Source organism: Bradyrhizobium sp. CCBAU 11361 (assembly GCF_028128935.1).
In the GTDB taxonomy this organism is placed as follows: Bacteria; Pseudomonadota; Alphaproteobacteria; order Rhizobiales; family Xanthobacteraceae; genus Bradyrhizobium; species Bradyrhizobium niftali.
Genome location: NZ_LBJZ01000189.1, coordinates 1 through 54819, shown reverse-complemented (window position 1 = coordinate 54819; position 54819 = coordinate 1). Strand labels below are relative to the sequence as shown.

Genomic DNA, 54819 nt, shown 5'->3' with positions numbered 1-54819 from the left:
ACCTCGTGGACATCTACACCATCATCTTCCTGGCGCTGGCGGTCTTCATCTTTTTGCGGCTGCGCAGCGTGCTGGGGCAGCGCACGGGCAACGAGCGGCCGCCGTTCGACCATACTGCCGCCCGCAACGCGCTGGGGGGTGCCCAGGACAAGAACGTCGTGACCATGCCGGGCAAGGTGATCGACCAGGCCCCGCTGGCGCCGACGGTCGAGCCGACCCCGCCCTCCGACCGCTGGAAGGGCCTGACCGAGCCGGGCACCGCGCTCGCGCAGGGCCTCGACGCCATCGTCGACAAGGATTCCACCTTCGATCCGCGCCATTTCATCTCGGGTGCCCGCGGCGCCTATGAGATGATCGTGCTGGCCTTTGCCAATGGCGACCGCCGCGCGCTGCGCGACCTGCTGTCGTCGGAGGTCTATGAAAGCTTCGACGCCGCGATCAAGGAGCGCGAGAAGAACGAGCAGAAGACCGAGACGCGCTTCGTCTCGATCGACAAGGCCGAGCTCGTCGGTGCCGAGCTGCGCGACCGCACCGCCCAGCTCACCATCCGCTTCGTCTCGCAGATGATCTCGGCCACCCGCGACAAGGCCGGCAACATCGTCGACGGCAGCGCCGACACGGTCGCCGACATCACCGACATCTGGACTTTCGCCCGCGACACCACCTCTCGCGATCCGAACTGGAAGCTGGTTGGCACCGGAAGCGCGAATTAAGGTCTTCTTGAAGACCAGCGCGACGGCGCTTTGCGCGGGTGTCGTCGTGCTGTCGTCGTTTTCGCTCGGCGCCGAGGCGGCGCGGCGCCACTACCGCAGCCACCATCATCACCTTCCGGAATTGCCCGCCACCCCGCCGCGGGCCTTGCCCTATCCGCAGCTCCCCCTGCCGTTCGAGATTCCCGGCGCGCAATACCTGCCGCTGGCCTGGGCCGACGTGAAGGGCTGGAGCGAGGACGATCATCTCGCGGCCTACAAGACGTTCCGCGCGAGCTGCCGGTCGATCAACGCGCAGACCGGCGCTCCCGAGCCCAAGAGTGAATACAAGGCGTTGGGGGCGTCGCTGAGCGAACCGTGCCGGGCTGCCAAATCGCTCGAGCTCAGCGACGACGCCAAGGCCAAAACCTTCTTCGAGGAGAACTTTGCGCCGCTGCGCATCTCCCGCCTCGGCGAGCCCGATGGTTTCGTCACCGGCTATTACGAGCCGGTGCTGGAGGGATCGCGGACGCAGACCGACGTCTACAATGTCCCGGTCTATCGCCGGCCCTCGAACCTGTTCGTGCGCGGCTACAAGCAGGATTCGGTCAGCCTGCCCAACAAGGGCCCGGTCTATCGCAAGATCGGCCGCCGCAAGCTGGTGCCCTATTACGACCGCGGCGAGATCGAGGACGGCAAGATCGCCGGCCGCGGGCTCGAGATCGCCTGGCTGAAGGACCCGACCGACCTGTTGTTCGCGCAGATCCAGGGCTCGGCGCGGATCAAGTTCGATGACGGCACCACGCTCCGGGTCAACTATGACGCCTATAACGGCTATCCCTACACGGCCGTGGGGCGCATCCTGATCGAGCGCGGCATCATTCCGAGGGAAGAGATGTCGATGCAGAAGATCAGGGAGTGGATGGCGCAGAACCCCGATGGCGCCAAGGAGCTGCGCCGCCAGAACCGCGCCTACATCTTCTTCCGCGAGGTCAATCTCTCGGACAAGGACGAGGCGGTGGGTGCGCAGGGTATTCCGCTGACGGCCGGCCGCTCGATCGCGGTCGACAAGTCGCTGCATGTCTATGGCACGCCGTTCTTCATCGAAGGCGAGCTGCCGATCGACTCCGAGCGCTCCAAGACGCCGTTCCATCGGTTGATGATCGCGCAGGACACCGGCTCGGCCATCATCGGCCCAGCGCGCGCCGATCTCTATTTCGGTGCCGGCGCGGATGCCGGCCGCGTCTCCGGGCGGCTGCGCCATCCCATGCATTTCGTGATGCTGGTGCCGAAAGGCCTTGATCCTACGGCGCGCGCCGCGCGGCTGCCGGTGCCGGACCCGCGGCCCTCGCAGAAGATCGCAAAGCTGTTTCCGCAAACCGAACCTGCTAAGGATCAGGCCAAGCCGGCGGCTCCGGCCGCAGCCGAGGCGCCAGGCAAAGGTGAGACGGTCGCTGTCGCCAGCCCTGTCCCGTTACCGGTGCCGCGTCCCGTGATAGAGCCCGTTCAAGAGCCGCGGCGGCCGGTGAAGAATCGTTCCCATCGGCAGCAATGAAGCGATCGTCCCGTCCGCCTGTGCTGGAGCCTCGCCCCTCGCCGCGCCGCCGCGCGCTGAGCGAGGATGAGCGCGCGCTGTGGGATACGGTCGCAAAACAGGTCAAGCCGCTGAGGAAACAACGTGCGCCGAAGGCGCAGGCTGTGCCGCGGGCCGAGCTATCACCCGCCGCGCCGGCTACGCGGCCAGCGCCATCGCCGCGTCCGATTGCTGCGGCACCGGCGCCGCGTGCCGTGAAGCCGTCCGTTCCGCCTCTGGCGCCGCTCGGCAAACGTGAGCGCACAAAGCTGTCGCGCGGCCGCAGCGAGATCGAGGCGCGGCTCGATCTGCACGGCATGACCCAGACACGCGCCCATCGCGCCCTCACCGGCTTCCTGCACCGCGCCCATCACGACGGCCTGACCTTCGTGCTCGTGATCACCGGCAAGGGCCGGAGCGGCGGCGAAAGCGGCGTGCTGCGCCGCCAGGTGCCGGAATGGCTGAGCCTGCCGGAATTCCGTGCCTTCGTGGTCGGCTTCGAGACGGCGCATATCGGCCATGGCGGCGAGGGCGCGCTTTACGTGCGGATCAGGCGGGCGAGGTACTAGAACGGCCGCACGATTCCGACGCGCGGGATCAGCGTGATGACCAGGCCGAAGATGTTTGTGTTCTGCTCCTCCGCCGGAATCAGCGGAGTCTCGCGCGCGGGCGGCAGCATCTTCACCGCATGCAGGATCAGGAACATGCAGACCGCCCAGTTCGAGATCCAGCGCGAATAGTCGAACACCATCGCGAACATCACGAGATAAGCGAGGCTGACGCCGATCAGCGCGGCGACGACGAGGCGCCGGTGCGTCTCGCTTGCGAGCGCGCCGATCAGGCTCGCAAGATAGCGCCATAGCGGCGTGTGCAGCCAGATCAAGAGCGCAAACACCGGCAAGCCGAGGATGTTGTGCGGCAGGCGGCCCCAGGTGTCCGAAATCTCCTTCGCCAGCGGCTGGTACCAGATGTAGCTGAATTGCAAGAGGTCGGTGCGGGAGGGATCGGCCATCCGGGTCTTCAGATACGCAACGAAATCCGCTTCCGGGATCGGCATCGTTCCCAGGAATTGTGCGGCGAAGAACAGCGCGGAGACGAGGAGGAAGGCGATGGTGCCGAAGGTGACGTTGCTGCGATTGCAGCCGCGAGCGAGATAGTGCCTGATCACGACGATGGCGATGATCGTCGGCACATACATCAGCAGATGGATGTGGTGGATCAGCACGAGCACGATCGAGAACAGCGCGGCCGTCGCCACGAACAGCAGCGAGCCGGCCGGCATCAGCAGCAGGATGATTGCCAGCGCACAGCCATAGATGTCGAAATGGCCGAGCGTGTGCATGAAGTTCTTCAGGAAGAACGGCGAGCCCGCGAGGAAGACGAACAGCGGCAGCGTCCTGGCGGTGAAGCCGAAGGTTTTTTGAAACAGCCTTACGAATAGCGCCAGCGTCACCAGCCACGTCACCCCGCCGAGCGCGAACACCAGCCAGACCGGCACCTTCGCCGTGAACAGCGCGACGACCGCCCCGATCAGCGCGCGCTTGATGAAGCCGAAATGATAGTCGACGAGCAGGTGAATGTAGGGGACGTAAGGCGGCAGCTGGATCTTGTGAACGAACACGCCGACGATGATTGCGGCGTTGATCGCGAGCAGCAGGCGCCAGGGGTTTTGCAGGACGCTAGCGGGCACGCGGCACCCGACGCGAACAAAACTCCGCTGTCGTCCCGGACAAGCGAGCTCCTGGCAACGCGTAGCGTTGTCCAGCGCGAGCGCAGATCCGGGACCAATAACCACCGCAGGTCGTTTGAGCCGAGATCAGGGCCGCCATCTTGCTTCAACAATATCCGCTGTTGGTAATGGGTCCTGGCTTTCGCCAGGACGACGGCGGATAGATAGCTGACCCCGGCCGAATTACAAAATGAACCGGCTGAGGTCGGCGTTCTTGGCGAGGTCGCCGACGTGCTTCTGCACGAAATCGGCATCGATCCGGATGGTCTCGCCGTCGCGGTCGGGGGCGGTGAAGGAGATCTCGTCCAGCACCCGCTCCATCACGGTCTGGAGCCGCCGCGCGCCGATGTTCTCGACGGTGGAGTTGACGGCGACCGCGACGTCGGCCAGCGCGTCGATGGCGCTGTCGGTGATGTCGAGCGTGACCCCCTCGGTCTGCAAAAGCGCGACATATTGCTTGATCAGCGAGGCCTCGGGCTCGGTCAGGATGCGGCGCATGTCGTCGCGGGTCAGCGCCTGCAATTCGACGCGGATCGGCAGGCGGCCCTGCAATTCAGGCAACAGGTCCGACGGCTTGGCGACGTGGAAGGCACCCGAGGCGATGAACAGGATGTGGTCCGTCTTCACCGCGCCGTGCTTGGTCGAGACCGTGGTGCCCTCGATCAGCGGCAGCAGGTCGCGCTGCACGCCCTCGCGCGAGACGTCGCCGCCGACGCGGCCGTCGCGGGCGCAGATCTTGTCGATCTCGTCCAGGAACACGATGCCGTTGTTCTCGACAGCGCTGATCGCTTCCAGCGTGAGCTGCTCGGTGTCCAGCAGCTTGTCGGATTCCTCGTTGACGAGGATCTCGTGCGAGCTTTCCACCGTCAGCCGGCGCGTCTTGCTGCGGCCGCCCAGCTTGCCGAAGATGTCGCCGATCGAGATCGCGCCCATCTGCGCGCCCGGCATGCCCGGAATCTCGAACATCGGCATGCCGCCGCCGGACGACTGCGTTTCGATCTCGATTTCCTTGTCGTTCAGTTCGCCCGCACGCAGCTTCTTGCGGAAGGATTCCCGCGTCGCCGCGCTGGAATTGGCGCCGACCAGCGCGTCGAGCACACGCTCCTCGGCGGCGAGCTGGGCGCGCGCCTGCACGTCCTTGCGTTTGCGCTCGCGCACCTGGGCGATCGCGACCTCGACGAGATCGCGCACGATCTGCTCGACGTCGCGGCCGACATAGCCGACCTCGGTGAATTTCGTCGCTTCGACCTTCAGGAACGGCGCATTGGCGAGTTTTGCCAATCGCCGCGCGATTTCCGTCTTGCCGACGCCGGTCGGCCCGATCATCAGGATGTTCTTCGGCAGCACCTCCTCGCGCAAGGAGCCTTCGAGCTGCTGCCGGCGCCAGCGATTGCGCAGCGCGATCGAGACGGCGCGCTTGGCATCGGCCTGGCCGACGATGAAGCGGTCGAGTTCGGAAACGATTTCGCGGGGAGAGAAGTCTGTCATGGGACCTTAGCTAGGGTCAGATGCGGGCCGGGACAAGTCGCTTTTTCGGCGGTCAGATGATCGGCGGCCCCGATTGCCATTGCTTCACGGCCTCGATCGGATGGATCAGCATCAAGATATTGAGCGTCAGATTGTCGCGAATGTGGAGCGCCAGCATGATCTCGAAGGCGAGCCCGAGCAGGACGGTCACCGTGACAGGCAGCACGCGCGCGGCAAGGAACCCCAGCGCCATGAACAGCGTGTCCGACACCGAATTGACGATGCTGTCGCCAAAATAGTCGAGCGAGATCGTCCCGGCGCGGTAGCGCTCGATGATGAATGGCGAGTTCTCGACGATCTCCCAGGCACCTTCGATCAGCATGGCGACGATCAGCCGTGCCGGCCACGACAGAGGCAGCAACGGCAGGCGCGCGAACAGCAGAAAGGTCAATGCGTAGAACAGGAAGCCGTGCAGGACGTGCGAGAAGCTGTACCAGTCGGCGATGTGCTGGGAATTCTCCGAGCTGTTCACCACGCCGTGCCACAGCTTGACGTAGCCGCAGGTGCAGATCGGCACCCGCCCCATCGCAAACAGGATCGAGGCCTGCAGCGCCAGCAGCAGCAGCGCGATGCCGACCCAGGCGAATGCTGGCACCGCGGCTTTGCTTTCGCGCGCGCTGGCCAGCGTCATGGCTCGCGCACCATCAACAGCGCCGGCCCGTCCGGCGTCTCGACCATGCGGTCGCGGACGAAGCCCGCCTTCTCGTAGGCGCGCAGGGCGCGCAGATTGAGCGGATCTGGATCGGTGACGACGCGTGGCAGGCCTTGCCGCAGCTCTGCGTCGACGAATTGGCGGATGAAGGCCGAGCCGTGGCCACGCGCGATCATGTCGCGTTCGCCGATGAACTGATCGATCCCACGCGTGCCCTCCGGTTGTTGCCCGAAGCCCGTATTCCAGGCCGTCAGGCGGTAGCACTGAAGATAGCCGAACGGCTTGTCGCCGGCCAACACGATGAACTGGTCCATCGCCGGCTCATCGAGGTCGCCGCTGACCAGCGCAAGCTGCTCGTCCGGATCGCCCCACCATTCCCGCACATGCGCCTCGCCCAGCCACCGCCGGATCAGCGGCAGGTCAGCCGCGGTCATCGGGCGGAAGGCGTAGGCGGGCGTCATGGCCTAGCCGGTCGCCAGGCTTTCGATGGTCACATTGCGGTTGGTGTAGACGCAGATGTCGGCGGCGATGTCGAGGGAGCGGCGGACGATGGTCTCGGCGTCCTTGTCGGTGTCGAGCAGGGCCCGCGCGGCCGCCAGTGCATAGTTACCGCCGGAGCCGATCGCCATCACGCCGGCCTCGGGCTCGAGCACGTCGCCGGTGCCTGTCAGCACCAGGGAGACGTCCTTGTCGGCCACGATCATCATGGCCTCCAGCCGCCGCAGGTAACGGTCAGTGCGCCAGTCCTTGGCGAGCTCGACCGCGGCCCGGGTCAACTGCCCCGGATATTGCTCGAGTTTGGCTTCCAACCGCTCAAAGAGCGTGAAGGCGTCGGCGGTCGCGCCGGCAAAGCCGCCGATGACGTCGCCCCTGCCGAGCTTGCGAACCTTCTTGGCATTGGATTTGATCACGGTCTGGCCGATCGAGACCTGGCCGTCGCCGCCGACCACCACCTTGCCGCCCTTGCGGACCGTCAAGATCGTGGTGCCGTGCCAGCCCGGCGAGCTGTTCTGGGAATCCTGCATGAAGTACCTCATTGTCCGGCCTGATTTAGGCGGTCGGGAGCGAGGGCACAACGGGCCGCTCCGGGCCCAATTTCGCTCACCATAGGCAGAAGTAGAGGCCCGGCCAGCCGTTCCCGCAGTAGCGAAGGCGTCATGGGGCTGTTAAAAGACCCCCGTTTTCGGCCCCCGAGCATGATCCGGAAAAGTGGGCACCGGTTTTCCGACAAAGATCATGCTCAAATGAAGCGAAAGCTAGTTTTGATGCGCACCGCGACGATCAAGCGCAAGACCAAGGAAACCGACATCGAGGTCACCGTGAACCTCGATGGCACCGGCGTGTCCAATATCGCGACCGGCATCGGCTTTTTCGACCATATGCTCGATCTCCTCGCCCGCCATTCCCGCATCGACCTCACGGTCAAGGCGGTCGGCGACCTGCACATTGATCATCACCATACCACCGAAGACACCGGCATCGCGCTCGGCCAGGCGGTCAAGCAGGCGCTGGGCACCATGGCGGGCATCACCCGCTATGCCGGCGTGCATATGCCCATGGACGAGACGCTGTCGCGCGTCGTGATCGACATCTCGGGCCGCCCGGTCCTGGTGTTCAAGGTCGACTTCCCCCGCGACAAGATCGGCGAGTTCGACACCGAGCTGGTGCGCGAGTGGTTCCAGGCCTTCGCCATGAATGCCGGCGTGACTCTCCACGTCGAGACCCTATATGGCGATAACAGCCATCATATCGCCGAGTCCTGCTTCAAGGGTCTGGCGCGGTCGCTGCGGGCGGCGGTTGCGATCGATCCGAAGGCGGCGGGCGAAATCCCGTCCACCAAGGGCTCGCTCGGCGGCTGACATCTCCGTCTCGGTGGCAAACGCTGCCGGCGGCATCACTGAATTCTTGAGAACGGGGCATCACCATGCCTGTCTACACAGTTCATGCTCCCTTCCCTGCCGGAGCCGATCTGCGCGCGACCGACAAGTTCGTCTTCGTGCGCGACGGCTTCCATTACTGGGCGATGGTTTTCGGCCCGTTCTGGCTGTTGTGGAACCGGCTGTGGCTGGTGCTGATCGGCTGGCTGGTCTTCGTCGCCGCGTTCAATGCCGGACTGTCCAGCCTCGGCATCGGACGCGGCGCGATCTTCTTCTCCGATATCATCGTTGCGCTGCTGATGGGTTTTGAGGCCTCCAGCCTGCGCCGCTGGACGCTGTCGCGCGGCAAATGGCGGCTGCTCGATATCGTCGTCGGCGACGACGAGGACACCGCCGAGCGCCGCTTCTTCGAGCGCTGGAGCCAGAAGCAGCACGGCATCGTCAACGATCAATGGGCCGTCGATCGCGGCGGCCCGCCGCCGACCCGCAACACGCCGGGCCAGCAATTTTCGAACCCGCCGCCGCTTCCGGCCGGCGGCATCATTGGATTGTTTCCAGAACCGGGAGGGTCAAGATGAGCATCGCGATCATCGATTACGGTTCCGGCAATCTGCATTCCGCCGCGAAAGCCTTCGAGCGCGCCGCGCGCAGCCTGGAGAATCCGCAAAAGGTCTTCGTCACCAGCGATCCGGATCAGGCTTACAGCGCCGATCGCCTGGTGCTGCCGGGCGTCGGCGCGTTCGCCGATTGCCGGCGCGGCCTGGACGCCGTCAACGGCATGGTCGAGGCGATCACCGAAGCGGTGCGCGTCAAGGCGCGGCCGATGTTCGGCATCTGCGTCGGCATGCAGCTGTTCGCCACCCGCGGCAAGGAGCATGTCATCACGCAGGGCCTGAACTGGATCGGCGGCGACGTCGAGAAGATCACGCCGCGCGACGAGAGCCTGAAGATCCCGCACATGGGCTGGAATACGCTCGACGTGCTGCGCGAGCATCCGGTGCTGAACAAGCTGCCGCTCGGCCCCAAGGGCCAGCACGCTTATTTCGTGCACTCCTACCACCTCAACGCCGCCAATGAGGCGGACGTGCTCGCGCGCGCCGATTACGGCGGGCCTGTCACCGCGATCGTCGCCAAGGACACCGCCATCGGCACGCAATTCCACCCCGAGAAGAGCCAGCGTTTTGGGCTCGCCCTGATCTCGAACTTTTTGCGATGGAAGCCGTGATTCTCTTTCCCGCTGTTGACCTCAAGAACGGCCAATGCGTGCGCCTCGAGCAAGGCGACATGGCGCGCGCGACCGTGTTCAACCTCAATCCCGCGGCGCAGGCGCAGAGCTTTGCCGAGCAGGGCTTTGAGTATCTCCACGTCGTCGACCTCGACGGTGCCTTTGCCGGCAAGCCGGTGAATGCGCAGGCCGTCGAGGCGATGCTGAAGACGATCAAGATCCCGGTGCAGCTCGGCGGCGGCATTCGCGACCTTGCGACCATCGAAGCCTGGCTCGAAAAGGGCATCACCCGCGTCATCATCGGCACCGCCGCGGTGCGCGACCCTGAACTGGTGAAAGCTGCAGCCAGGAAATTCCCCGGCCGCGTCGCGGTCGGGTTGGACGCCCGCGACGGCAAGGTCGCGGTCGAAGGCTGGGCCGAGACCTCGCAGGTGACGGTGCTGGAGATCGCACAGCGCTTCGAGGATGCCGGCGTCGCCGCCATCATCTTCACCGACATCGCGCGCGACGGCCTGCTCAAGGGCCTGAACCTGGACGCGACCATCGCGCTGGCCGACGCCATCTCGATCCCCGTGATCGCCTCCGGCGGTCTTGCCTCGATCGAGGACGTCAAGGCGATGCTGACGCCGCGCGCATCGAGGCTCGCCGGCGCGATCGCTGGCCGCGCCCTTTACGATGGCCGGCTCGATCCTGCGGCCGCCCTCACCCTGATCCGTAACGCGCGCGCCTAGGAGCCGAACATGTTCAAGGTGCGCGTGATCCCCTGCCTCGACGTCAAGGACGGCCGCGTCGTCAAGGGCGTCAATTTCGTCGATCTGCGCGATGCCGGCGATCCCGTCGAAGCCGCGATCGCCTATGACGCCGCCGGCGCCGACGAGCTCACGTTCCTCGACATCACCGCGACCCATGAGAACCGCGGCATCATGCTCGACGTGGTCCGGCGCACGGCGGAGGCCTGCTTCATGCCTGTGACCGTCGGCGGCGGCGTGCGCGAGGTTGACGATATCAAGACGTTGCTGCGCGCCGGCGCGGACAAGGTCTCGATCAACAGCGCCGCGGTGTCGCGGCGCGAGTTCGTCAAGGAAGCGGCCGAAAAGTTCGGCGAGCAGTGCGTGGTGGTCGCGATCGACGCCAAGCGGGTCAAGCGCCCGGGCGGCGACCGCTGGGAGATCTTCACCCATGGCGGTCGCAACGCGACCGGCATCGACGCGATCGAATATGCCCAGGAAGTGGTCTCGCTCGGCGCCGGTGAAATCCTGCTGACCTCGATGGACCGCGACGGCACGAGGCAGGGGTTCGACATCCCGCTGACCCGGGCGATCGCCGACAGCATTCCCGTTCCCGTGATCGCCTCGGGCGGCGTCGGCAATCTCGACCACCTCGTCGACGGTATCCGCGACGGGCACGCCACGGCGGTGCTGGCGGCCTCGATCTTCCATTTCGGGGAATTCACCATCCGCGAGGCCAAGGAGCACATGGCCCGGCGCGGCCTGCCCATGCGCCTGGATGCCTGACGACTCCCGCTCCTAGAAATGCTACACAGGCTGGCGGGAATGGCCGCCGTGGCAAGTGTGCTGCCAAGTGTGTTTTTCGAGTAACTCCGATGCCGCGTTTCACGATCCACGATCTGGCCGAGACCATCGACGCCCGCGCGGCGGCCGGCGGCGAGGGCTCCTATACCCGCAAGCTCCTGGACAAGGGCGCCGAGCATTGCGCCAAGAAGTTCGGTGAGGAAGCAGTCGAAACCGTAATCGCAGCAGTCGAAAACGATCGCGCGCATCTGATCGCCGAGGGCGCCGATCTGCTCTATCATTTCCTTGTGCTTTTGAAGGCACGCGGCATAAAGCTGGAAGAGGTCGAGGCTGCGCTCGGCAAGCGAACCTCGATGTCAGGGTTGGAAGAAAAAGCTTCGCGTAAAGAGTGAGTAAGTCGCAACGGAAAGGCGGCGTCATGGATATCCGCGCACCCGAGCAGCAGTATAATCCGTACCGCGTCTATACGCGCGAGCAATGGGCGCGGTTGCGCGACGACACGCCGATGACGCTGGAGCCGGGCGAGTTCGACCGGCTGCGCTCGCTGCACGATCGCCTCGACTTGCAGGAGGTCGAGGACATCTACCTGCCGCTGTCGCGCCTGCTGTCGATCTATGTCGATGCGATGCAGCGCCTGTATTACGCGGAGCGCCAGTTCCTCAACATCCGCGACCGCAAGATGCCCTACATCATCGGCGTCGCCGGTTCGGTCGCGGTCGGAAAATCCACCACGGCCCGCGTGCTCCAGGCGCTGCTGGCGCGCTGGTCGCCGCGCCCGAAGGTGGACCTGATCACGACCGACGGTTTTCTGTACCCGAACGCCGTGCTCGACCGGCAGGGCATCATGCAGAAGAAGGGTTTCCCGGAGAGCTACGACCTGCCGCTGCTGCTCGGCTTCCTCTCCGACATCAAGGCCGGCCGCCGCCACGTCCGCGCGCCGGTCTATTCGCATCTGACCTACGACATCGTGCCGAACCAGTGGGTGGAGATCGACCAGCCCGACATCCTGATCGTCGAGGGTGTCAACGTGCTGCAAACCGGCAAGCTGCCGCGCGACGGCAAGGCGGTGCCGGTCGTCTCCGACTTCTTCGATTTCTCGGTCTATATCGATGCCGACGAAGCGGCGCTGCGGCGCTGGTACATCAAGCGCTTCCTGGCGCTGCGCGACACCGCGTTCACCAATCCCAAATCCTACTTCAACCGCTACGCGCTGTTGTCGGACGAGGAAGCCACCGCCACCGCGATCGCGATCTGGGAGCGCACCAACCTCGCCAATCTCGAGGACAACATCCTGCCGACCCGTCCCCGCGCGACGCTGATCCTGAAGAAGGGCCCCGACCACGTGGTCGAGAGCGTGGCGCTGCGGCGGTTGTAGTTGCGCCCGCGCAAGGCGGGCTTTGCTCTAACGTCACTTGCCGGCCTTGGCGATCCAATCCGCAGACTTGATGCGCCCCGCAAAGGTGGCAGGGCCGGAGTCGCTGGCCCGGTAAACGAAAGCTTCGCCTTCCTGGACGTCGCCGGCGTCCTTGCCAAAGGCATCGGCGATGTTCGTCTTGTGGGTGATCAGGAAGACGTTGGTGCCCGCCTTCGGAGGCGCATCGACGAGCTGACGCACGGCCTGTCCGGCCTTTGCATTTGTACCGGTCGGGTTTGCCATTCCCGACGCGCTGGCGTTGCTGCTGTCCGTCAACGCATCGACCGGCTTGACCTCGCGGCCGGAGATCAGCTTGCCGGCCTCGATCGCGCGGTTCAGCCGACTGGTGTAGACATCGCCGATCGGGATCGCGAGCTCCTTGATCGCCGTCCCGATCTGGCGCGCCGTATCCCTGCCCTTTTCACTGAGCTGACGTTGGGCGCTCATGTCGTCGAACTTGAAGGGATAGACGTCCTTTTGGCTGTCATCGGTGGCGGTGTGCCGAAAGACCAGGACGTAGCCGCCTTGCTTGAGCGATGAGATCAGCTCCGACGTATCGCCTGCGGCGGATCCGGAGAGTCCAGCGAAAAGGACAGCGACTGCGAGGCGGCAAAGCAAGTTCATGCTCGAAATCCTCTATCGCAAATGCCCCCCGAGGATGGTGACGCGCAACGCGGTCGATTTCAATTATCGATTGTGGCCGAGATGAGGTTCCCGTGAAATTCTGGATCAGACCGCCAGATGCCGTGACGCGGCGAGGCCGGCCAGCGCTTCGTCCAGCTTCTCGCGGTCGAGCGGCTTGATCAAAAACCCGTTCATGCCGGCTTCGAAGCAGGCGTAGCGATCCTCCACCAGCGTGTTGGCGGTGAGTGCGAGGATCGGGGTGTGACGACCACCGGTGGCAGCCTCGTGGGCGCGGATGCGTTTTGTCGCTTCGATGCCGTCGAGCTGCGGCATCTGGATGTCCATCAGCACGAGATCATAGGGCGTGCCGGCCGAGCTGGCAGCGAGCCAGGATTCCAGCGCGGCCTCGCCATGGACGGCGATGACGACGCGGTGGCCGAGCTTGGTCAGCAGCGAACGCATCAACAGCGCGTTGATCTCGTTGTCCTCGGCGACGAGGACCGACAGTCCCTTTGCCGATGCCGTGCTCGTGGATTCGACCGGGGGCTCCGGCGCAAGCTCGGGCGATGCGATCTCCGGGGTGAGCGCGAGGCGTGCGGCGAGCGAGGCCGCGCGCAGCGGCTTCACCAGAAAGCCGGTGAAGGCCGCCGACAGCTTTTCATGGCGCGAGCTCGACGTCAGCAGCACCAGCCGTTGCGGCGCATGGGCGCGGGCCACTTCGCTCAGCCGATCGGCAATCGCAGGGCCGATCGCGCGATCGACCAGCACTGCCTGCCAGGAGCGCTCCGGCAGCAGCGCTTCCGCGACAGCGGCGTCGGTCACGAGGCATGTCTGGCCGCCCCAGCGCTCCAGTCGCCGTGCGATCAGCGAAGCCTCGATGCCCTCGGCAATCAGCAGGATCGACTTGCCCGTGAGGTCGGGACTCGGGAACGGGGTCTGCCCCGCGCCTCCTTGCGATGGCGCGAGCGGCACCGCGACCTCGAAGGTCGAGCCCCTGCCCGGTTCGCTCGCGAGTGTGATCCGGCCGCCCATGCGCTTGACGATGCGTTCGCTGATGGCAAGGCCGAGCCCGGTGCCGCCATAGGTGCGGGCGACGCGCTCGTCGGCCTGCTCGAACTCGCGGAAGATGCGTTGCTGCGCTTCGGCTGCGATGCCGATGCCGGTGTCGCGGACGAGGAAGCTGATCTCGTTCGGCCAGATGCCGGGCTCGACGATCAGGGCCACGCCGCCGCTCGCGGTGAACTTGATGGCGTTGCCGGCAAGATTGAGCAGCACCTGGCGCAGCCGCGCGGCGTCGCCGACCACCTCGAGCGGCAGGCGCTCGTCTACATAGGCGGCGATCTCGAGCGTCTTCGCCTGCGCGCGCGGCGCGAGCAGCTCGGTGATCTCCTCGATCAGGGTCGAGAGCGCGAAGGGGCGTTGCTCGAGGTCGAGCTTGCCGGCCTCGATCTTGGAATAATCGAGCATCTCCTCGATCAGCGCCATCAGCGCTTCGCCCGAGGTTTTCACGGCTTTCGCGTAGGTCGCCTGCTCCGGCGTCAGCGTGGTGTCGAGCAAGAGGCCGCCCATGCCGATGATGCCGTTGAGCGGAGTGCGGATCTCGTGCGAGGCCATCGCGAGGAAGCGCGACTTGGCGCGGTTGGCGGCATCGGCCTGGTCGCGGGCGTCGGACAGTGCGCGCTCGGTCTCGGTGCGGTCGGTGACGTCGCGTCCCACACTCTGCAACTCGGCCGGCTGGCCGGCATCGAGGCGGACATAACCCTCGCGCCAGGCGATCCAGCGCGCGCCGAGCGGGGTTGCGATCTTCTGATCGTGAACGCGCGTGCCGTTGCTTTCGCGGGCATTGTCGCCCTGCTCCAGCACGTCGAAATCAAAGCGCGTGCCGACCAGCGCGCCGCGCGCCTGCCCTGCGAGCGTGCAATAGGCGTCGTTGGCGAAGGTGATGCGGCCGTTTGTGTCGCGCAGCACGATCAGGTCGCCCTGCTGTTCGAACAGGCTGCGGGCGCGCTCCTCCGCTTCCTTCAGCTCCCAATTGCGGTCGATCAGCGCCTCGTTATGGGCGGCGAGCTTGCGCAGCCGCTTGTTGACGAAGCGCAGCCGCATGCTCATCGTCGCCAGGCCAAGGCAGGCGAGGGCGAACAGGAAGCTCGCGCCGATGGCAAAGGCATTGGGATCGTAGCCGGAATTCTCGGCGCGGCTGCCGGAGACGAAGCCATAGGCGCCGCCGAACGTCGCCGAGAAGATCATGAAGGAGCGGATCGCGAAGGCGATTCTCGGATGCTGCCGCCTGAAGCGGCGCATGCGCACCTTGATCCGGAACGTCCGACCCATCGCCACCGATCCCGACTCTTGTCTTGAAACCCCGTGCTCGCCACGTGCGACGATGTCCCGCCGACCTTGCGAACAGCTTGAGGCTTTGGCGCCGCCTCCAAACAGGGTTGACGAGGTGTTAACGCCTCATCATCGCCCTTCAGAGCGAGGCCGCCTGGAACGGGCGGTGACCGTCGTGGGCGCCGACGATCAGCGCCGCCGCCTCGCGCTGCGAGAACGTCTTCGAGCGCACATAGATGCGGTAATCGGCCGGCCCGTCGGCGGAGAGATAGATCACCGGGCCGCCGTCGACCGGCTGCGCGGCAATCGTGATGAGCCGGGTCTGCGGATTGGCCTGGCAGGAATCCGGCTCGGAGCCGAGACCGTCGTCCACCACCGCGAAGTCCGCACCGTCCGCATCGTCGGTGATCTGAACCCTGACCGTGGCCCGCGTCGGATCGTCGGTGAAGGCGACATGGACGCCGGCGGTCCAGAACAGCGATGTCAGCTCGACGGAGGTGTCGCCCAGGGCGATGCAGGGATGCGAGACCGATCCGATCTCGCTGCGGGCAAACACCGCAGCCGCCAACAGGGGAACAACCGAGGCCAGGATCTTGAAACGCAACATGACATTCTACTCGCCGGGCCCGTACCGGAACTTGTGGGCCTTATGGTTTGTAGAGCGTAAAGGAAACTCGTTACCGCCGGGTTGATGCGCGAAATGATCACGCCATCTGGCGCACATCCTCTGCGAGTGCGCGGTAGGACAGCGCTTCGGCGAGATGCAGCCGGCCGATCCTGTCGGCGCCGTCGAGGTCGGCGAGCGTGCGCGCCACCCGCAGCACCCGGTGATAGCCGCGCGCCGACAGCCGCATGGTCTCGGCGGCGTCGCGCAGCAGCTTGGCGCCTTGCGCATCCGGCTTGGCGATCTCTTCGAGCACCGAGGCCGGCGCCTCGGCATTGGTGCGGACCCGCGGCAGGCCGATATCCGCGTAACGCGCAAGCTGGATGTCGCGCGCCGCCGCCACGCGCGCGGCGACCTCGGCCGATCCCTCCGCCGGCGGCGGCAGGATCAGGTCGGCTGCGGTCACCGCCGGAACCTCGATGCGCAGGTCAATGCGGTCCATCAAGGGGCCTGAGATGCGCGCCTGGTAGTCGCCGGTGCAGCGATCGATGCGGCCGCGCTTGCAGGCGTAGCCGGGCTCGAACGCGTTGCCGCAGCGGCAGGGATTCATCGCCGCGACCAGCATGAAGCGGGCAGGGTAGGTGACGCGATGATTGGCGCGGGACACCGAGACCTCGCCGTTTTCCAGCGGCTGGCGCAGCGAATCCAGAACGCGCGGATCGAACTCGGGCAATTCGTCGAGGAACAGCACGCCCTGATGCGCCAGCGAGATTTCGCCGGGCTTGGCACGCATGCCGCCGCCGGTGAGCGCGGCCATGCTGGCGGAATGATGCGGCGATCGGAACGGGCGCCGCGACGTCAGCGCACCGCCTTCGATCTCGCCGGCAACGGAGGCGATCATCGAGACCTCGAGCAGCTCGCCCGGCGAGAGCGGCGGCAGGATCGAGGGCAGGCGCGCCGCCAGCATCGACTTGCCGGCACCGGGCGCGCCGATCATCAACAGGTGATGTCCGCCGGCGGCCGCTATCTCCAGCGCCCGCTTGGCGCTTTCCTGGCCCTTGATGTCGCGCAGGTCGAGCGGCGAGGCGGCGGCCTCGTGCACTCTGGGCGAGGGACGCGACAGCACCTGCGTGCCCTTGAAGTGGTTGGCGATCTGGATCAGCGATTGTGCGGCGATGATCTGGATGTCCGGGCTCGCCCAGGCCGCTTCCGAGCCGCAGGCGGCCGGACAGATCAGGCCTTCCTCGCGCACATTGGCGCCAATCGCGGCGGGAAGAACGCCGGCCACCGGCGCGATCGAGCCGTCGAGGCCGAGCTCGCCGAGCACGGTGAAGCCAGTCAGCGCATCCGGCGGAATCGCGCCGATCGCCGCCATCAGCCCGAGCGCGATCGGCAGGTCGTAATGGCTGCCTTCCTTGGGCAGATCGGCGGGGGCCAGATTGACGATGATCCGCCGCGCCGGCAGCGCCAGGCCTGATGCGATCAGCGCCGAGCGGACCCGCTCCCGCGCCTCCGACACCGCCTTGTCCGGCAGGCCAACGATGGCAAAGGCCGGCAGGCCCGGTGCGACCTGCACCTGCACGTCGACCGCGCGGGCCTCGATCCCCTCAAAGGCGACGGTAGAAACCCGTTGAACCATGCCGAACCAGCCTGCCCACTTGCACAATCGAGGGTAGCAGAGCCGGCCACCCTCCGGTGCTGGGTCAGTTTGATTGTGGCGGCGCGGACGGGCTGGAAAAGTGACGCGTCGGGGCGCATATTTACAGGATGGCAAAGCCTGACCGTTGGACTCAAAATCTCAAGTGCCCCGATTGCGGTAAGACGGCAATGGCGCGCATGTCAGACGATAATTTCCACCGGATTCAGCAGGACTACCACGCCACGGTTGATGTCCTGCCTGACGGTTTCCGAACGCTACAGCGGGAGAGCCGCGCCGGACTCGTTGATATCACCTGTATATGCTCCGAACGGTCGGCCATCCAATGACCCCCAAACGCCCTAGGGACCCCAACCAGCTCGCTAAGTCGATTATCGATATTGCGACCGGCGAAGCTCCCGATAACGGTCCAGAAACCCAAAACGAAAAAGACCCCGCTGCAGTTGAGCGGGGCCGTAAGGGTGGGTTAGTCGGCGGGAAGGCTAGGGCCGCCAAAATGACCGCTGCCGAGCGCAAAGCCTCTGCGCTTAAGGCTGTTCGCTCTAGGTGGTCTTCGTAGTTTCGCTGGACGCTGGGAACTCGCTTCCCCAGCTATCGTCGGCCTTCGCGGCTTCTCCTTTTGAAGCCTCCGGCTTCGACGCTTCCTTATCCTTCCTAAAGCTGCGGTTTGGATACCACTCCTTAAGTCCCCAAGTTCCGCGCTCCACCTTGACGATATCTCCAATCGTTTCGGCGCGGCGCGTCAGCACCGCCCCAATCGTGTTGGTCCAGTCCTTTGAGTTCAAGACAAGCCCGCCAGCCTTAAACAAGGTAGCGATGTCGGGGTTCTTAAGGGGCTGGCGCTTGGCTGCGAGCAGCTTCTTGGTAGCGTCGGCTATCGATAGCCCGAGAAGGGCACCGGGACCATCCGCCCCCTGACTCGCGCCGCGAATATCGCCAGCAGCACCCCTCGCAGTCGCGCCGGCAAACGTGCTTGGGGCGCCCCCCCGTAAAGATTCAATTGCTGAAATGGCCTGATCGATCTGGTCTCGCTTCGCGTATAGGTCCGCGAGCACGGCGTCATAAGGGTCGATTCCGGCAGATTCGTCAGACATTTGTTGCTCCCGAGGCACGTTGGTGCTATACGGAGAGCCGTTGCGCCGGATGCGAAGCGGCCCAGCGACGGCAAGGAAAGAGGACATCAGGGGTGGTGAACCCCCTCTTCATTTTTTGACCGTCATCTTCTTCGCAACCTCCACTCTCTAGGCCGACCAGCCGGGTTGAGGAACAGGGCGCGCTAGGACCACGAATCCAGCGCGCCCTTTTTATTGCATGGTTCCGCTAACGGGACAAGCTTGGTGCTAGGCACTTACACAATCACGAATCCGTTACCGGAGTCCCGTAGCTTTACTGCTAGGTGGCGCTAGAAACAAATCAAGCATTGCTTGATTTGTGTGTTCTTCTCACGTATAAGGGTCAGTATGAACAGGCTGACCAGAGAAGACCGCGCCAAGATTTTGCAGCTGCTCTGCGAAGGCATGGCAATCCGTGCGATCTCGCGGGTTACTGGCGCCAGCAAGAACACCATCGCAAAGCTGCTGGTAGATGCAGGCCGCGCCAGCGCCGCCTACCAAGACCGCGTGCTGCGCAATCTCCCCTGTAAGCTGGTCCAGGTCGATGAAATCTGGAGCTTTGTCTACGCGAAGCACATGAACGTCCCCAAGGCGAAGGCCGCACCGGCCGATGCGGGAGACGTTTGGACGTGGACGGCCATCGATGCCGAAACCAAGCTGCTGGCGAGCTTCTACGTATCAGACCGCAGTTATGGCGCCGCTCGCGAGTTCATTGACGACTTGAAGGGGAGGCTCGCTAACCGCATCCAGCTTACCAGCGACGGTCACAAGGCCTATCTGCAAGCCGTCGTGGATGCCTTCGGCAACGACATCGATTATTCGATCCTCGTCAAAAAATATGGACAAGAGCCGGGCAAATCACCGGAACGGCGCTACAGCCCTGCCATCTGCATCGGTATTGAAAAAAACCCGATCATCGGTAACCCGGACATGAAGCACATCAGCACGTCTTATGTGGAGAGGGCGAACCTTACCATGCGCATGAGCATGCGCCGGTTTACTCGTCTGACCAACGGCTTCTCTAAGAAGATCGAAAACCACGCGTGCGCTATCGCGCTTCACGCGATGCACTACAATTTTGTGCGCGTTCACTCGACCCTGAAGATGACGCCAGCAATGGCTGCTGGCGTGACTCAGAGGCTTTGGGAAGTGACCGATTTGGTTGAAATGATTGAGGCTTGGGAAGCGAAGGAGTCTAGGCACCACTAGGTGGCTTGTTGGCCTAGGAACTGACCTTCGTAGGATTTGTCTGGCATTCCTAAAGTCTGCTCGAATACAAGCTGGCAAACCGCCAAGCCGGGACGCAGCCGGATTGGAAGATGACCATGATTTATGATCTCAAGTTGGATGGTGCCCTTAAATCCAGCATGGATAGTAGGAGCGGTGACGTGAACCGCCAGCCCAACGCGAGCTAGACTGCTCTTGCCCTCCACGCGGGCAGCAAGCCGCCCATGAGGCGGCAATTCTAGGCGTTCCCGCGTCCAGCCCAATACCAAATGACGAGGCGGCAAATCCCATCCAGATTCCGGAATTTGAAGCGGGTCTGTAATTTTCTTGAGAAGTTCTGTGGCCTTGTAATTTGGCATTCCCGGATCGACTGCTGTTGCCAATCCGGGAGCCTGTTCTTTAAAGAGCCGCAAAGTTGGATCGAGAGTTAGATCAACAGTAGTTGACGCATAGGCATCAGCGGGAGGCTGAGGCGAGATAGAAATCAGCCCGCTAGCTATGGAATTTTTTATCTCTCGATCCGTGAGGATCATGCGGTCGCTCTCATTTCCTCTCTAGTCAGCGCATCTTTGCTGACCCAGACGCGGCGAGCGCCTCTGGCGGTGGGGCGCGGCAATTCAACCAGTCGGTAAGTATCTTCAGTACCTACCGGCCATCCTATAACGATGGAATCTGATTCGATTGAGCGAGGATCGACAACAAGTTCCTCGGTTCCAGAGCGCGTGTGGACAGCCACCACATATTCACTCGGGTGTAGTCCCTCACCAATTTTTTCTACTTTTAAGCGCATCATGGATAGTTCTCCCATTTTCCCCACGGATGGCAAGTGGTGATTCGAGCCATGCCAGTGATTTTCTAGCGTGATAACTCTTAACCCGCCGTGAACATACAGTGAACTCACGCATCCGAGAATTGAAAATATGCTCGTTGACGACTCCGAAAACGGGCTGATTCGCTTTCAGCGCCCGCCACAATCAAACTGACCCAGCACCCACCCTCCGCAAGAACAATACGGGAACATATCCGGCGCCGCCCAGCCCTAACCAATCGTAAACGCGACGCGGACACTACGCCTCGAATGCGAGCGGCTGTCCTCAGCACATCCCAACGAATGTCCGCTACTCCTAGGGCTGCGGGATGGGCCGTGATCTAACAAGTGAACAATCAAAATGCTTGCAAATCGCCGGAGAAGCGAACGTCGGGTATGCAGCCGGCTCGCCAAGATCCATTTTGGTGCGGGCTCGCTGCCGCGGGATTGCACAATCACGGATATTTCGGACGGGGGCGTGAAAGTGGTGGCAGAATTTCTGGAAGTGCCGCCGCAATTCACCATCATCTTCGCACCCGACTATTCCCGCCAGTGCCGGCTGCGCTGGCGCATCGGCTGCGAATTCGGTGCCGAGTTCACCGATTAGGCTGCGGGGCTGACTTCCTTAACGGGAATTTAGCGTTAATCGGTAAGCATCTCTGATCAGTCGCCGAGTGATCAGAGTATGCCCAAGCGTTTGTCCCGTGCCTCTGCCCCGGCGAAATTCCTGCTGCCCGCGCTTCTGGTGCTTGCCCTCGGCGGCTGTCAGACCACCGGCATCGAGGACATCACCGGCGCGCTCGGCGGCAAGTCGGACGCCGCGAGCAAGGCCGACGCCAAGCCGGATATGGATGCATTGCGCGAGCGTTTTCGCGCTAGGCCCAGCGATCCCAACATCGCGCTCGAATACGGCAAGGCGCTGCGCGAGACCGGGCAGCGCGCCCAGGCGGTCGCGGTGCTCGAGCAGGCCGTGCTCGGCCATCCCCGCAACAAGGCGCTGCTCGCCGGCTACGGCCGCGCGCTCGCCGACAATGGCAATTTCCAGCAGGCTTTCGACGTGCTGGGCCGCGCGCATTCGCCCGAGGATCCGGACTGGCGCATCCTGTCGGCGCAGGGCGCCGCGCTCGACCAGCTCGGCCGCAACGAGGAGGCGCAGCAATATTACGCCGCGGCGCTGAAGATCGTGCCCGACGAGCCGACCGTGCTGTCCAATCTCGGCCTGTCCTATATGCTGCAAAACAATCTGCCGAAGGCCGAACAGGTGCTCGGCCGCGCTTATCAGCGCAATCAGAACGATGCGCGGGTGCGCGCCAATCTCGCGCTCGTGCTGGGATTGCAGGGCCGCGAGGCCGAGGCTGAAATCCTCGTGAAGGCAGATTTGCCGCCGGACCAGGCCGCGGCCAAGGTCGCGGCACTGCGCCAGGTGCTGGCCAAGAAACAGCAAAGGGCGGACAAATAGTCCGCCCTCTTCCCGGCCTTTGCGAGTTCAGCTCCTTACGAAGCCTTGCGATGCGGCGCGGAATTGCGGCTTGATCGGCCCTTCAGCTTCTTCAGCAACGGGCCGAGCAGCGAGCGCTTCGGCTTCTTCACCTCGCCGCGCCCGGCGAGGCGGTTCGCCATGTTCTGGAACAGCTCGGTGGTGCGGTGGCTCTTGGAGACCTCCGCGATCATCTGGCCGTTGTTGGCCGCGGTGGAGAACAGTTTCGAATCGAACGGGATCACCGCGATCGGCTGGCTCTCCATGGTCTTGACGAACGACTTGACGTCGATCTCCGCGCGCTTGTGCATGCCGACCTGGTTGATGCAGTACAGCGGCGGCCGGTCGTTCGGCCGCGCCGCCTTCAGCACGGTCAGCATGTTCTTGGTGTTGCGCAAGTTGGCGAGATCGGGCTCGGCCACGATCACGATGTCGTCGGCGTTGATCAGCGCGCGCCGCGTCCAACCCGACCATTGATGGGGGACGTCGAGCACGATGCAGGGCGTGGTCATGCGCAGCGTGTCGAACACCGCGTCGAAGGCCTCCGCGCCGAAATCGTAGACCCGGTCGAGGGTGGCAGGCGCGGCCAGAAGGCTGAGGCGCTCGGTGCATTTGGCGAGCAGGCGCTCCATCAGCGCCGTGTCGGGCCGGTCCTGCGACAGCACCGCGTTGGCGATGCCCTGCACCGGGTCCTGGTTGTAGTCGAGGCTCGCGGTGCCGAAGGCGAGGTCGAGGTCGATCACGACGGAATCGAGCGCGAGGTCGCGAGCGATGGTCCAGGCCACATTGTGCGCGACGGTGGACGCGCCGACGCCGCCCTTGGCGCCGACCACCGCGATGACGCGGCCGGTGATGATGGCTTCGGACGCCGAGAACAGGCTGCAGATCGAACGGACCACGTCGAGCGTTTCGACCGGTCCCACCACATAGTCGTTGACGCCGCGACGCACCAGCTCGCGATAGGGCGCCGTGTCGTTGGGGTTGCCGATCACGACCACGCGGGTGCCGGGATCGCAGACGCCGGCGAGATCGTCCAGGCCCTCCAGGATGTCGCGCGTGCCGTCGGATTCGATCACGATCACGTTCGGCGTCGGCATCGATTCATAGACTTCGATCGCCGCGGCGAGGCCGCCTTCCTTGGCGGTGACATGCGCCTTGGCAAGCCTGCGATCCTGCCCGGCCGCGGTCACTGCGGCGAGCGTCTGGTCGGTCTCGCAAAAGGCTTGCACGGAAATGCGAGGAACCGGCGCAATATGCTCCTCGGGGTGCCGCGGATGGTCCGCTTCTTCGTCGTTGACGCTCGTCATCTGCCTGTATCGCTGAGCTTGGCCTTGTCGGCCTCGGGGTTGGGAGTCGCGACCGGCGTGCCCTTGCGATAGCGTTCGAAGGCGATGTCGCGACGTGCGGTATAGACCGGCGTTTCGGCACGCGGCTGCTCGAGGTCGGCGGGATTGTCGATCATCGCCGCGAGATTGCGCTGGCTGGCGCAGCCCAGGTTGAAGTACGGCCGGTTCTCGTTGTAGCCGGGGTCGAGGATGGACGGACCGACGTCTTCGGGCCACAGCCCGCAGGGGCCGGCGACCGCGGCGATGCGGGAGTAGCTCAGGCGGATGGTCGGCAGCAGTCCGGGATCCTCGGGCCGATAGGGATGCTGGACGATGGCACGCGACGGCACGCCGCTGGATGCGAGCACGGAACGGATTTCCCGATAGGTCGCCGCGGCGGCACGCGAATTCGCGGCGTCGATCGGCACATCGACGACGACGGACCCGGTGCCTTCGCGCACCCAGTCCCGGGCGATGCCCGCGACGTCGGACTGCTGTTCGGCCGAGAGGCCGCCTCTCGCCTTGCCGACGAAAATCACGATCGACTTCTTGGCTTCCTGCACAGCGATCGGATGGCGCTGGCGATAATCGGTCGGCACCGTCTGGGTGACGATCTCGCCCGTGGTGTTGCACGCACCCAGCATGACGGAGAGCCCCGTCAGCGCCAGCGCGACGCTTAAGCCGCGACGTCGATCGGTCATGGTCTTCGTCATCGCTTGATCCCCTCTTGCCCCGATCCTTGCCCCGTTCCCCAAGCCGTCCGTCGGTCTCAGTCGATGATGAAGCCGAAATCGCCGCGGGCGCCGTCGATCGGATCGACGCGGCGCGCGATGCCATAGAGGCGGTTCATGCGGCCGAGCAGCGCCGTCTGCGCGTCCGAGGCCGGCGCAAAGCCGTCGTCGGGCCGCGACAATTCCTTCTGGGCGACCGCGCGCACCACATAGGGCGTCACGATCACCATCAGCTCGGTCTCGTTGTTGACGAAGTCCTGGCTGCGGAACAGCGCGCCGATGATCGGCACCTGGTCGACGCCGGGCAGGCCGTTGATCGCCTGCTTGGTCTGCTGCTGGATCAGGCCGGCCATCGCCATCGAGCCGCCCGAGGGAATCTCGAGCGTGGTCTCGGCGCGGCGGGTCTGGATCGAGGGGATGGTGATCGAGCTGGTCTGGCCCGCGGACACCGCCTGCGTCACGGAGATGGCGTTCTGATTCGACAGCTCCGAGACTTCGGTCATCACGCGCAGGCTGATACGTCCCTCGCTGAGCACGACCGGCGTGAAGTTCAGGGAGATGCCGAACTTCTTGTAGGTGATCTGGGTGGTACAGACGTGAGTGACCGGATCGCAGGAATAGCCCGCAGGGATCGGGAATTCGCCGCCGGCGATGAAAGTGGCCGACTCGCCGGAGATCGCCGTCAGGCTCGGCTCGGCCAGTGTCCGCATCACGCCGGCGCTTTCCATCGCGCGCATCGTGGCGTTGACGGTGGCCACGCCTTTTGCGAGTCCGGTAAGACCGAGCCCGTTGCTGGTGACGAGCGGGCCGCCCGAGACCGAGAACGGGTTGGAATTGTTGAAGTTCACGACCGCGGTGCCGGCATTCAGGCTGGCGCTGAGATCGACGCCCAATTGCTTGACGATGTCGCGGCGCACTTCGCCGACGACGACCTTGAGCATCACCTGGTCGCGGCCGCGCACCACGATGTTGTTGACCACCTTGTCGGAGCCGCCGACCAGCTTGGCGGCGACGTCGCCGGCCTGCTGCGCCTCGACCGGGCTCGACACCGAGCCGGTCAGCATCACGCTGTCGCCGACGCCTTCGATCTGCACGCCCGGCAGCGACTGGCGCAGCGCGGCACGCATGCCGTTGAGGTCGCGCTTCACCGCGATGTCGTAGGCGGCGACCTGCTGGCCGTCGGCGGTGAAGAACACGACGTTGGTCTGGCCGACCTGGCCGCCGATGATATAGGCGCGCTGGGCCGAGCGGATCACCGCGTTGGCGATCTTGGGATCGGCCACCAGCACATCCTTGACCTCGCGGGGCAGGTCGATGACGACCGACTTGCCGACGCCGAGCGACAGGAAACGCGTCTTCGCCGGCGCGATCGTCCCGACCGACGCCACGCCGAGATCCGGCGCCTGCATCGGCGCCTGGTCGCCGACCGGCGTTTCGGCGGCGCCGACGAGACTGGGCGCTGCGAGCAGCCCCAGCATCAACATCGCCCCCGTCCAGAACGTGCGTGCGCGATTCCCCCGAATGCGCAAGCCCGCCCGATCATCCCCGTAGTTCATTATGTCCCCATCACTTCTGTGACGTCAGTTGTCGCACCTGGACGCCGTAGCGGATCACGTTGACTCCGCCGGAACGCTTGATCGCCAAATCCTCGGCCGTGAGCTCGGTTGCGTTGGCATCGACGATGCTCCGCAGCGCAAGCTGGAGCGTGCCGCCCTGGCGCGCGGCGGCGAGCGTTGCGACCTGGTCCGGCTTGAGCTCGAGCGTGACGGTCTTGCCGAGCACGGCGTTCTGGCCGTCCTTTTCCTTCGGCGCCTGGTCGATCGCGAGCACGCGGACATTGCTCAGGATGACCTCGGACAGGATGAGGTCGTTGCCCGCGGTCGTGCTGTTGGGGTCGGGACTCTTCAGGCGGCGGGTCAGGACGATGTCGACGCGGTCGTTCGGCAGGATGAAGCCGCCGGCGCCGGTCTCGGCTGAAATCTCGGTGGAAACGGCGCGCATGCCCGACGGCAGAATCGCGGCCATGAAGCCGGAGCCCTCGGCCCTCACCAGCTTCTGCTCGCGGATCGGCTCGCCCTGCATCAACGGCACGCGCGCGATCGAGCCGGCGATCTGGCTCTGCGCCTCGGGCCTGCTGTCGCGGCGGATGAAAGCGCTGCTCGCGGTGGTCGACGGCCAGGTCTGCCATTGCAGGTCCTCGGCCTTCACGGCCTGGCCGAGCTGGATGTCGTTTTTCGCGACGAGAACCTCGACCGTCGGCAGCTTCTCGGCGACGGGAAGGGCGGGCGCGGGCTTGTTGTCATAACCGCTCGCCAGATACGCAGCGACGCCGCCGGCGCCCAGCGCGATGACGAGAACGACAATGCGTGCGGTATTCATACGCCTCTACTCTTACGCGGGGTACTCGAACCGCACGTGGCGGGTTCCCCTGTGTCGATGAGTAGGGAATAAAAGTATAAGGGGTGTTGCGAGGCCGAATGCGATGAGCGGCCACGGCCCGAGTTCTGGGCAGATGGTGAACGGCGCGTTATTCGGTCGGCCAGCGGCCACCGTAGATTCACGCAGTACGAGACGTTCGTCCGAACGATGCGCGCGGCGTCATGGTGAACGGGTGGTTAGTGGCTCGTGGGACTCCGCGCCGCCATGGTGTCACCTCAGCATGCCGCGCCGACACAGGTGATCCGTCATCCTGAGGTGCGAAGCTTGCGATGCAACGCATCGCGAGGTGAGCCTCGAAGGATGTACGGCCGGGATGCGGCCGGGCCGTCGCCCTTCGAGGCTCGCCGAAGAGGCGAGCACCTCAGGGTGACGGTGAGGGAGTGAGTATCCGGGAGACGAAGTGAGAGGCGCCTCACTTCGCCCGCTTCTGCTCGATCGTGTCCCAGAGCTTTGCCGCGACATCAGGGCCGCCGAGACGCGCGATGGCGCGGATGCCGGTTGGCGATGTCACGTTGATCTCGGTGAGGTTGCCGTTGATGACGTCGATGCCGACGAACAGCAGGCCGCGCTCGCGCAGCGCCGGGCCGACGGTGGCGCAGATCTCGCGTTCGCGCGGGGTGAGCTCGGTCTCCTGCGCCGCGCCGCCGCGCACCATGTTGGAGCGGAGGTCGTCGGCGGCGGGCACGCGGTTCACGGCGCCGGCGAACTCGCCGTTGACGAGGATGATGCGCTTGTCGCCGTGCTTCACCTCGGGGATGAACTGCTGGATCACCCAGGGCTCCTTGAACGTGACCGAGAACATGTCGAACAGCGAGCCGAAATTCATGTCCTGCGGCATCACGCGGAACACCGCCGCGCCGCCATGGCCGTGCAGCGGCTTCATCACGACGGCGCCGTGCCTGTCCCGGAATGCGTTGATCTCATCCAGGTCGCGCGAGATCAGCGTCGGCGGCATCAGCTGCGGAAAGTTCATCACGAACAGCTTTTCCGGGGCGTTGCGCACCGAGGCCGGATCGTTGACGACCAGCGTCTTCGGATGGATGCGCTCCAGGAAATGCGTCGAGGTGATGTAGGCGAGGTCGAACGGCGGGTCCTGGCGCAGCAGCACCACGTCGAAGCCGCTCAGCGCCTCGCGCTTGGGCTCCCCGAGGGTGAAATGATCGCCCGGCTCGTCGCGCACGGTCAGCAGCTGCACCGGCGCGACCAGCTCCTCGCCGACCATCGAGAGCTTGTCGGGCGTGTAGTAGGACAGGCCGTGGCCGCGCTTCTGCGCCTCCAGAAGCAGCGCAAAGGTGGAATCGCCCTTGATATTGATGCGAGCGATGGGGTCCATCTGGACGGCGACGTTCAGTTTCATGGTCTGCCTTTCAGGTCGAGGCGTCGAATGCTGCCAACACATGGCGCGGAAGTGACCGCGGCGCAATCAGCATGGCGTCGAATCGCAATTCGAATTCGGCATGCTCGGGATGCGCGACGAGCCAGCCTTGCGCGGCGTCGATGATGCGCTGCTGCTGGCGCGGCGTCACGGCAAAGGCGGCATCGTCCAGACTCGCGCGGGCCTTGACCTCGACGAAGGCGATCAGGTTGCGGCGGCGCGCCACGATGTCGATCTCGCCATGCGGGGTGCGATAGCGCTTGGCGAGGATGCGATAGCCCTTGGCCATGAGATAGGCGGCGGCGCGGCTCTCGGCCGAGATGCCGGTGCGGAACGCGGCGACGCGCTCGGGCGAGGCGACTTTCGGTTCCGCTCCGCCCTCAGTCTTCGCCATCGCCGCCCCGCAAATCTTTTGCGAGCTCGAGTGCGCGGGCATAGACCGCGCGCCGCGGCCGGCCGGAAAGCTCGACGGCATGGGCCACGGCGTCCTTGACGCTGTGGGTGGCCAGCTGCGCGCGCAGGAGATCGTCGAGCGCATCCGATGTCAGCATCTCGGCGTCCGCCGCAGGCGGTGCGATCACCAGCACGAACTCGCCGCGCGTCTCCAGCGTGTCCGCCTCGCGTGCCAGCTCGTTCAGCGTCGCGCGCGAAATCTCCTCGTGCAGCTTCGTCAGCTCGCGGCAGATCGCGGCCTCGCGCGTCCCCATGATCTCGGCGAGCTCGGCGAGCGTGTCCTGCACGCGGTTGCCGGATTCGAACATCACCAGCGTCGCATCGATGCGGGCAAGCTCGGCAAGGCGCGACCTGCGCGCGGCGGATTTTGCCGGCAGAAAGCCCTCGAAGAAGAAGCGGTCGGTCGGCAATGCGGCGACCGACAGCGCCGCCAGCACCGAGGACGGGCCGGGCAGCGCGTAGACGGCATGGCCGGCGGCGCAGACCTCGCGCACCAGCTTGAAGCCGGGATCGGAGATCAGCGGCGTGCCGGCGTCCGACACCAGCGCGACCGAGCCGCCTTGCGAAAGCCGCTCCAGGATCTTCGGGCGCGCGGCCTCGGCATTGTGCTCGTGATAGGGCTTGAGCTGCGCGGAAATGTCGTAGCGCTCGGTCAGGCGCCGCGTGATGCGGGTGTCCTCGCAGGCGATGACATCGACCCCGGCGAGCGTCTGAAGCCCGCGCAGCGTGATGTCGCCGAGATTGCCGATCGGGGTTGCGACCAGATGGAGGCCTGCGGCGGCTTTCGGCGCCACAAGACGATGGGCATCGATGGAGAAGCCGCGCGGTGCGGCGTCTGTGCCTTCAGGCGTATTTATCGGGGCCGGCTTTGCGCGCATAATGAAACGAACTTAGGCATGATCCACGGGGCTGGGAACCGGTCCTCCGAAAATGATCGTGCCGGGGCAAGAGGGCAAGCGAGGGGCGAGGCAGGAACTGAAGAGGACGGGAATGTGATCCATCCGGGATCACATTCGTGAGGGGATCAAGCACCAGCGCCATATTCGCGGCGGAAACGCCGCCTTGATGCTGGGTGACGAACGGCAGACAGCTAACCAGGAATTGATGTGCGGCTGCGTTAAGCGATCATTATCCTTTTGTTTTGGTTAACTATTTGCCGACAATATGCCTGAATCCGCGGCTTCTGTCGCGGCAAGTTTGTTGTGACCGGCCGACGACGGCAGGTCAGAAGAGAAGCTGTCATGCTGGGCCCGCGTCATCCAAAGTCTTCCGATCCGGGGCCCCAATCGTCGGGTGCGACCCGGCGGAGTGCGCTCGGCCTGTTGCTCGGCGCGCCGCTGCTGTCGGCCTGCGCCGGCGTGCAGCAGAGCCTCAGCCAGTTCTCCAATCCCTTCAGCAGCTCCTCCGCGCCCCCGGCTCAGCCGGCCGGCCCGCCGCAACAGGCCACGACCGCCGGCACCGGCGGGGTGAAGGTCGCCGTGATCCTGCCGCTCTCGGCCGCCGGCAACGCCGGCCTTGCCGCGCAGTCCATGCGCAACGCCGCCGAGATGGCGCTGGCCGAATTCCAGAATCCGAACATCCAGCTGCTGATCAAGGACGACAATGGCAGCCCGCAAGGCGCGCAGGCGGGGGCGCAGCAGGCGGTCGACGAAGGCGCCGAGATCATCCTGGGACCGCTGTTTGCGCAGTCGGTGCCGGCGGTGGCGCAGGTCGCGCGCACGCGCGGTATCTCGGTCATGGCGTTCTCGACCGATTCCAGCATCGCCGGCCGCGGCGTCTATCTGCTGAGCTTCCTGCCGGAGTCCGACGTCAACCGGATCGTCGAATATTCCGCCAGCATCGGAAAGCGCTCGGTCGCCGTGCTCGTGCCCGACAATGCCTATGGCAACGTGGTCGAGGCCGCGGTGAAGGCTGCGGTGCCGCGGCGTGGCGGCCGCATCGTTGCGTTCGAGAGATACGGTGCCGATCGCGCCACGCCGGCGCGCGCCGTGGCGCAGCAGCTCGGCAGCGCCGATGCGCTGTTCATCGCCGACGACGGCGATGCGGTGGTGACGGTCGCCGATGCGATGACGGCCGCAGGCGCGAACTTGCGCAACATCCAGCTGCTCGGCACCGGCCTGTGGGACAGTCCGCGCGTCTACGCGAATGCGAACCTGCAAGGCGGCCTCTACGCCGCGCCGGATCCGGCCGGCTTCCGCGCTTTCTCCGGCCGCTACCGCACCAAATACGGCGCCGAGCCGATTCGCACCGCAACGCTCGCCTATGACGCGGTCGCCCTCGTCGCCGCGCTCGCGCGCACGCAAGGCACCACGCGCTTCTCGTCCGACGTGCTCACCAATCCTTCCGGCTTTGCCGGCATCGACGGCCTGTTCCGCTTCCGCGCCGACGGCACCAACGAACGCGGCCTCGCGGTGATGAAGGTGACGACCGGCGGCGGCGTCGCGGTCGCGGGCTCGCCGAAGAGTTTTGGGGCGTAGTTATTTCTCCGCCGTCGTCCTGGCGAAAGCCAGGACCCATTACCCCCAAGGGCAGTTGGGACGCGAAGCTAGTCACCTCGAGCCTTCGCCAAACCACTTCCTGTGGTTATGGGTCCTGGCTTTCGCCAGGACGACGATGGGGAGAGAGCTCAGGCCGCCAGGTCCGCAACCACCGCGTCCAGCACCGGGAATCCGCTGCTCGTCACGCGCAGGCGGCCGCTGGTATCGACGGTGATCGCACCTTCCTCGCGCAGCAGCGCGATGCGCTTGGGGTCGAGCGGGCGGCCGGAGAGGGCGGTGTAGCGCTCGGGGTCGATGCCCTCGGCGAGACGGAGTCCCATCAGCAGGAATTCGTCGGCGCGCTCCTCGCTGTTGAGAAGATCGTCGGTGACGACGCCATGGCCGCTGGTCTCGACCCGCATCAGCCAGGCTTCGGGGCGCTTCTCGGTGGCGGTGGCGTGCCTGATGCCGTCGATGTCGAGCCGGCCGTGCGCGCCGGGGCCGATGCCGGCATATTCCTCGCCGCGCCAGTAGACCAGGTTGTGCCGGCATTCGGCGCCGCGCCGCGCGTGATTGGAAATCTCGTAGGCGGGCAGGCCGAGCTTGTCGCAGGTCTCCTGCGTGATGTCGTAGAGCGCGCGCGCGACCGCCTCGTTCGGCGTCTTCAATTTGCCGGCCTGGTGCAGGCCGAAGAACGGCGTGCCTTCCTCGATCGTCAATTGATAGAGCGACAGATGCTCGGCCGCTTCGTCGATCGCGAGACGCAGCTCATCGGCCCACATCGCCGGCGTCTGGTCGGGGCGCGCGTAGATCAGGTCGAACGAATAACGGTCGAACGAGCGGCGCGCGATGGCGACGGCATCAAGCGCTTCGCGCGCGCTGTGCATGCGGCCGAGCGCCTTCAGCGAAGCATCGTCGAGCGCCTGCACGCCGAGCGAGACGCGGTTGACGCCGGCGGCGCGATAGCCGGCGAAGCGCGTCGCCTCGACGCTGGTCGGGTTTGCTTCCAGCGTGACCTCGACGTCCTTCGCCACCATCCAGTGCTTGCCGATCGCGTCGAGCACGGCGCCGACGGTCGCGGGCTGCATCAGCGACGGCGTGCCGCCGCCGAGGAAGATCGACGTGACCTCGCGGCCGGGCGCGCGCTGCGCGGTCGTTTCGATCTCGCGCCCGAAGGCGGAAGCGAAGCGCGCTTCGTCGATCGCGGCGTGGCGGACATGGCTGTTGAAGTCGCAATAGGGGCACTTCGACAGGCAGAACGGCCAGTGCACGTAGACGCCGAAGGCTTCCTTAGCGCGGCTCAAGGCAGATCTCCGCCAGTTTCACGAAGGCGCGGGCGCGGTGCGACAGGCCGAGGCCAAGCGGCGGCAGCCCGTGTTTCTCGATGCTTTCCATCTCGCCGAAAGTACGGCTGTGGCCGTCGGGCAGGAACATCGGGTCGTAGCCGAAGCCGGCGGTGCCACGCGGCGGCCAAGTCAGCGTGCCGTCAACGCGCGCCTCGACCTCGTCGAGATGATCGTCGGGCCAGGCGACGCAGAGCGCGGAGACGAAATGCGCCTTGCGCTTGTCGGGCGTGGTCGCGCCGCGCTCCTGCAACAGGCGCTCGATCCGCGTCATCGCCGCGGTGAAATCCTTGGTCGGTCCGGCCCAGCGCGCGCTGTAGATGCCCGGCGCGCCGTCGAGCGCGTCGACCACGATGCCGGAATCATCGGCGAAGGACGGCAGCTTGGTCGCCCGCGCCGCCGCGATCGCCTTGATCGCGGCGTTGCTGCGGAAATCGTTGCCGGTCTCGTCGGGCTCGTGAAGGCCGAGCTCGCCGGCCGACACCGCCTCGATGCCGTAAGGCGCCAAAAGCTCCTTCATCTCGGCGAGCTTGCCGGGATTGTGGGTGGCGATGACGAGCTTTCCGGTGATTCGGCGGTGCATGGGCCTATTGACTACGCGACAGCCAGTTTCTGCAAGTCCACGAGCCGCGCGACGCCCTTGCGCGCCAGCGCCATCAGCGCCAGGAACTCGGCTTCCGTGAACGGCTCGCGTTCCGCGGTGCCCTGCACCTCGATGATGCGGCCGTCGCCGGTCATGACGAAATTGGCATCGGTCTGGGCTTCCGAATCCTCGGCATAGTCGAGGTCGAGTACGGGGTTGCCGTTGTAGATGCCGCAGGAGATCGCGGCGACGTTGTCGCGCAGCACGTTGGCCTTGACCATGTTGCGCGCCTTCATCCAGTTGACGCAATCGGCGAGCGCGACCCAGGCGCCGGTGATCGAGGCCGTGCGCGTGCCGCCGTCGGCCTGGAGCACGTCGCAATCGACCGTGATCTGGCGCTCGCCGAGCGCTTCGAGATTGATGATGGTGCGAAGCGAGCGGCCGATCAGGCGCTGGATCTCGACGGTGCGGCCGCTCTGCTTTCCGGCGGAGGCCTCGCGGCGGGTGCGTTCCGAGGTCGCGCGCGGCAGCATGCCGTATTCGGCGGTGACCCAGCCGCGACCCTGGCCCTTCAGCCACGGCGGCAGGCGGTCCTCCAGCGTGGCGGTGACCAGCACATGGGTGTCGCCGAATTTCACCAGGCAGGAGCCTTCCGCATATTTGACCACGCCGCGCTCCAGCGTCACGGGGCGCAATTCGTCGGGCGCACGGCGGCTTGGCCGCATGGGAAATCCTCCAAAACTCTCGGAAAAGGGCTATTCGCGGTGCTTGTAGGTGGGGTGAGGGTGGGCGGCAAGGCTTTTTCACCCCCGGTTTTCCACCCCGCAAACGCCACGCTTGTCAGAACCCTCCGGGATAGACAAATTATAAGCGTCTGAGAGGAGTTACCGTCCGTGGCCCATCACGATCCGATCCATCTGATCGCGCCGCGCGCAGGCCTCGCCCAGCTCAACGAGCGTTCCCGCGACATCTTTCGTCAGATTGTCGAAAGCTATCTCGCGACCGGCGAGCCGGTGGGCTCGCGGAACATCTCACGCCTGATCGCGATGCCGCTGTCGCCGGCCTCGGTCCGCAACGTCATGGCCGACCTGGAACAACTCGGCCTGATCTATGCCCCTCATACGTCCGCCGGCCGGCTGCCGACGGAACTCGGCCTGCGCTTCTTCGTCGACGCCTTGATGCAGGTGGGCGACCTCAATGACGCCGAGCGGCAGTCGATCCAGAGCCAGCTCACCTCCGTCGGTCAGGCGCAGTCGGTCGAGGCGGCGCTGGACCAGGCGCTGACCCGGCTGTCGGGCCTGACCCGCGCCGCCGCGGTGGTGCTGACGCCGAAATCCAATGCGCGGCTGAAACACATCGAATTCGTCCGGCTGGAACCGGAAAAGGCGCTGGTGATCCTGGTCGGCGAGGATGGCCAGGTCGAAAACCGCGTGCTGACGCTGCCGCCCGGTGTTCCCTCTTCGGCGATCACCGAGGCCGGCAATTTCCTCAACGCGCGGATTCGCGGCCGGACCCTGGCCGAGGCGCGGCTCGAGCTCGAGACCGCGCTGGCGGAAGCCCGTGCTGAGCTCGATCAGCTGACCCAGAAGGTGATTTCCGCCGGTATCGCCAGCTGGTCCGGCGGCGAGAACGAGGACCGCCAGCTCATCGTCCGTGGCCACGCCAATTTGCTGGAAGACTTGCACGCGCTGGAGGATCTGGAGCGGGTGCGGCTCTTGTTCGACGATCTCGAGACCAAGCGCGGCGTGATCGACCTGCTCGGCCGGGCCGAGACCGCCGAGGGCGTGCGCATCTTTATCGGTTCGGAGAACAAACTGTTTTCCCTGTCGGGTTCCTCCACCATCATCTCGCCCTATCGGGATGCCGCCGGCCACATCGTCGGCGTTTTGGGCGTGATCGGGCCGACGCGGCTGAATTATGCCCGCGTGATCCCGACCGTGGACTACGCCGCGCGCATCGTCAGCCGCCTTTTGGGGGGCTGACCGGCGTTTCCTCCGATCACGGGCGCTTGATTTTCGTGAGCTTAGGCACGATATCCGGGCCAACAATCCCTTGAGACGAGTTCGAGAAGAGAGCCGATGACCGATCGAGACCGGCAGCCCGACGACACGACCCCGCCAACCGGCGAGCCCGTGGTGTCAAAACCCTACATCATGCCCGACGATCCGGAGCCCGGCTCGGTCGAGCTGTTGCAGCAGGAAGCCGCCGAGGCGCGCGACCGCATGCTGCGGACGCTGGCCGAGATGGAGAATCTGCGCAAGCGCACCACCAAGGAGGTCGCCGACGCCCGTCTCTACGGCATCACCGGCTTTGCCCGCGACGTGCTCGACATCGCCGACAATCTCCAGCGTGCGCTCGACGCGGTTCCGGCCGAGGCCCGTGCCGCGGCCGATCCCGGCCTGACCTCGCTGATCGAGGGCGTCGAGCTCACCGAGCGCTCGCTGCTCAACGCGCTGGAAAAGCATGGCGTCAAGAAGTTCGATCCGCAGGGCCAGAAGTTCGACCCGAATTTCCAGCAGGCGATGTACGAGGTGCCGGATGCGTCGGTGCCTGCGGGCACCGTCGTGCAGGTCATGCAGGCCGGCTACACCATCGGCGAGCGCGTGCTGCGTCCGGCTCTCGTCGGTGTCGCCAAGGGCGGCGCGAAGGCTGCGCCCGCGGCGAACAACAACGAGTCGAGCGGCGCGGCCAACTGAGTTTGGGCGTCATTCCGGGGCGGCTCGAAGAGCCGAACCCGGAATCTCGAGATTCTCAGGTGCGTAATTGCGCACCGTAGTTCGATGCTTCGCATCGCCCCGGAATGACAGCGCGAAACGCTTACGCGCCGACCGCGATATCCGCAGACTGAATGCGCTTCACGCCGGCCTTGGCCATGTCGGCCCAGGCTTTTGCCAGCGAGCCCTGCGTGTCGATGCCGCGGCAGGCGTCTTCCACGACATAGACCTCAAAGCCCGCCTTGCGCGCGTCGAGCGCGGTCCAGGCGACGCAGAAATCCGTCGCGAGGCCGGCGACGAAGACGCGCTTGATCTTGCGGGCCTTCAAATAGCCGGCGAGGCCGGTCGACGTCTTGCCGTCGGCTTCGAGGAAGGCCGAATAGCTGTCGACGTCCTTGTGAAAACCCTTGCGGATGATGAGCTCGGCATGCGGGATCGCGAGGTCCTTCGACAGCGAGGCGCCGTCGGTGCCCTGCACGCAATGGTCGGGCCACAGCACCTGCTTGCCGTAGGGAAGGTCGATGGTCTCGAACGGCTTCTTGCCGGAATGCACTGATGCAAACGAAATGTGGCCGGGCGTGTGCCAGTCCTGGGTCATCACCACGTTCGCAAACGCTTTCGCCATCTTGTTGATGACGGGAACGACCTGCTCGCCTTCCTTCACCGCGAGGCTGCCGCCGGGCAGGAAGCAGTTTTGCACGTCGATCACCAGCAGCGCGGAGGCATCGTCCGGCTTGATCGATGCGGCCGCAAAGAGCACGCTTGGAGTAAGGGCTACGAGAGCGCTTGTCCCAAGCGCCGCGAGGATTTGTCGTCGATCAAGCATCGTTCGCCTCCCTCCAGGATGATCCAATGGAGGCAAGCCTAGTTCCGTTCGTATACGAACAGAAGCCCGAAAATGCAGCCGGCTCTGTCCAGCGCTTGGGCGTGCTAATTTCCCGTCGTCCCGGCGAAGGCCGGGACCCATACGCCGCAGCAACAGTTTTGCGAGGACTCGGAGTTACCAGCGCGCGCCGTAACCACTCCCTGTGGTTATGGGTCCCCGCCTTCGCGGGGACGACAGTTGAGTGTGTTGGAGCGCCTTGGGCTACCCCTTCGGCTGGATGCCGTCCCGCACGGCGCGGAAGCGGGTGAAGGCGGCGGACCACTGGTCGCGAGGGGCGCTGGCGATGATGCGCAGCGAGGCGCCGCCGCTTGAGAAGCGGATCCACTGCACCACGGTCACCGGGGTCTTGTCCTTGCCGCTGACGCCGTCGATCCGGGTCTCGAAACCCTGCTGGCCGTTGATGCGGATCGGTTCGGACATGGTGACGCGCGACTCGCGCACGCCGGGGATCTGGAGCGCCGCCTCCTGGGCGAAGCGGGCGCGGTCCTCGGCGGCTTGCGGGGTGGCGCCGATAAGGCCGAGGATCATGAGCGGCTTCGATTCAAAGCCCGTGCTCTCGTCGCCGTCGGCCAGGATGATGCTGGAGCCCGGCGCCAGCGTGCGGATGCCCTTGAAGTCGGCGAGGTCGGTGATCTTGAACGGCATCAGCGCGATCTGCTCTTCGGCCGAGACCTGCTTGCGGGTGACGGCGCTCGCAAACATCTGCCGCACCGCCTCGTCGGTGTAGATCTTGGTCGCGTTCTCCGGGATCTGCACCGCGACATAGCCGGAGAAGCCGGCGCCCGGCACGATCATCGAATAGCGCTTCACCGGGGTCTCGCCGGCCTTGCCGCTCTCGGTGGTGAAATAGGCAAGGCCCGCGGGGGTCTCGATCTTGTCCTGCTTGACGCCGCTGGCGCCGGCGGGGTTGGAATTGAAGGCGCTCGCGACCTCGCCATAGGCGGCCGGCGGCAGCTCGGTGATCAGCACCTTGACGGTGCCGTCCTCGCTCTCGAAGCCCGGAAAGGTCTTGGCCGTGTTGAGGCCGATCAGCGGCACCATGCCGAGGCGCAAGCCGGGCGGGAAAACGGCGTCGGCGGCCACGGCCGGAAGCGCGGAGGCAATGAGGAGGGCGAGCGCGGCGAGGGGGCGGGTCAGCTTCATGGGCACTCTGATTGGTCCATATTGAGGCCGTTCGATGGTCGGCCACCGGGCCGCTTTGTCGCGCTCAGCAGCCTGGGTGCGGCGCTCCGGCCGGTCCGCCTTTTAGCGGGTTTGGCCTTGCCGCAACAGGGCGGTACCGATCACGGTGGCGGGGTGCCGGCCAAGGACCGGACCTGTTAATAATTCCTCACCCGCAAGGGCGATCCAGCCCGGATATGTTCTTCCAAAACCCAATGTTTTCACGGCCGAAACTTGCGTTCGGTCCTTGCGGGCCCCTCCCCCCCTCCTATATGAGCCTCAATCATCGCAATATCGCGGATGTTTGATCTTAGGGGGTTTCGGTTCGGGTGCCTTCTGGGCCCAGCCAGCCTGCCGCAAAAACAAGGATATCAGGACCATGGGAAAGGTCATTGGGATCGACCTCGGCACCACGAATTCGTGCGTCGCCGTAATGGATGGCAAGAACGCCAAAGTCATCGAGAATTCCGAAGGCATGCGCACGACGCCTTCGATCGTCGCCGTCACGGATGATGGCGAGCGCCTCGTCGGCCAGCCGGCCAAGCGCCAGGCCGTCACCAATCCCGAGCGCACCTTCTTCGCAGTGAAGCGCCTTATCGGCCGCCGCTACGACGACCCGATGGTCGAGAAGGACAAGAAGCTCGTTCCGTACAAGATCGTGAAGGCTTCCAACGGCGACGCCTGGGTCGAGGCCGACGGCCAGACCTACTCGCCCTCGCAGGTCTCGGCGTTCATCTTGCAGAAGATGAAGGAGACCGCGGAAGCCCATCTCGGCCAGAAGGTCGACCAGGCCGTCATCACCGTTCCCGCCTACTTCAACGACGCCCAGCGCCAGGCGACCAAGGACGCCGGCAAGATCGCGGGCCTTGAAGTGCTGCGCATCATCAACGAGCCGACCGCGGCCGCCCTCGCCTATGGTCTGGACAAGACCAAGACCGGCACGATCGCCGTGTACGATCTCGGCGGCGGCACGTTCGATATCTCGATTCTCGAAATCGGCGACGGCGTGTTCGAGGTGAAGTCGACCAACGGCGACACCTTCCTCGGCGGCGAAGACTTCGACATGCGCCTGGTCGGCTATCTCGCCGACGAGTTCCAGAAGGAGCAGGGCATCAACCTGCGCAACGACAAGCTCGCGTTGCAGCGCCTGAAGGAAGCCGCTGAAAAGGCCAAGATCGAGCTGTCGTCGACGACGCAGACCGAGATCAACCTGCCCTTCATCACCGCGGACCAGACCGGCCCGAAGCATCTGACGATGAAGCTCACCCGCGCCAAGTTCGAGGCGCTGGTCGACGACCTCATCCAGAAGACCGTCGAGCCCTGCCGCAAGGCGCTGAAGGACGCCGGCGTCACCGCCGGTGAGATCGGCGAAGTCGTCCTGGTCGGCGGCATGTCGCGCATGCCGAAGGTCCAGGAAGTCGTGAAGCAGCTGTTCGGCAAGGAGCCGCACAAGGGCGTCAACCCGGACGAAGTCGTGGCAATCGGTGCCGCGATCCAGGCCGGCGTGCTCCAGGGCGACGTCAAGGACGTGCTGCTGCTCGACGTGACCCCGCTGTCGCTGGGCATCGAGACGCTGGGCGGCGTGTTCACCCGCATCATCGACCGCAACACCACGATCCCGACCAAGAAGAGCCAGGTGTTCTCGACCGCCGAGGACAACCAGAACGCGGTCACCATCCGCGTCTTCCAGGGCGAGCGTGAAATGGCGGCCGACAACAAGATGCTCGGCCAGTTCGACCTGATGGGCATTCCGCCGGCCCCGCGCGGCATGCCGCAGATCGAGGTGACCTTCGACATCGACGCCAACGGCATCGTCAACGTCTCGGCCAAGGACAAGGCCACCGGCAAGGAGCAGCAGATCCGCATCCAGGCCTCCGGCGGCCTGTCGGAAGCCGACATCGAGAAGATGGTCAAGGACGCCGAGGCCAATGCCGAAGCGGACAAGAAGCGCCGCGAGGCCGTGACCGCCAAGAACGAGGCGGACGGACTGGTGCATTCGACCGAGAAGGCGCTGGCCGAGCACGGTTCGAAGGTCGCCGAGACCGAGCGCCGCGCCATCGAGGATGCCGTCAGCGACCTCAAGGAAGCGCTGAAGGGCGACGATGCCGAGGCGATCAAGGCCAAGACCCAGACGCTGGCCCAGGCTTCGATGAAGCTCGGCGAGGCCATGTACAAGCAGCAGGCCGAGGCCGACGCCAAGAAGGACGCGGCCAAGGACGACGTCGTCGACGCGGAATTCACCGAAGTCGACGACGACAAGAACAACAAGAAGTCCGCCTGAGCCCCAAGAGGGTGATGATGCGGACGGCTTGGACCCCACACACCTCTCCAGCCTCCCCCTTCGCGGGGGAGGCTTCCGTGTCGAGGTCGACGGGCGACGCTCCCGTTACGATCGATCAATTTCCAGCCGTTATTCTCAACACTGCCATGCTGCCCTCTGCCGCGAAGCGGAGGGGTGCCTATATCGTTGCGTGGCAACGTTGCTTCGCCCCGGTTTGAATCGCGATTGGATAGACCGAGTTGAACATGTCCACGTCCACCAAGCGCTGCTACTACGAGACCCTCGAAGTCGAACGTGACGCCGACGAATCCAAGTTGAAGTCGTCGTTCCGCAAGCTCGCGATGAAGTTCCACCCCGACCGCAATCCCGGGGACGACACCAGCGAGGTCAAGTTCAAGGAAATCAACGAGGCCTACGAGGTCCTGAAGGACAGGGACAAGCGCGCGGCCTATGACCGTTTCGGCCATGCGGCCTTCGAGCAGGGCGGTCCTGGCGGCGGTGCCGGTTTCGGCGCGGGCTTCGCCTCCTCTTTCTCCGATATTTTCGAGGACCTGTTCGGCATGGCCGGACAGCGCGGCCGCGGCGGCCGCGAGCGCGGCGCCGACCTGCGCTACAACATGGAAATCACGCTCGAGGAAGCCTTTGGCGGCAAGACCGCGCAGATCGAGATCCCGGTCTCGGTCACCTGCGAGGCCTGCTCGGGCATCGGCGCCAAGGCCGGCACCAAGCCGAAGACCTGCTCGACCTGCGGCGGCGCCGGCCGCATGCGTCAGTCGCAGGGCTTCTTCACGCTGGAACGGACCTGTCCGGGCTGCCAGGGCCGCGGCCAGATGATCGAGGACGCCTGCCCGTCCTGCTCGGGCCAGGGCCGTGTGACCCGCGAGCGGACGCTGTCAGTCAACATTCCCCAGGGCGTCGAGGACGGCACGCGGATCAGGCTCGCCGGCGAAGGCGAGGCCGGTGTCCGGGGCGGCCCGGCCGGCGACCTCTACATCTTCCTGTCGCTGGCCCAGCACCAGTTCTTCCAGCGCGACGGCGCCGATCTGCATTGCCGGGTACCGATTTCGATGGTGACGGCCGCCCTTGGCGGCGAATTCGAGGTGCCGACCATCGAGAAGGGCAAGGCCAAGGTGAAAGTGCCCGCCGGGACCCAGTCCAACCGTCGATTCCGCATTGCATCAAAAGGCATGCCGATACTGCGCTCGCGCCAGACCGGCGACATGTACGTTCAGGTCGTGGTCGAAACCCCGCAGAATCTCACCAAAAAGCAGCAGGAATTGTTGGCCGAGTTCGAAAAGCTCTCCTCCGGCAACACCCAGCCGGAATCCGAGGGCTTCTTCGCCAAGGTCAAGGATTTCTTCGGTAATCGGGCGAATTGACTCGTCTTGACCGTATCGCCTTCGGCCTATACGTCTTTATGACCATTTTCTGACACGCCGCGGTCACGCGGTCCCGTCCGGTCCAGACATGCCATTGCCATCGTCCGCGCGTGCGTTGAAGAAGCCCCGTCTCGATGACGAGGTGCGCTTTCTCAGATCGTGGATCGAAAAGCCCCTCCACATGGGCGCAGTGATGCCGTCGGGCAAGCTGCTGGCCCGGACCATGGCTCATTACGTCGACGTCAACTCGGATGCACCTGTGGTCGAGCTCGGCCCCGGTACTGGCGCCATCACCTCGGCCCTGGTCGAACGTGGCGTCGACCAGAAGCGTCTCGTCCTCGTCGAGTACAATCCCGGCTTCTGCGCGCTGCTGCGCGACCGTTATCCGCAGGCCAAGGTCGTGCAGGGCGATGCCTATCGCCTGCGCGACACGCTCTGGAACGTACTGAGCGCGCCGGCATCCGCGGTCGTCTCCGGACTGCCGCTCGTCACCAAGCCGATGCTGACGCGGCTGCGGCTCATTCGCGATGCTTTCACGGCGCTCGCGCCCGGCGCGCCCTTCGTCCAGTTCACCTATGCGGTAGTGCCGCCGATCCCGAAATCGCTGCCCGGCGTGTCCACAGAGGCCTCGGAACGGATCTGGATGAACCTTCCGCCGGCCCGCGTCTGGGTGTATCGCAAGGATTAATTCCGCCGGCATTCGTCTTTGCGTGGCGGGCTCGTTTCGCCGAACGCATTGGATCGGATGTCCGCACCCAAAATCATGGTCATTCCCGGCTCGCTGCGCACCGGCTCGCACAATGCGAAGCTGGCCGCGGTCGCCGCCTATGAATTCGCCCAGGCCGGCGTCGACGTCACCCGCATCTCGCTCGCCGATTTTCCGCTGCCGATCTACGACGGCGATCTCCAGGCCAAATCAGGCGTGCCCAAGCACGCGATCAACCTCAAGCGCATGATCGGCGCGCATCATGGCGTGCTGATCGTTTCGCCCGAATACAATGCCTCGGTGCCGCCGCTGCTGAAGAACGCGATCGACTGGGTCAGCCGCGTGCACGAGCTGCACGAGGCGCGCGGCGAGGTGTTCCGCAACCGCCCCTTCGCGCTCGCCGGTGCCTCGCAGAGCCGGCTCGGCACGGCCCGCGCGCTGCAGGCGTTGCGGCTGATCCTGACTTCCTGCCACGCCAATGTGATTGCCAGCCAGCTCACGCTCGCCTTTGCCGCAGAAGCCTATGACGATATGGACAGGCTCAAGAACGAGGGCGATATCGCCGCGTTGAAGGAGCTGGTGGCGCAGTTGATCGACGTTTCCCAACGCATGATGTGAGGTGACATGACGCCAGCCGAGATCGCCCCGAAAGACCGCCTGATCGTTGCGCTCGATCTGCCGAGCGTTGATGCCGCGGAGGCGATGATCGCAAGGCTCGGCGACAGCGTCACGTTCTACAAGATCGGCTATCGCCTCGCTTATGCCGGCGGTCTGCCGCTCGTTGCCAGGCTCGCCGACAAGGGCAAGAAGGTCTTTCTCGACCTCAAGCTGCACGACATCGGCAACACCGTGGCGCAAGGCGTCGAGAGCATCACCAGGCTGGGCGCGACCTTCCTCACCGTGCACGCTTATCCGCAGACCATGAAGGGCGCCGTCGAAGGCCGCGGCAGCTCGAGCCTGAAGATCCTCGCCGTCACTGTGCTGACCTCCTACAACGACGACGATCTGCACGCGGCAGGTTTCCGGCTCGGCGTCTCCGAGCTCGTCGAAGCGCGCGCGCAGCAGGCGCAGGTGCTTGGCATCGACGGGCTGGTGTCGTCGCCGGAGGAAGTGGGCGCCTTGCGCAAGATCGTCGGCCACCAGATGAGCCTCGTCACGCCCGGCATCCGGCCGGCGGGCTCGGCAAGTGGCGATCAGAAACGCATCATGACGCCGGGCCGTGCGATCACCGCGGGCGCCGATTATCTCGTCGTCGGGCGCCCGGTGGTGGAAGCCGCCGACCCCAAGGCGATCGCAGATGTCATCCAGGCCGAGATCGCGCAGGCGCTGGGAGCATGATCCGGACCCGAAGGGTCGCGTTAGCGCAAAGCGTGCAGCGGTTTTCCATCGCGACAAACGCGGAACGCGTTTGCGCGGAGTTCATGCTCAAATAGAGACGACAACACAGGGAGAAGAACAATGGCAAAAGGCTACTGGATCGGGCGCGTCGATGTGAACAGTGACGAGGACTACAAGCCTTATGTCGTCGCCAACGGTGCGATCTTCAAGAAATGGGGTGGCCGCTTCGTCGTCCGCGGCGGCAAGTTCACCACCGTCGAAGGCGCCAGCCGCACCCGCAACGTCGTGATCGAATTCCCGGACTACGAGACCGCGATCGCCTGCTACAACTCGCCGGAATACCAGGCCAACATCAAGGTGCGGCAGCCGCACTCGGTCGCCGACCTCATCATCATCGCGGGCTATGACGGCCCGCAGCCGTCGGACGGCTGAGGCACACCGTCGTTCCGGGGTGCCGAAGGCGAACTATGGTGCGCCATTGCGCACCTGAGAATCTCGAGATTCCGGGGTCGGCCCTGCGAGCCGCCCCGGAATGACGGTGAACGTGGCGTCACCGCCGCCTGCTCCCCCTCGGTTGCCGGAACTGCATCCCCCCGCTACAACGGCCCCGAAGAGGATCACATCATGTCCGACATGCGCTTGATTGTTGCTGGAGCCGGCGGCCGGATGGGCCGGGCGCTGACGCGGGCGATTGCCGAGAGCAAGGGCGCGGTGCTGGCCGGCGCGCTGGAGGCGCCGGGCTCCGAGCTGCTCGGCAAGGATGCCGGCGTGCTCGCGGGCCTGCCGGCCAACGGCATCAAGGTCTCGGCCGATCTCTGGGCGATGTCGAAGGAGGCCGACGGCATCCTCGATTTCACCGTGCCGGCCGCGACCATCGCCAACGTCGCGATCGCCGCCGAGCGCGGCATCGTGCATGTCATCGGCACCACCGGGCTTTCGAGTTCCGACAACGCCGTGATCAAGAGCGTCACCAATCGCGCGGTCGTGGTGCAATCAGGCAATATGAGCCTCGGCGTCAACCTGCTCGCCGCGGTGGTCAAGCGCGTCGCCAAGGCGCTCGACGAAACCTTCGACATCGAGATCGTCGAAACCCACCACCGCATGAAGATCGATGCGCCCTCGGGCACCGCGCTGATGCTGGGGCAGGCCGCGGCGGCCGGCCGCGGCATCTCGCTCGACGATCACGCGGCGCGCGGCCGCGACGGCATCACCGGCGCCCGCCGGCCCGGCGACATCGGCTTCGCCTCCTTGCGCGGCGGCACCGCGGCCGGCGACCACAGCGTCAGCTTCCTCGGCCCGTTCGAGCGCCTGACGCTGTCGCATCAGGCCGAGGACCGCATCCTGTTCGCGCACGGCGCGCTGAAGGCGGCGCTGTGGGCGCATGGCAAGAAGCCGGGGCACTACTCCATGGCCGACGTGCTCGGCCTCGCCGACATCTGAACGAAAATAACGGAAAGTCATCAATGAGCGAACGTCTTCTCGTGCTCGTCCGCCACGGCCAGAGCGAATGGAATCTGAAGAACCTGTTCACGGGGTGGAAGGATCCTGATCTCACCGAGCTCGGCGTCACCGAGGCCAGGGAAGCCGGCCGCAAGCTGAAGGCGCAGGGACTCGTGTTCGACGTCGCCTACACCTCGGTGCTGACGCGCGCGCAGCACACGCTCGATCTCATCCTCGGCGAGCTCGGTCAGGAGGGGCTGCCCACGGAGAAGAACCTCGCGCTGAACGAGCGCGACTATGGCGATCTCTCCGGCCTCAACAAGGACGACGCCCGCAAGAAATGGGGCGAGGACCAGGTGCTGATCTGGCGCCGCTCCTACGACGTGCCGCCGCCCGGCGGCGAAAGCCTGAAGGACACGCTGGCGCGCGCGCTGCCCTATTACGTGCAGGAGATTTTGCCCAGCGTGCTCAACGGCAAGCGCACGCTGGTCGCCGCCCACGGCAACTCGCTGCGCGCATTGATCATGGTGCTGGAAAAGCTGTCGCCCGAAGGCATCCTGAAGCGCGAGCTCGCGACGGGCGTGCCGATCATCTACCGGCTCAATGCGGATTCGACGGTGGCCTCGAAGCTGGATCTGGCGGGCTGAGAACGATCGCGTGAGGGGAGGCGAAGCCGCGCCAAATATTCAGTGTCGTCCCGGCCTAGTGCGCAATTGCGCACGGGGGGCCGGGACCCATAACCACAGGGAGTGGTTTGGCGAAGGCTTGTAGTTGTCGTGTCTTCGCGTGGGACTGACACCGTCTGCCGTCGATAGATCACGCGGTATGGGTCCCGGCCTTCGCCGGGACGACATTGAGGGGGCGGCAAGACCTACTGCACCCCCAGCTTCCCCGCCTCCCAGCCCAGCATCGCCTGCTTGCGGGTGATGCCCCAGTGATAGCCGGTGAGCGTGCCGCTCTTGCCGAGTGCGCGGTGGCAGGGCACGACGAAGGAAACCGGGTTCTTGCCGACGGCCGCGCCGACGGCGCGCGAGGCCTTCGGGCTGTTGATGTTGCAGGCGATGTCGGAATAGGACACCGCGCGTCCCATCGGGATCTTCAGCAGCGTTTCCCAGACCCGCACCTCGAAATCGGTGCCGATCATCACCACGCGCAGCGGCTGGTCCGGCCGCCACAGCCTCGTGTCGAAGATGCGCTGGGCGAGCGGGGCGGTGCCTTCGTGATCCTCGACGTAAGTTGCATTCCGCCAGCGCCGCATCATGTCGGCAAGCGCTGCTTTCTCCTCGCCGGGATCGGCGAAGGCAAGTCCCGACAATCCGCGATCGGTCGCGATCACGATGGCGGTGCCGAACGGCGAGGGATGAAAGCCGTAGCGAAGGGTGAGGCCCGCGCCGCCATTCTTCCATTCGCCCGGCGACATCGCCTCGTGGGTGACGAAAAGATCGTGCAGCCGGCCCGGCCCAGACAGGCCGGAGTCGAGCGCGGCGTCGAGCACGCTCGCGGAATCCCTGAGCAGGCCCTTGGCGTGGTCGAGCGTCAGCGCCTGCATGAAAGCCTTCGGCGTGATCGAGGCCCAGCGGCGGAACAGATGGTGCAGCTCATCGGGCGTGACGCCGGCCGCATCCGCCATCGCCTCGATGGTCGGCTGCGCGCGCCAGTTCTCCGAGATGAAGGCGATCGCCCGGCGCACCGAGTCATAGTCGCGCAGCGCGGCGTTCTGGGGGCCCGGCTTGGTCAGGCGGTGATCATGTATGGCGAGTGTCATCATGACCGGAAATGTAGGAGAGGGGGCAGCTCGAAACCACCCGATTTCCGACGTGACGTCAGCGAATGGGGTTGAAGGTCGGTCCCCGCTTGGCGGCGTTCAGCGCCTCAACCAAGCCATTGTAAAAGCTTGTTTTTTCTTCAGGTCCCAAGAAGCCGGCGAGCTGGAGCCGGCGGCCGCGCGAGATCAGGTAGAGGTGTTCGAGGCCAAAATCCTCGTCGACCTCCAGGTCGAGCCGGACCCAGAGCGGATTGAACGTCCATTCGGCGACCTGGCCGCGATGGCTGACGCGCCGCACCCGCAGTTCCGAGGGCGTGACCACGATCTCCTCGCAGGCGCGCGCGGCGCGGAAATTGACCTTGAAGGCCCACCAGATCACCAGCACGTCGAGGCCGAAGAAGCCGAGCACCGGCCACGCGCCCATCATCAGGAAGACGAGGCCGGTGACGAAGCTGACGACGCTCAGGAACAGCATCACGGCGAGGAAGCCGGTACGGTTCAGCGAGCGGTGTGGCGTCAGCAGCGCCGAGAAGATTTGAGCTTCGCTCTGATCTTCAGCGTCCCTGCGCTCAATTTCGTTGCCTGTGCTCATCGTCCCTCAGTATATCCCGATCATGGCGAAAATCACCCGCAAGCCGGTCCCGCGCAAAGCAGCGGTGCCGAAGAAAAGAGCAAAGGCGGCCGTGGCGAAGCCGAAGGCCCCTGCGAAGAAATCGCTCAAGGCCGTCAAACCCTGGACGCCGGCGGAGATCCACGAGGTCTTCAGCCGTTTCCGCAAGGCCAATCCGGAGCCGAAGGGGGAGCTCGAGCACGTCAATCCGTTCACGCTGCTGGTCGCCGTGGTGCTGTCGGCGCAGGCCACCGACGCCGGCGTCAACAAGGCGACGCGCGCATTGTTCGAGGTCGCCGATACGCCGCAGAAGATGCTCGACCTCGGCGAGGAATCCTTACGCGAGTACATCAAGACCATCGGCCTCTATCGCACCAAGGCCAGGAACGTGATCGCGCTGTCGGCAAAGGTGCTCAGCGAATTCGGCGGCGAGGTGCCGCGCACGCGCGCGGAAATCGAGTCGCTGCCCGGCGCCGGGCGCAAGACCGCCAACGTGGTGCTCAACATGGCCTTTGGCGAGCACACCATGGCGGTGGACACGCATGTCTTCCGTGTCGGCAACCGCACTGGGCTCGCGCCCGGCAAGACGCCGCTGGACGTCGAGCTTGGTCTCGAAAAGGTGATCCCGGCCGAGTTCATGCTGCATGCCCATCATTGGCTGATCCTGCACGGCCGCTATACTTGCCTCGCGCGCAAGCCGCGCTGCGAGGTGTGCCTGATCAACGATCTTTGCCGGTGGCCGGAGAAGACAGTCTAGGGCATCAGCTATCGTCTGTCATTCCGGGGCGATGCGAAGCATCGAACCCGGAAGCGCGAGATTCCGGGGCTGGTCCTTCGGACTATCCCGGAATGACGATGGTGAGATTCGCGTTCGGGCAAAGTGGCTTTGGGGACATGTCGTGAGTCAGCAGGATCAAGTTACGTCATCGCCACCGCCTGCCGCTCCAGCCCCGCCACCCAAGCCGACGCAGCGGCCGGCGAGCTCACTGTGGAGCCGGTTCGCGATTCCGCTGTTCGCGGTCATCGTCGCGCTCGCCTTCGTCGCGCTGGCGACGCTGCGCTTCGACGAATGGGTCGGCAATGCCGTGGTCCAGACCACCAATGACGCCTATGTGCGCGCCGAGCTGACGCGGCTGGCGAGCCGTGTCTCCGGCGAGGTGCTGACCGTCGGGGTCACCGACTTCCAGCGCGTCAAGGCCGGCGACCTCCTGATTCAGATCGATCCCGCGGACTATGCGGCACAGGTCGCGCAATCCGAAGCCGCGGTCGCCGCCGCGCAAGCCGCGCTCGACAATCTGGCCAACCAGGTCGAGCTGCAATATGCGACGATCGCGCAGGCGCAAGCCGCGCGGCTGTCGGCCGAAGCCTTGGAGGTCGAGGCGCGGCAGGAGCAGGAGCGTCAGCAATCGCTGTCGCAGACCGAGTCCGGCACGCGGCAGCGGTTCGAGCAGGCGGTAGCAAACTACGCCAAGGCGCAGGCCGACGTGCGTGCCAGCCGCGCCGTGATCGCCGCCCAGCAGCATCAGCTCGAAGTCCTGCAAGGCACCAGGAAGCAGCGCGCCGCCGATCTCGAAGCCACCAAGGCGTCGCTGGCGAGTGCGAAGCTGAAGCTCGGCTACACGAAGATATCGGCGCCGTTCGACGGCGTCGTCGGCGAGCGCCAGGTGCAGCCCGGCGACTACGTCAACATCGGCACCAACCTCATCAACGTGGTGCCGCTGCCGAAGGTCTATGTGATCGCGAACTACAAGGAGACCCAGCTCACGCACGTCGCAACGGGCCAGCCGGTCGAGATCACCGTCGACAGTTTCCCGCGCGAGAAGCTGCGCGGCAAGGTCGAGCGCATCGCGCCGGCGACGGGCGCGCAGGTCGCGCTGCTGCCGCCGGACAATGCGACTGGCAACTTCACCAAGGTGGTGCAGCGCATTCCCGTGCGGATTCAACTCGACGACAATCAGCCATTGCTGGCACGGCTCGTGCCCGGCATGTCGGTCGTCACCAGCATCGACACGAAGGCCGCGAATGGCGGAAAATGACGATGCTGGCCGCGGACCGCTCTCGCGCGGCGGCGTCGCGCCACAGCCGTTGTTCGCCGTGGCGGCGGTGCTGCTCGGCTCGTTCCTCGCCAATTTCGACAGCCGTCTCACCACGGTCGGACTGCCCGACCTGCGCGGCGCGTTCTCGCTCGGCTTCGACGAAGGCGCCTGGCTCTCCACCGCCGGTATCGGCTCGCAGATCTTCATCGCGCCCGCGGTGGCGTGGCTCGCGACGGTGTTCGGGCTCAGGCGCGTGCTCGGGATCCCCAGCCTCGTCTATGCCGCGGTCTCGCTGATCATCCCCTTCGTGCACGACTATCCGACGCTGCTCGGGCTCAGCGTCGTGCATGGTCTGCTGCTCGGCACCTTCGTGCCGGCGACTCTGATGATCGTGTTCCGCAACCTGCCGATCCGCTGGTGGCTGCCTGCGATCTCGATCTATTCGATCCGCGTCGGCTTTGCGTTGGACACCTCGAGCTCGCTGGTCGGCTTCTATGTCGACCATCTCGGCTGGCAATGGCTGTACTGGCAGGGTGTCGTGATCGCGCCGCTGATGGGCCTGATGGTCTATCTGGGCACACCGAGCGAGCCGGTGAACCGCGCGCTGCTGCGCGAGGCCGATTGGGGCGGCATGCTGCTGCTCGGCGCCTCGGTCTCGATGATCTATGCCGGCCTCGACCAGGGCAATCGCCTGGATTGGCTCGGCTCGGGTACGGTGATGGCACTGCTGGTCGGCGGCGGCGTGCTGTTCGTCGCTTTCCTCGTCAACGAGTCGCTGGTGCGACAGCCCTGGGCGCATGTGAACGTGCTGTTCTCGCGGAATATCGGCCTGTCGCTGGTGGTGATCCTGCTCTACACGCTGACCTCGCTCTCCAACTCGTCGCTGGTGCCGAACTTCCTCGGCAATATCGGACTGCTTCGGCCGGAGCAGAGCGGGCTGCTGCTGCTCGTCTACGGCGCGCTGCCGATGTTCGTGCTGGTGCCGATTTCGATCTGGCTGCTGCGCCATTTCGATGCGCGCGCGGTGACGGTGGTGGGATTCACCTGTTTCGCAGCCGCCAATCTCTGGGGCACCCAGCTCACCCATGACTGGGCGCGCGAAGATTTCATCGGCATCGTGGTGCTGCAAGCGATCGGTCAATCGACGACGCTGCTGCCGATCATCATCATGGCGCTCTCGAACTCCGATCCGAGCCGTGCCACGTCGTTCGCCGCCTATATCCAGATCATGCGGCTCGGCGGCGCCGAGATCGGCGTGGCGCTAATGGGGACGTGGCTGCGCGTCCGCGAGCAGGTCCATTCCTTCTATCTCGGTCAGAACCTCGGCGTCGGCGACGTCGATGTGGTGCGGAGGCTGAAGCAGCTCGCCGACCATTTCGCCGCTCATGGCGCCGGCCTGGCGCAGGCGCGCGCGGTGGGAACGCTCGCAAGCTTCGTCCAGCGCGAGGCCAATGTGCTCGCCTATATCGACGGCTTCTGGCTCTGCTTCTGGCTGGCGATGGCCGCGCTCGGCGTCGTCGCGCTGATCACCCGCGCCCCGCCAGGCCCGTTCACGCCCGCGCCGTTCGGCTTCGCCAAGATGCTGTTGCGCAAATGCGGGATGCCTGTGGCCTGAGCTGGGTCACCGCATCTGCCGCGCCGGCTCGATCAGCTCGGGGCGCGGGCCTGATAGCCGCTTGTGCATGTGGACCATGAAGGCCATGCCGAAGATCGGCGTCGCCAGGTTGACGATCGGAATCGAGACGAAGGCCGCGATGATCAGGCCGGCGGCGAAGATGGTGGCGGCATTGTCGCGCCGCATCGCCTTGGCTTCCTCCGGCGAGCGGAAGCGCATCGCAGCGAGCTCGAAATATTCGCGTCCCAGCAGCCAGGCCGTGGCGAGGAAGAAGATCAGGAAACCGGCGCCGGCCAGCAACACGAAGGGCAGCGCGATCAGATAGACCAGGATGGTCAGCAATGCGGTCTTGACGCCCTCGTAGATCGCCTGGCTGAAAGGCAGCGCCACGCCCGGCCGTTCGGCGGGATAGTGTTCCCGCTCGACATGGTCGGCGACGTCGTCGACGAACAGGCTCGCCACCACCGACGTGATCGCCGGCATCAGGAACACCGCTCCGAACACGACGCCCAGGCCCGCCGCGATCGAGACGATCCAGGCCAGGACCTCGAGCGACGTGTGCCAGCCGGGACCGAGCAGGCCCTCAAGCCAGACTTCGCCATAGGTCGCAAACCAGCTGAGCAGCCGCTGCAAGCCGATCGCCAGCACGGTGATCAGCACGAGCGCAAGCCCGATCGATCGCCACAGGATCGAGCGCATCGGCGGCGAGATCATTTGCGACAGCGCCTTCACGGCGGCATCCAGCATGGGGGACCCTCTCACGAAACCACCCGCGAGAGGTAGACATGCCGGATCGCTTCGGCAAGTCCTCGCAATGACGGCCGAGCTAGTATTGGTCGTGCCTCACCCCGCCAGCTTCGCCTGCCAGCCGCCGCTGCGGACCTGCTCGGCGATCAATGCGAGTATCAGGCGGCGCATCTCTTCCATGGCGTAGGTCATCGGGCGGTTGCGCAGGCGACAGAGATAGAGCGTGCGGGTCAGCTTCGGCTCGATCACCTTGCGTGCGATCAGCCGGCCGGCCGCGAGCTCCTCCCGCGCGAACAGCTTTGTCGCAATGGTGCAGCCGAGCCCTTCCACCAGCGCGCCGGTCATGCCGGTGATCGAGTTGGCGTGCAGGATGGCGCCGCCTTCCAGCCGCTTGAGCAGGACCGGATCGTCCAGCAGCGCGCGCGAGGACAGGCCGAGACCGTAGCGAAGCAGGATCAGCGGCAAGCGGTTCAGCTCCTCGAACCGGATCGGCGCCTTGCCCTTGCCGACCAGTTTCGGAATGCCGACCAGGAACATCTCCTCTTCGAGCACGGCCTCCGTGATCAGCTCCTTCTCCGAGGGCGGATTGTAGACCAGCGCGAGGTCGACGTTGGAGACCATCAGGTGCATCAACGTCGCGCCGGACAGGCTCTCCGTCAGCGACAATTTGAGCTTAGGGTACTTGGTCAGCACCGTACGCATCAACGCGACGCCGATCGCCTTGACGCCGGAATTGGCCATGCCGATCGAGATCTCGCCGGCGATGACGCGGGCGCCCTCGCGCACCTCGGTCTCGGCCTCCGCCATCGCGCGCAGGATGATCCGCGCGTGCTCATAGAGCCGCTCGCCGGCCGCCGTCGGTTCCATGCCGCGCGACTTGCGCTCGAACAGCGGCGTTGCGAACTCGGCCTCCAAATTCGAGATATGATGGCTGAGCGCGGACTGCGCGACGTTCACCTGGTCAGCCGCGCGCGACAGGTTCCGCTGCTCGTAGACGGCGATGAAATAGCGGAGCTGGCGCGAATCCATGGACGATCAAGCGTTCTAGAAATGCGAAGGCAATCTTCGACAGATTATATTTTTCAGAAGGCTTGTGAAGGCCTAGTCTCCCGGGTGGACGAACAGGGAGTGACGCATGAATGAGGCCGGATTGCCGCTCGAAGGCGTGCGGGTCGTCGAGATGACCCACATGGTCATGGGCCCGACCTGCGGCATGATCCTCGCGCAGCTCGGTGCCGAGGTGATCAAGGTCGAGCCGCCGTCCGGCGACAAGACGCGGAGCCTTGGCGGCATGGGGACGGCGTTCTTTCCGCTGTTCAACCGCGGCAAGCGCAGCGTCGTGCTGGACTTTGACGAGCCCGAGGATCGCGACACCATGCACCGTCTGCTCGCGACGGCCGACGTGTTCCTGGAGAATTTTCGCGATGGCCAGCTGGAGAAGCAGGGGTTAGGTACCGAGGAATTGCGCCGCCGGCATCCGCATCTGATCATCGCCGGCCACAAGGGCTTTCTGTCAGGTCCCTATGAGCATCGCCCCGCGCTCGACGAGGTCGTGCAGATGATGTCGGGGCTCGCAGCCATGACCGGCACCAGGGAGAAGCCGCAGCGCGTCGGCTCCTCCGCCAACGACATCATGGGCGGCATGTTCGGCGTGATCGCGATCCTGGCCGCGCTCTACCAGAAGCGCGGCGGAAAACGCGACGGTGCCGACATCCGCATCGGCCTGTTCGAGAACTGCCTGTTCCTGGTCGCCCAGCACATGGTCGAATACGAGATGACCGGCAACAAGCCGCGCTCGATGCCCGAGCGCGAGCACGCCTGGCCGATCTACGATATCTTCGATGCCGCGGACGGCGAGCGCATTTTCATCGGCGTCGTGACCGAGGGGCACTGGCAGAGCTTCTGCCGCGAGTTCGGCCTGGCCGAGCTTCTCGAAGATCCCGCCTTGCGCACCACGACCGACCGTATCCTGGCGCGGCCGCGGATCATTCCGCGCGTCGCCGGGATCATCCGGCAGCAGAACGTAGCAGAGCTGTCGCAAAAGCTCGATGCGCTCAACATCTGTTTCTCGCCGATCAACCGGCCTGAGGATCTCCTGACCGATCCGCATGTGCTGCGACCCGGCGGCCTCGTCACCAACATCACTGCCGATGGCAAGCCGTTCCATGTACCGGCTCTGCCGGTCGAGTGGAACGGCAGCCATCTCGGTGAAGGCCTGAAGGTCGCGCCGCTCGGCGCCGACACGTCGGCCGTTCGTGCCGAGATCGACAAGGATGACACCACGTCAAAAGCCGCTGGGAGGCCCGCATGAGCCGGATCGAGACGATTTACCCCTCGGATCGCGTCAGCCTGCGCGAGGTCGGCCTGCGCGACGGGCTCCAGCTCGTGAAGAAATTTCCATCGACCGAGGCCAAGCAGCGCTGGGTGCGCGAGGAATATGCCGCTGGCGTCAGGCATTTCGAGGTCGGCTCGTTCCTGCCGGCGAAGACCTTCCCGCAATTCGTCGATGTTCGCGACGTCATCGGGGCGGTTGCCAGCCTGCCCGGCGCCCACGGCGTCGCGCTCGCGCTCAACGAGCGCGGCGTCAATGAAGCCCTGGAATCCGGCGTCGGCGAGATCGCCTCGGTGGTCTCGGCCACGGAAGAGCACAGCCAGGCCAACGCCCACCGCTCGCGCGAATCCGCGATCGCCAATGTCAGGCGGCTCTGCGAGATGCGCGACGCCAGCTCGCACAAGCCGCTCGTGAATGCCGCGATCTCGATGGCGCTGGGCTGCTCGATCGCCGGCGCGGTCGACCCTGCCGAGGTGCTGCGGCTGGTCGATAAATGCCTCGAGGCCGGCGTCGATTTCGTCGCGATCGCCGACACCGTCGGCTATGCCGGCCCGAAGCAGGTCGCCGAATTGTCGCGCGCCGCGGTGAAGCTCGCAGGGCAAAAGCCGATCTGCATCCACCTCCACGACACCCGCGGCATGGGGATCGCCAACGCCGCGGCGGCGCTGGACGAAGGCGTCCGCATCCTCGACGGATCGCTCGGCGGCCTCGGCGGCTGCCCCTTCGCGCCCGGCGCGACCGGCAATGTCGTGTTCGAGGATCTCGTATTCCTGTGCGAGAGCAAGGGTTTTGCGACGGGGATCGACCTGGACAAGCTGATCGCGGTGCGCAGGATCTTGCGCGAGGAGATGCCGAACGAAGCACTATATGGCGGCGTCGCGCGGGCGGGCCTGCCGTGCGGGAGCGCGGCGAAGGCGGCGTAGAGCCACGCGTGCGCTGCTCTTCCCTTCTCCCCTTGTGGGCCTGTTGCGTAATTCGTCAATTGTGATTCCCTAGGGCAAAGCCTTGGAGGGTAGCGATGGGGG

General features: G+C 65.3%; 57 protein-coding genes. 29 read left to right on the top strand and 28 right to left on the bottom strand.

Going from position 1 to position 54819, the window contains the following annotated elements; all coding sequences use genetic code 11:
- Positions 1 to 5: 5 nt before the first annotated feature.
- Genes XI08_RS29355 through XI08_RS29345 form a run of 3 tightly spaced genes read left to right on the top strand, consistent with a single transcriptional unit; the run spans position 6 to position 2831 of the window.
- The gene (locus XI08_RS29355; RefSeq protein ID WP_027543785.1) at positions 6 to 713 is read left to right on the top strand and encodes a Tim44/TimA family putative adaptor protein; all 708 of its coding nucleotides are present in this window, start codon (positions 6 to 8) and stop codon (positions 711 to 713) included.
- Positions 691 to 2244 (top strand): murein transglycosylase A, encoded by a 1554-nt coding sequence (gene mltA, locus XI08_RS29350; protein ID WP_271577058.1) that lies wholly within the window; start codon positions 691 to 693, stop codon positions 2242 to 2244. Before XI08_RS29355 ends, mltA begins: the two co-directional genes overlap by 23 nt.
- Positions 2241 to 2831 (top strand): Smr/MutS family protein, encoded by a 591-nt coding sequence (locus tag XI08_RS29345; RefSeq protein ID WP_027543783.1) that lies wholly within the window; start codon positions 2241 to 2243, stop codon positions 2829 to 2831. Before mltA ends, XI08_RS29345 begins: the two co-directional genes overlap by 4 nt.
- Here XI08_RS29345 and XI08_RS29340 read toward each other — a convergent pair.
- From XI08_RS29340 to hslV, 5 genes are all read right to left on the bottom strand, one after another.
- Complete coding sequence (locus XI08_RS29340) at positions 2828 to 3952, bottom strand: hypothetical protein (protein WP_271577057.1); 1125 nt, start codon at positions 3950 to 3952, stop codon at positions 2828 to 2830. The genes XI08_RS29345 and XI08_RS29340 overlap by 4 nt on opposite strands.
- A gap of 222 nt (positions 3953 to 4174) precedes the next feature.
- The gene (hslU, locus tag XI08_RS29335; protein ID WP_271577056.1) at positions 4175 to 5479 is read right to left on the bottom strand and encodes an ATP-dependent protease ATPase subunit HslU; all 1305 of its coding nucleotides are present in this window, start codon (positions 5477 to 5479) and stop codon (positions 4175 to 4177) included.
- A 52-nt stretch (positions 5480 to 5531) separates the two neighbouring features.
- Positions 5532 to 6149, bottom strand: coding sequence for a DUF2585 domain-containing protein (locus XI08_RS29330; RefSeq protein WP_027543780.1), 618 nt, complete (start codon positions 6147 to 6149; stop codon positions 5532 to 5534).
- The gene (locus tag XI08_RS29325) at positions 6146 to 6631 is read right to left on the bottom strand and encodes a GNAT family N-acetyltransferase (protein WP_271577055.1); all 486 of its coding nucleotides are present in this window, start codon (positions 6629 to 6631) and stop codon (positions 6146 to 6148) included. The genes XI08_RS29330 and XI08_RS29325 overlap by 4 nt, the downstream gene beginning before the upstream one ends.
- A 3-nt stretch (positions 6632 to 6634) precedes the next feature.
- Positions 6635 to 7195, bottom strand: a complete 561-nt coding sequence (gene hslV, locus XI08_RS29320) for an ATP-dependent protease subunit HslV (RefSeq protein ID WP_027543778.1) — start codon at positions 7193 to 7195, stop codon at positions 6635 to 6637.
- A 240-nt stretch (positions 7196 to 7435) separates the two neighbouring features.
- On the opposite strand from hslV, the gene hisB reads away from it, so the two are divergent.
- The 7 genes from hisB (at position 7436) to coaA (ending at position 12179) form a co-directional block, all read left to right on the top strand.
- Positions 7436 to 8029 (top strand): imidazoleglycerol-phosphate dehydratase HisB, encoded by a 594-nt coding sequence (hisB, locus tag XI08_RS29315; RefSeq protein ID WP_271577142.1) that lies wholly within the window; start codon positions 7436 to 7438, stop codon positions 8027 to 8029.
- A gap of 65 nt (positions 8030 to 8094) precedes the next feature.
- Entirely contained in the window at positions 8095 to 8625 is a 531-nt protein-coding gene (locus XI08_RS29310) for a DUF2628 domain-containing protein (RefSeq protein WP_027543776.1), read from the top strand.
- Positions 8622 to 9272 carry an imidazole glycerol phosphate synthase subunit HisH gene (hisH, locus tag XI08_RS29305; RefSeq protein WP_027543775.1) on the top strand — a complete coding sequence of 217 codons (651 nt, stop codon included), beginning with the start codon at positions 8622 to 8624 and terminating at the stop codon, positions 9270 to 9272. Before XI08_RS29310 ends, hisH begins: the two co-directional genes overlap by 4 nt.
- Positions 9260 to 10003 (top strand): 1-(5-phosphoribosyl)-5-[(5-phosphoribosylamino)methylideneamino]imidazole-4-carboxamide isomerase, encoded by a 744-nt coding sequence (hisA, locus tag XI08_RS29300; RefSeq protein ID WP_271577054.1) that lies wholly within the window; start codon positions 9260 to 9262, stop codon positions 10001 to 10003. Before hisH ends, hisA begins: the two co-directional genes overlap by 13 nt.
- A gap of 9 nt (positions 10004 to 10012) precedes the next feature.
- The gene (hisF, locus tag XI08_RS29295) at positions 10013 to 10786 is read left to right on the top strand and encodes an imidazole glycerol phosphate synthase subunit HisF (RefSeq protein WP_271577053.1); all 774 of its coding nucleotides are present in this window, start codon (positions 10013 to 10015) and stop codon (positions 10784 to 10786) included.
- Between the two features lie 89 nt (positions 10787 to 10875).
- Positions 10876 to 11196, top strand: coding sequence for a phosphoribosyl-ATP diphosphatase (locus XI08_RS29290; protein WP_011083482.1), 321 nt, complete (start codon positions 10876 to 10878; stop codon positions 11194 to 11196).
- 26 nt (positions 11197 to 11222) lie between these two features.
- Complete coding sequence (gene coaA / locus XI08_RS29285; RefSeq protein WP_027543772.1) at positions 11223 to 12179, top strand: type I pantothenate kinase; 957 nt, start codon at positions 11223 to 11225, stop codon at positions 12177 to 12179.
- Between the two features lie 33 nt (positions 12180 to 12212).
- On the opposite strand, the gene XI08_RS29280 is transcribed toward coaA, so the two are convergent.
- From XI08_RS29280 to XI08_RS29260, 5 genes are all read right to left on the bottom strand, one after another.
- Entirely contained in the window at positions 12213 to 12842 is a 630-nt protein-coding gene (locus XI08_RS29280) for a histidine phosphatase family protein (RefSeq protein WP_271577052.1), read from the bottom strand.
- Positions 12843 to 12947: 105 nt separating this feature from the next.
- On the bottom strand, positions 12948 to 15173 hold the full coding sequence (locus XI08_RS29275) for an ATP-binding protein (protein WP_271577051.1): 2226 nt from the start codon (positions 15171 to 15173) through the stop codon (positions 12948 to 12950).
- A 139-nt stretch (positions 15174 to 15312) separates the two neighbouring features.
- Positions 15313 to 15780, bottom strand: coding sequence for a hypothetical protein (locus XI08_RS29270; protein ID WP_271577050.1), 468 nt, complete (start codon positions 15778 to 15780; stop codon positions 15313 to 15315).
- Positions 15781 to 15877: 97 nt separating this feature from the next.
- Complete coding sequence (locus tag XI08_RS29265; RefSeq protein WP_271577049.1) at positions 15878 to 17416, bottom strand: YifB family Mg chelatase-like AAA ATPase; 1539 nt, start codon at positions 17414 to 17416, stop codon at positions 15878 to 15880.
- A gap of 560 nt (positions 17417 to 17976) precedes the next feature.
- The gene (locus XI08_RS29260; RefSeq protein WP_271577048.1) at positions 17977 to 18528 is read right to left on the bottom strand and encodes a hypothetical protein; all 552 of its coding nucleotides are present in this window, start codon (positions 18526 to 18528) and stop codon (positions 17977 to 17979) included.
- A 366-nt stretch (positions 18529 to 18894) separates the two neighbouring features.
- Here XI08_RS29260 and XI08_RS29255 point away from each other — a divergent pair, with 366 nt between their 5' ends.
- Positions 18895 to 19755, top strand: coding sequence for a helix-turn-helix domain-containing protein (locus XI08_RS29255; RefSeq protein ID WP_271577047.1), 861 nt, complete (start codon positions 18895 to 18897; stop codon positions 19753 to 19755).
- On the opposite strand, the gene dcd is transcribed toward XI08_RS29255, so the two are convergent.
- Complete coding sequence (gene dcd / locus XI08_RS29250; RefSeq protein WP_271577046.1) at positions 19752 to 20306, bottom strand: dCTP deaminase; 555 nt, start codon at positions 20304 to 20306, stop codon at positions 19752 to 19754. The two genes, XI08_RS29255 and dcd, sit on opposite strands and share 4 nt — an antisense overlap.
- Positions 20303 to 20566, bottom strand: coding sequence for a hypothetical protein (locus tag XI08_RS29245; protein WP_271577045.1), 264 nt, complete (start codon positions 20564 to 20566; stop codon positions 20303 to 20305). The genes dcd and XI08_RS29245 overlap by 4 nt, the downstream gene beginning before the upstream one ends.
- A gap of 376 nt (positions 20567 to 20942) precedes the next feature.
- Between XI08_RS29245 and XI08_RS29240 the strand changes: the two genes are divergently transcribed.
- On the top strand, positions 20943 to 21188 hold the full coding sequence (locus tag XI08_RS29240; protein WP_011083489.1) for a PilZ domain-containing protein: 246 nt from the start codon (positions 20943 to 20945) through the stop codon (positions 21186 to 21188).
- 78 nt (positions 21189 to 21266) lie between these two features.
- Positions 21267 to 22040, top strand: coding sequence for a tetratricopeptide repeat protein (locus XI08_RS29235; RefSeq protein ID WP_271577044.1), 774 nt, complete (start codon positions 21267 to 21269; stop codon positions 22038 to 22040).
- 35 nt (positions 22041 to 22075) lie between these two features.
- On the opposite strand, the gene XI08_RS29230 is transcribed toward XI08_RS29235, so the two are convergent.
- The 7 genes from XI08_RS29230 to rsmI form a co-directional block, all read right to left on the bottom strand.
- A complete protein-coding gene (locus XI08_RS29230) occupies positions 22076 to 23365 on the bottom strand; it encodes an AAA family ATPase (RefSeq protein WP_271577043.1) in 1290 nt (429 codons plus the stop codon).
- Entirely contained in the window at positions 23362 to 24096 is a 735-nt protein-coding gene (locus tag XI08_RS29225; RefSeq protein ID WP_049823314.1) for a CpaD family pilus assembly protein, read from the bottom strand. Before XI08_RS29225 ends, XI08_RS29230 begins: the two co-directional genes overlap by 4 nt.
- Before the next feature lie 56 nt (positions 24097 to 24152).
- Positions 24153 to 25670: a type II and III secretion system protein family protein gene (locus tag XI08_RS29220; RefSeq protein ID WP_135178660.1), complete on the bottom strand. Its 1518-nt coding sequence runs from the start codon at positions 25668 to 25670 to the stop codon at positions 24153 to 24155.
- A gap of 10 nt (positions 25671 to 25680) precedes the next feature.
- The gene (cpaB, locus tag XI08_RS29215) at positions 25681 to 26493 is read right to left on the bottom strand and encodes a Flp pilus assembly protein CpaB (RefSeq protein WP_271577042.1); all 813 of its coding nucleotides are present in this window, start codon (positions 26491 to 26493) and stop codon (positions 25681 to 25683) included.
- Between the two features lie 472 nt (positions 26494 to 26965).
- The gene (gene gshB / locus XI08_RS29210; RefSeq protein WP_271577041.1) at positions 26966 to 27910 is read right to left on the bottom strand and encodes a glutathione synthase; all 945 of its coding nucleotides are present in this window, start codon (positions 27908 to 27910) and stop codon (positions 26966 to 26968) included.
- Positions 27911 to 27920: 10 nt separating this feature from the next.
- Positions 27921 to 28322: a YraN family protein gene (locus tag XI08_RS29205; RefSeq protein WP_027543763.1), complete on the bottom strand. Its 402-nt coding sequence runs from the start codon at positions 28320 to 28322 to the stop codon at positions 27921 to 27923.
- The gene (rsmI, locus tag XI08_RS29200; protein WP_271577040.1) at positions 28309 to 29259 is read right to left on the bottom strand and encodes a 16S rRNA (cytidine(1402)-2'-O)-methyltransferase; all 951 of its coding nucleotides are present in this window, start codon (positions 29257 to 29259) and stop codon (positions 28309 to 28311) included. The genes XI08_RS29205 and rsmI overlap by 14 nt, the downstream gene beginning before the upstream one ends.
- A gap of 363 nt (positions 29260 to 29622) precedes the next feature.
- On the opposite strand from rsmI, the gene XI08_RS29195 reads away from it, so the two are divergent.
- Positions 29623 to 30858, top strand: coding sequence for a penicillin-binding protein activator (locus tag XI08_RS29195; RefSeq protein WP_271577039.1), 1236 nt, complete (start codon positions 29623 to 29625; stop codon positions 30856 to 30858).
- A 149-nt stretch (positions 30859 to 31007) separates the two neighbouring features.
- Here XI08_RS29195 and hemW read toward each other — a convergent pair whose 3' ends face one another.
- The 3 genes from hemW to rph are packed head-to-tail and all read right to left on the bottom strand — an operon-like array spanning position 31008 to position 33509.
- Positions 31008 to 32162 carry a radical SAM family heme chaperone HemW gene (gene hemW / locus XI08_RS29190; protein WP_271577038.1) on the bottom strand — a complete coding sequence of 385 codons (1155 nt, stop codon included), beginning with the start codon at positions 32160 to 32162 and terminating at the stop codon, positions 31008 to 31010.
- Entirely contained in the window at positions 32149 to 32784 is a 636-nt protein-coding gene (gene rdgB, locus XI08_RS29185; RefSeq protein WP_271577037.1) for an RdgB/HAM1 family non-canonical purine NTP pyrophosphatase, read from the bottom strand. The genes hemW and rdgB overlap by 14 nt, the downstream gene beginning before the upstream one ends.
- Before the next feature lie 11 nt (positions 32785 to 32795).
- Positions 32796 to 33509, bottom strand: coding sequence for a ribonuclease PH (gene rph / locus XI08_RS29180; protein ID WP_271577036.1), 714 nt, complete (start codon positions 33507 to 33509; stop codon positions 32796 to 32798).
- A gap of 168 nt (positions 33510 to 33677) precedes the next feature.
- Between rph and hrcA the strand changes: the two genes are divergently transcribed.
- Positions 33678 to 34766 (top strand): heat-inducible transcriptional repressor HrcA, encoded by a 1089-nt coding sequence (gene hrcA, locus XI08_RS29175; protein WP_027543757.1) that lies wholly within the window; start codon positions 33678 to 33680, stop codon positions 34764 to 34766.
- 96 nt (positions 34767 to 34862) lie between these two features.
- A complete protein-coding gene (gene grpE, locus XI08_RS29170) occupies positions 34863 to 35480 on the top strand; it encodes a nucleotide exchange factor GrpE (RefSeq protein ID WP_027543756.1) in 618 nt (205 codons plus the stop codon).
- 121 nt (positions 35481 to 35601) lie between these two features.
- Here grpE and pncA read toward each other — a convergent pair whose 3' ends face one another.
- Together pncA and XI08_RS29160 are read right to left on the bottom strand one after the other, a co-directional pair.
- The gene (pncA, locus tag XI08_RS29165) at positions 35602 to 36324 is read right to left on the bottom strand and encodes a bifunctional nicotinamidase/pyrazinamidase (RefSeq protein ID WP_271577035.1); all 723 of its coding nucleotides are present in this window, start codon (positions 36322 to 36324) and stop codon (positions 35602 to 35604) included.
- A 261-nt stretch (positions 36325 to 36585) separates the two neighbouring features.
- The gene (locus XI08_RS29160) at positions 36586 to 37527 is read right to left on the bottom strand and encodes a hypothetical protein (protein WP_271577034.1); all 942 of its coding nucleotides are present in this window, start codon (positions 37525 to 37527) and stop codon (positions 36586 to 36588) included.
- 397 nt (positions 37528 to 37924) lie between these two features.
- Between XI08_RS29160 and dnaK the strand changes: the two genes are divergently transcribed.
- From dnaK to XI08_RS29120, 8 genes are all read left to right on the top strand, one after another.
- A complete protein-coding gene (gene dnaK / locus XI08_RS29155) occupies positions 37925 to 39826 on the top strand; it encodes a molecular chaperone DnaK (protein WP_011083506.1) in 1902 nt (633 codons plus the stop codon).
- A 245-nt stretch (positions 39827 to 40071) separates the two neighbouring features.
- Positions 40072 to 41205: a molecular chaperone DnaJ gene (dnaJ, locus tag XI08_RS29150; protein WP_027543753.1), complete on the top strand. Its 1134-nt coding sequence runs from the start codon at positions 40072 to 40074 to the stop codon at positions 41203 to 41205.
- Positions 41206 to 41293: 88 nt separating this feature from the next.
- Positions 41294 to 41893, top strand: a complete 600-nt coding sequence (locus XI08_RS29145; RefSeq protein WP_007598495.1) for a class I SAM-dependent methyltransferase — start codon at positions 41294 to 41296, stop codon at positions 41891 to 41893.
- Between the two features lie 57 nt (positions 41894 to 41950).
- Positions 41951 to 42529, top strand: a complete 579-nt coding sequence (locus XI08_RS29140) for an NADPH-dependent FMN reductase (RefSeq protein ID WP_271577033.1) — start codon at positions 41951 to 41953, stop codon at positions 42527 to 42529.
- Between the two features lie 6 nt (positions 42530 to 42535).
- A complete protein-coding gene (gene pyrF, locus XI08_RS29135) occupies positions 42536 to 43249 on the top strand; it encodes an orotidine-5'-phosphate decarboxylase (RefSeq protein WP_271577032.1) in 714 nt (237 codons plus the stop codon).
- A gap of 120 nt (positions 43250 to 43369) precedes the next feature.
- A complete protein-coding gene (locus XI08_RS29130; protein WP_027543750.1) occupies positions 43370 to 43681 on the top strand; it encodes a DUF1330 domain-containing protein in 312 nt (103 codons plus the stop codon).
- A 192-nt stretch (positions 43682 to 43873) separates the two neighbouring features.
- Positions 43874 to 44689: a 4-hydroxy-tetrahydrodipicolinate reductase gene (dapB, locus tag XI08_RS29125; protein WP_271577031.1), complete on the top strand. Its 816-nt coding sequence runs from the start codon at positions 43874 to 43876 to the stop codon at positions 44687 to 44689.
- Positions 44690 to 44712: 23 nt separating this feature from the next.
- Entirely contained in the window at positions 44713 to 45336 is a 624-nt protein-coding gene (locus XI08_RS29120) for a 2,3-bisphosphoglycerate-dependent phosphoglycerate mutase (RefSeq protein ID WP_135178678.1), read from the top strand.
- A gap of 224 nt (positions 45337 to 45560) precedes the next feature.
- Here XI08_RS29120 and XI08_RS29115 read toward each other — a convergent pair whose 3' ends face one another.
- Both XI08_RS29115 and XI08_RS29110 read right to left on the bottom strand, forming a co-directional pair.
- Positions 45561 to 46457 carry a bifunctional helix-turn-helix domain-containing protein/methylated-DNA--[protein]-cysteine S-methyltransferase gene (locus XI08_RS29115; protein WP_271577030.1) on the bottom strand — a complete coding sequence of 299 codons (897 nt, stop codon included), beginning with the start codon at positions 46455 to 46457 and terminating at the stop codon, positions 45561 to 45563.
- A 55-nt stretch (positions 46458 to 46512) separates the two neighbouring features.
- Entirely contained in the window at positions 46513 to 47046 is a 534-nt protein-coding gene (locus XI08_RS29110) for a DUF2244 domain-containing protein (RefSeq protein WP_271577029.1), read from the bottom strand.
- 22 nt (positions 47047 to 47068) lie between these two features.
- On the opposite strand from XI08_RS29110, the gene nth reads away from it, so the two are divergent.
- From nth to XI08_RS29095, 3 genes are all read left to right on the top strand, one after another.
- Positions 47069 to 47821, top strand: coding sequence for an endonuclease III (gene nth / locus XI08_RS29105; RefSeq protein ID WP_271577028.1), 753 nt, complete (start codon positions 47069 to 47071; stop codon positions 47819 to 47821).
- Between the two features lie 142 nt (positions 47822 to 47963).
- On the top strand, positions 47964 to 49100 hold the full coding sequence (locus XI08_RS29100; protein WP_271577027.1) for an HlyD family secretion protein: 1137 nt from the start codon (positions 47964 to 47966) through the stop codon (positions 49098 to 49100).
- Positions 49087 to 50715: an MFS transporter gene (locus XI08_RS29095; protein ID WP_271577026.1), complete on the top strand. Its 1629-nt coding sequence runs from the start codon at positions 49087 to 49089 to the stop codon at positions 50713 to 50715. The genes XI08_RS29100 and XI08_RS29095 overlap by 14 nt, the downstream gene beginning before the upstream one ends.
- A gap of 6 nt (positions 50716 to 50721) precedes the next feature.
- On the opposite strand, the gene XI08_RS29090 is transcribed toward XI08_RS29095, so the two are convergent.
- On the bottom strand, positions 50722 to 51462 hold the full coding sequence (locus XI08_RS29090) for a sulfate transporter family protein (RefSeq protein WP_027543744.1): 741 nt from the start codon (positions 51460 to 51462) through the stop codon (positions 50722 to 50724).
- A 96-nt stretch (positions 51463 to 51558) separates the two neighbouring features.
- Positions 51559 to 52491 carry a LysR family transcriptional regulator gene (locus tag XI08_RS29085; RefSeq protein ID WP_271577025.1) on the bottom strand — a complete coding sequence of 311 codons (933 nt, stop codon included), beginning with the start codon at positions 52489 to 52491 and terminating at the stop codon, positions 51559 to 51561.
- Positions 52492 to 52597: 106 nt separating this feature from the next.
- Here XI08_RS29085 and XI08_RS29080 point away from each other — a divergent pair, with 106 nt between their 5' ends.
- Both XI08_RS29080 and XI08_RS29075 read left to right on the top strand, forming a co-directional pair.
- Positions 52598 to 53773 carry a CoA transferase gene (locus XI08_RS29080; protein WP_271577024.1) on the top strand — a complete coding sequence of 392 codons (1176 nt, stop codon included), beginning with the start codon at positions 52598 to 52600 and terminating at the stop codon, positions 53771 to 53773.
- Positions 53770 to 54717, top strand: a complete 948-nt coding sequence (locus XI08_RS29075; protein WP_271577023.1) for a hydroxymethylglutaryl-CoA lyase — start codon at positions 53770 to 53772, stop codon at positions 54715 to 54717. The genes XI08_RS29080 and XI08_RS29075 overlap by 4 nt, the downstream gene beginning before the upstream one ends.
- Positions 54718 to 54819 lie beyond the last annotated feature (102 nt).

Excerpts from the sequence above, each read along its gene's own strand:
- XI08_RS29240 (WP_011083489.1), top strand. The coding sequence starts at position 20,943 with ATGCTTGCAAATCGCCGGAGAAGCGAACGTCGGGTATGCAGCCGGCTC.
- XI08_RS29080 (WP_271577024.1), top strand. The coding sequence starts at position 52,598 with ATGAATGAGGCCGGATTGCCGCTCGAAGGCGTGCGGGTCGTCGAGATG.
- XI08_RS29095 (WP_271577026.1), top strand. The coding sequence starts at position 49,087 with ATGGCGGAAAATGACGATGCTGGCCGCGGACCGCTCTCGCGCGGCGGC.
- hslU (WP_271577056.1), bottom strand. The coding sequence starts at position 5,479 with ATGACAGACTTCTCTCCCCGCGAAATCGTTTCCGAACTCGACCGCTTC.
- rph (WP_271577036.1), bottom strand. The coding sequence starts at position 33,509 with ATGCGGCCAAGCCGCCGTGCGCCCGACGAATTGCGCCCCGTGACGCTG.
- XI08_RS29145 (WP_007598495.1), top strand. The coding sequence starts at position 41,294 with ATGCCATTGCCATCGTCCGCGCGTGCGTTGAAGAAGCCCCGTCTCGAT.
- coaA (WP_027543772.1), top strand. The coding sequence starts at position 11,223 with ATGGATATCCGCGCACCCGAGCAGCAGTATAATCCGTACCGCGTCTAT.
- pncA (WP_271577035.1), bottom strand. The coding sequence starts at position 36,324 with ATGCTTGATCGACGACAAATCCTCGCGGCGCTTGGGACAAGCGCTCTC.
- dnaK (WP_011083506.1), top strand. The coding sequence starts at position 37,925 with ATGGGAAAGGTCATTGGGATCGACCTCGGCACCACGAATTCGTGCGTC.
- XI08_RS29160 (WP_271577034.1), bottom strand. The coding sequence starts at position 37,527 with ATGAAGCTGACCCGCCCCCTCGCCGCGCTCGCCCTCCTCATTGCCTCC.
- XI08_RS29275 (WP_271577051.1), bottom strand. The coding sequence starts at position 15,173 with ATGGGTCGGACGTTCCGGATCAAGGTGCGCATGCGCCGCTTCAGGCGG.
- hisH (WP_027543775.1), top strand. The coding sequence starts at position 8,622 with ATGAGCATCGCGATCATCGATTACGGTTCCGGCAATCTGCATTCCGCC.
- dapB (WP_271577031.1), top strand. The coding sequence starts at position 43,874 with ATGTCCGACATGCGCTTGATTGTTGCTGGAGCCGGCGGCCGGATGGGC.
- XI08_RS29345 (WP_027543783.1), top strand. The coding sequence starts at position 2,241 with ATGAAGCGATCGTCCCGTCCGCCTGTGCTGGAGCCTCGCCCCTCGCCG.
- XI08_RS29325 (WP_271577055.1), bottom strand. The coding sequence starts at position 6,631 with ATGACGCCCGCCTACGCCTTCCGCCCGATGACCGCGGCTGACCTGCCG.
- XI08_RS29115 (WP_271577030.1), bottom strand. The coding sequence starts at position 46,457 with ATGATGACACTCGCCATACATGATCACCGCCTGACCAAGCCGGGCCCC.
- pyrF (WP_271577032.1), top strand. The coding sequence starts at position 42,536 with ATGACGCCAGCCGAGATCGCCCCGAAAGACCGCCTGATCGTTGCGCTC.
- cpaB (WP_271577042.1), bottom strand. The coding sequence starts at position 26,493 with ATGAATACCGCACGCATTGTCGTTCTCGTCATCGCGCTGGGCGCCGGC.
- XI08_RS29260 (WP_271577048.1), bottom strand. The coding sequence starts at position 18,528 with ATGTCTGACGAATCTGCCGGAATCGACCCTTATGACGCCGTGCTCGCG.
- XI08_RS29140 (WP_271577033.1), top strand. The coding sequence starts at position 41,951 with ATGTCCGCACCCAAAATCATGGTCATTCCCGGCTCGCTGCGCACCGGC.
- XI08_RS29090 (WP_027543744.1), bottom strand. The coding sequence starts at position 51,462 with ATGCTGGATGCCGCCGTGAAGGCGCTGTCGCAAATGATCTCGCCGCCG.
- hisA (WP_271577054.1), top strand. The coding sequence starts at position 9,260 with ATGGAAGCCGTGATTCTCTTTCCCGCTGTTGACCTCAAGAACGGCCAA.
- hisB (WP_271577142.1), top strand. The coding sequence starts at position 7,436 with ATGCGCACCGCGACGATCAAGCGCAAGACCAAGGAAACCGACATCGAG.
- XI08_RS29245 (WP_271577045.1), bottom strand. The coding sequence starts at position 20,566 with ATGATGCGCTTAAAAGTAGAAAAAATTGGTGAGGGACTACACCCGAGT.
- XI08_RS29270 (WP_271577050.1), bottom strand. The coding sequence starts at position 15,780 with ATGTTGCGTTTCAAGATCCTGGCCTCGGTTGTTCCCCTGTTGGCGGCT.
- XI08_RS29220 (WP_135178660.1), bottom strand. The coding sequence starts at position 25,670 with ATGAACTACGGGGATGATCGGGCGGGCTTGCGCATTCGGGGGAATCGC.
- XI08_RS29075 (WP_271577023.1), top strand. The coding sequence starts at position 53,770 with ATGAGCCGGATCGAGACGATTTACCCCTCGGATCGCGTCAGCCTGCGC.
- XI08_RS29085 (WP_271577025.1), bottom strand. The coding sequence starts at position 52,491 with ATGGATTCGCGCCAGCTCCGCTATTTCATCGCCGTCTACGAGCAGCGG.
- grpE (WP_027543756.1), top strand. The coding sequence starts at position 34,863 with ATGACCGATCGAGACCGGCAGCCCGACGACACGACCCCGCCAACCGGC.
- XI08_RS29310 (WP_027543776.1), top strand. The coding sequence starts at position 8,095 with ATGCCTGTCTACACAGTTCATGCTCCCTTCCCTGCCGGAGCCGATCTG.
- nth (WP_271577028.1), top strand. The coding sequence starts at position 47,069 with ATGGCGAAAATCACCCGCAAGCCGGTCCCGCGCAAAGCAGCGGTGCCG.
- XI08_RS29255 (WP_271577047.1), top strand. The coding sequence starts at position 18,895 with ATGAACAGGCTGACCAGAGAAGACCGCGCCAAGATTTTGCAGCTGCTC.
- XI08_RS29265 (WP_271577049.1), bottom strand. The coding sequence starts at position 17,416 with ATGGTTCAACGGGTTTCTACCGTCGCCTTTGAGGGGATCGAGGCCCGC.
- XI08_RS29290 (WP_011083482.1), top strand. The coding sequence starts at position 10,876 with ATGCCGCGTTTCACGATCCACGATCTGGCCGAGACCATCGACGCCCGC.
- XI08_RS29120 (WP_135178678.1), top strand. The coding sequence starts at position 44,713 with ATGAGCGAACGTCTTCTCGTGCTCGTCCGCCACGGCCAGAGCGAATGG.
- rsmI (WP_271577040.1), bottom strand. The coding sequence starts at position 29,259 with ATGCGCGCAAAGCCGGCCCCGATAAATACGCCTGAAGGCACAGACGCC.
- rdgB (WP_271577037.1), bottom strand. The coding sequence starts at position 32,784 with ATGCACCGCCGAATCACCGGAAAGCTCGTCATCGCCACCCACAATCCC.
- XI08_RS29205 (WP_027543763.1), bottom strand. The coding sequence starts at position 28,322 with ATGGCGAAGACTGAGGGCGGAGCGGAACCGAAAGTCGCCTCGCCCGAG.
- hisF (WP_271577053.1), top strand. The coding sequence starts at position 10,013 with ATGTTCAAGGTGCGCGTGATCCCCTGCCTCGACGTCAAGGACGGCCGC.
- gshB (WP_271577041.1), bottom strand. The coding sequence starts at position 27,910 with ATGAAACTGAACGTCGCCGTCCAGATGGACCCCATCGCTCGCATCAAT.
- XI08_RS29130 (WP_027543750.1), top strand. The coding sequence starts at position 43,370 with ATGGCAAAAGGCTACTGGATCGGGCGCGTCGATGTGAACAGTGACGAG.
- dnaJ (WP_027543753.1), top strand. The coding sequence starts at position 40,072 with ATGTCCACGTCCACCAAGCGCTGCTACTACGAGACCCTCGAAGTCGAA.
- hslV (WP_027543778.1), bottom strand. The coding sequence starts at position 7,195 with ATGCAGGATTCCCAGAACAGCTCGCCGGGCTGGCACGGCACCACGATC.
- XI08_RS29110 (WP_271577029.1), bottom strand. The coding sequence starts at position 47,046 with ATGAGCACAGGCAACGAAATTGAGCGCAGGGACGCTGAAGATCAGAGC.
- XI08_RS29280 (WP_271577052.1), bottom strand. The coding sequence starts at position 12,842 with ATGAACTTGCTTTGCCGCCTCGCAGTCGCTGTCCTTTTCGCTGGACTC.
- XI08_RS29230 (WP_271577043.1), bottom strand. The coding sequence starts at position 23,365 with ATGACGAGCGTCAACGACGAAGAAGCGGACCATCCGCGGCACCCCGAG.
- XI08_RS29195 (WP_271577039.1), top strand. The coding sequence starts at position 29,623 with ATGCTGGGCCCGCGTCATCCAAAGTCTTCCGATCCGGGGCCCCAATCG.
- XI08_RS29225 (WP_049823314.1), bottom strand. The coding sequence starts at position 24,096 with ATGACGAAGACCATGACCGATCGACGTCGCGGCTTAAGCGTCGCGCTG.
- XI08_RS29235 (WP_271577044.1), top strand. The coding sequence starts at position 21,267 with ATGCCCAAGCGTTTGTCCCGTGCCTCTGCCCCGGCGAAATTCCTGCTG.
- XI08_RS29330 (WP_027543780.1), bottom strand. The coding sequence starts at position 6,149 with ATGACGCTGGCCAGCGCGCGCGAAAGCAAAGCCGCGGTGCCAGCATTC.
- dcd (WP_271577046.1), bottom strand. The coding sequence starts at position 20,306 with ATGATCCTCACGGATCGAGAGATAAAAAATTCCATAGCTAGCGGGCTG.